Origin of the sequence: Flexivirga caeni (assembly GCF_003724155.1) — a bacterium.
Lineage (GTDB): Bacteria > Actinomycetota > Actinomycetes > Actinomycetales > Dermatophilaceae > Flexivirga > Flexivirga caeni.
Genome location: NZ_RJJQ01000002.1, coordinates 171,585 through 227,321, shown reverse-complemented (window position 1 = coordinate 227,321; position 55,737 = coordinate 171,585). Strand labels below are relative to the sequence as shown.

General features: G+C 66.3%; 57 protein-coding genes and 3 pseudogenes (1 of these 60 cut by a window edge). 32 read left to right on the top strand and 28 right to left on the bottom strand.

The annotated features are described in order from the left end of the window. Window positions 1-42: 42 nt before the first annotated feature. The 4 genes from EFY87_RS03475 (at window position 43) to EFY87_RS03460 (ending at window position 3,147) form a co-directional block, all read left to right on the top strand. A complete protein-coding gene (locus EFY87_RS03475) occupies window positions 43-915 on the top strand; it encodes a phosphotransferase family protein (protein ID WP_123270056.1) in 873 nt (290 codons plus the stop codon). Window positions 916-959: 44 nt separating this feature from the next. Further along, window positions 960-1,751 (top strand): class I SAM-dependent methyltransferase, encoded by a 792-nt coding sequence (locus EFY87_RS03470; RefSeq protein ID WP_123270055.1) that lies wholly within the window; start codon window positions 960-962, stop codon window positions 1,749-1,751. A gap of 76 nt (window positions 1,752-1,827) precedes the next feature. After that, a complete protein-coding gene (locus EFY87_RS03465; protein ID WP_148043227.1) occupies window positions 1,828-2,391 on the top strand; it encodes a hypothetical protein in 564 nt (187 codons plus the stop codon). A 117-nt stretch (window positions 2,392-2,508) separates the two neighbouring features. Beyond that, window positions 2,509-3,147: a class I SAM-dependent methyltransferase gene (locus EFY87_RS03460; protein ID WP_123270053.1), complete on the top strand. Its 639-nt coding sequence runs from the start codon at window positions 2,509-2,511 to the stop codon at window positions 3,145-3,147. 114 nt (window positions 3,148-3,261) lie between these two features. On the opposite strand, the gene EFY87_RS03455 is transcribed toward EFY87_RS03460, so the two are convergent. Genes EFY87_RS03455 through istA form a run of 3 tightly spaced genes read right to left on the bottom strand, consistent with a single transcriptional unit; the run spans window position 3,262 to window position 5,854 of the window. Next, window positions 3,262-3,459: a hypothetical protein gene (locus EFY87_RS03455; RefSeq protein WP_123270052.1), complete on the bottom strand. Its 198-nt coding sequence runs from the start codon at window positions 3,457-3,459 to the stop codon at window positions 3,262-3,264. Window positions 3,460-3,501: 42 nt separating this feature from the next. After that, window positions 3,502-4,284: an IS21-like element helper ATPase IstB gene (gene istB, locus EFY87_RS03450; protein ID WP_181445429.1), complete on the bottom strand. Its 783-nt coding sequence runs from the start codon at window positions 4,282-4,284 to the stop codon at window positions 3,502-3,504. A 28-nt stretch (window positions 4,285-4,312) separates the two neighbouring features. Continuing rightward, the gene (gene istA, locus EFY87_RS03445) at window positions 4,313-5,854 is read right to left on the bottom strand and encodes an IS21 family transposase (RefSeq protein WP_342769093.1); all 1,542 of its coding nucleotides are present in this window, start codon (window positions 5,852-5,854) and stop codon (window positions 4,313-4,315) included. Between istA and EFY87_RS20775 the strand changes: the two are divergent. The 7 genes and pseudogenes from EFY87_RS20775 to EFY87_RS03405 all read left to right on the top strand — a co-directional run. After that, window positions 5,841-6,601: pseudogene (locus EFY87_RS20775) on the top strand (IS3 family transposase); the annotation flags it as partial. The gene istA and the pseudogene EFY87_RS20775 sit on opposite strands and share 14 nt — an antisense overlap. Before the next feature lie 319 nt (window positions 6,602-6,920). Next, window positions 6,921-8,000: a tyrosine-type recombinase/integrase gene (locus tag EFY87_RS03430; protein ID WP_220093481.1), complete on the top strand. Its 1,080-nt coding sequence runs from the start codon at window positions 6,921-6,923 to the stop codon at window positions 7,998-8,000. After that, entirely contained in the window at window positions 7,997-8,929 is a 933-nt protein-coding gene (locus EFY87_RS03425; protein WP_123270047.1) for a tyrosine-type recombinase/integrase, read from the top strand. Before EFY87_RS03430 ends, EFY87_RS03425 begins: the two co-directional genes overlap by 4 nt. Next, the gene (locus EFY87_RS03420; RefSeq protein WP_123270046.1) at window positions 8,926-9,915 is read left to right on the top strand and encodes a tyrosine-type recombinase/integrase; all 990 of its coding nucleotides are present in this window, start codon (window positions 8,926-8,928) and stop codon (window positions 9,913-9,915) included. Before EFY87_RS03425 ends, EFY87_RS03420 begins: the two co-directional genes overlap by 4 nt. A gap of 221 nt (window positions 9,916-10,136) precedes the next feature. Continuing rightward, entirely contained in the window at window positions 10,137-11,399 is a 1,263-nt protein-coding gene (locus EFY87_RS03415) for an IS256 family transposase (protein WP_245988412.1), read from the top strand. 110 nt (window positions 11,400-11,509) lie between these two features. Next, window positions 11,510-12,025 (top strand): annotated as a pseudogene (locus EFY87_RS03410) (IS3 family transposase); the annotation flags it as partial. Between the two features lie 88 nt (window positions 12,026-12,113). Beyond that, window positions 12,114-12,581: a cytochrome c oxidase assembly protein gene (locus tag EFY87_RS03405; protein ID WP_123270045.1), complete on the top strand. Its 468-nt coding sequence runs from the start codon at window positions 12,114-12,116 to the stop codon at window positions 12,579-12,581. A 230-nt stretch (window positions 12,582-12,811) separates the two neighbouring features. Here the strand turns inward: EFY87_RS03405 and EFY87_RS19970 are convergent, their stop codons facing one another. Beyond that, on the bottom strand, window positions 12,812-13,243 hold the full coding sequence (locus EFY87_RS19970; protein WP_148043226.1) for a hypothetical protein: 432 nt from the start codon (window positions 13,241-13,243) through the stop codon (window positions 12,812-12,814). 11 nt (window positions 13,244-13,254) lie between these two features. Then, window positions 13,255-13,689, bottom strand: a complete 435-nt coding sequence (locus tag EFY87_RS19965) for a hypothetical protein (RefSeq protein WP_148043225.1) — start codon at window positions 13,687-13,689, stop codon at window positions 13,255-13,257. 188 nt (window positions 13,690-13,877) lie between these two features. Between EFY87_RS19965 and EFY87_RS03395 the strand changes: the two genes are divergently transcribed. Then, the gene (locus EFY87_RS03395) at window positions 13,878-14,486 is read left to right on the top strand and encodes a cytochrome c oxidase assembly protein (protein ID WP_123270043.1); all 609 of its coding nucleotides are present in this window, start codon (window positions 13,878-13,880) and stop codon (window positions 14,484-14,486) included. Between the two features lie 78 nt (window positions 14,487-14,564). On the opposite strand, the gene EFY87_RS03390 is transcribed toward EFY87_RS03395, so the two are convergent. Both EFY87_RS03390 and EFY87_RS03385 read right to left on the bottom strand, forming a co-directional pair. Further along, window positions 14,565-15,761, bottom strand: a complete 1,197-nt coding sequence (locus EFY87_RS03390; RefSeq protein ID WP_123270042.1) for an NAD(P)/FAD-dependent oxidoreductase — start codon at window positions 15,759-15,761, stop codon at window positions 14,565-14,567. A 71-nt stretch (window positions 15,762-15,832) separates the two neighbouring features. Further along, window positions 15,833-17,194: an MBL fold metallo-hydrolase gene (locus tag EFY87_RS03385; protein WP_123270041.1), complete on the bottom strand. Its 1,362-nt coding sequence runs from the start codon at window positions 17,192-17,194 to the stop codon at window positions 15,833-15,835. Window positions 17,195-17,324: 130 nt separating this feature from the next. Here EFY87_RS03385 and EFY87_RS03380 point away from each other — a divergent pair, with 130 nt between their 5' ends. The 4 genes from EFY87_RS03380 (at window position 17,325) to EFY87_RS03365 (ending at window position 20,925) form a co-directional block, all read left to right on the top strand. Continuing rightward, complete coding sequence (locus EFY87_RS03380) at window positions 17,325-18,146, top strand: GntR family transcriptional regulator (RefSeq protein ID WP_220093480.1); 822 nt, start codon at window positions 17,325-17,327, stop codon at window positions 18,144-18,146. A gap of 10 nt (window positions 18,147-18,156) precedes the next feature. Beyond that, on the top strand, window positions 18,157-18,507 hold the full coding sequence (locus EFY87_RS03375) for a rhodanese-like domain-containing protein (protein WP_123270040.1): 351 nt from the start codon (window positions 18,157-18,159) through the stop codon (window positions 18,505-18,507). Then, window positions 18,504-19,364, top strand: a complete 861-nt coding sequence (locus EFY87_RS03370; protein ID WP_123270039.1) for a sulfite exporter TauE/SafE family protein — start codon at window positions 18,504-18,506, stop codon at window positions 19,362-19,364. The genes EFY87_RS03375 and EFY87_RS03370 overlap by 4 nt, the downstream gene beginning before the upstream one ends. 421 nt (window positions 19,365-19,785) lie before the next feature. Then, window positions 19,786-20,925: a methyltransferase domain-containing protein gene (locus EFY87_RS03365; protein WP_123270038.1), complete on the top strand. Its 1,140-nt coding sequence runs from the start codon at window positions 19,786-19,788 to the stop codon at window positions 20,923-20,925. A 409-nt stretch (window positions 20,926-21,334) separates the two neighbouring features. Here the strand turns inward: EFY87_RS03365 and EFY87_RS03360 are convergent, their stop codons facing one another. Next, the gene (locus EFY87_RS03360) at window positions 21,335-21,577 is read right to left on the bottom strand and encodes a metal-sensitive transcriptional regulator (protein WP_245988369.1); all 243 of its coding nucleotides are present in this window, start codon (window positions 21,575-21,577) and stop codon (window positions 21,335-21,337) included. Window positions 21,578-21,646: 69 nt separating this feature from the next. Beyond that, window positions 21,647-22,045: a DUF302 domain-containing protein gene (locus tag EFY87_RS03355; RefSeq protein WP_123270036.1), complete on the bottom strand. Its 399-nt coding sequence runs from the start codon at window positions 22,043-22,045 to the stop codon at window positions 21,647-21,649. A 258-nt stretch (window positions 22,046-22,303) separates the two neighbouring features. Between EFY87_RS03355 and EFY87_RS03350 the strand changes: the two genes are divergently transcribed. From EFY87_RS03350 to EFY87_RS03340, 4 genes are all read left to right on the top strand, one after another. Beyond that, window positions 22,304-23,692: an MBL fold metallo-hydrolase gene (locus EFY87_RS03350; RefSeq protein WP_245988367.1), complete on the top strand. Its 1,389-nt coding sequence runs from the start codon at window positions 22,304-22,306 to the stop codon at window positions 23,690-23,692. A gap of 46 nt (window positions 23,693-23,738) precedes the next feature. Further along, window positions 23,739-23,912: a hypothetical protein gene (locus tag EFY87_RS20495; RefSeq protein ID WP_181445428.1), complete on the top strand. Its 174-nt coding sequence runs from the start codon at window positions 23,739-23,741 to the stop codon at window positions 23,910-23,912. A gap of 12 nt (window positions 23,913-23,924) precedes the next feature. Then, window positions 23,925-24,707: a sulfite exporter TauE/SafE family protein gene (locus EFY87_RS03345; protein WP_220093479.1), complete on the top strand. Its 783-nt coding sequence runs from the start codon at window positions 23,925-23,927 to the stop codon at window positions 24,705-24,707. A 66-nt stretch (window positions 24,708-24,773) separates the two neighbouring features. Beyond that, window positions 24,774-27,011, top strand: coding sequence for an MMPL family transporter (locus EFY87_RS03340; RefSeq protein WP_123270034.1), 2,238 nt, complete (start codon window positions 24,774-24,776; stop codon window positions 27,009-27,011). Window positions 27,012-28,087: 1,076 nt separating this feature from the next. Here the strand turns inward: EFY87_RS03340 and EFY87_RS03330 are convergent. Together EFY87_RS03330 and EFY87_RS03325 are read right to left on the bottom strand one after the other, a co-directional pair. Beyond that, window positions 28,088-29,182, bottom strand: a complete 1,095-nt coding sequence (locus EFY87_RS03330) for an NAD(P)-binding domain-containing protein (RefSeq protein WP_123270032.1) — start codon at window positions 29,180-29,182, stop codon at window positions 28,088-28,090. Further along, the gene (locus EFY87_RS03325; RefSeq protein ID WP_123270227.1) at window positions 29,179-29,541 is read right to left on the bottom strand and encodes an ArsR/SmtB family transcription factor; all 363 of its coding nucleotides are present in this window, start codon (window positions 29,539-29,541) and stop codon (window positions 29,179-29,181) included. The genes EFY87_RS03330 and EFY87_RS03325 overlap by 4 nt, the downstream gene beginning before the upstream one ends. Before the next feature lie 88 nt (window positions 29,542-29,629). Between EFY87_RS03325 and EFY87_RS03320 the strand changes: the two genes are divergently transcribed. After that, complete coding sequence (locus tag EFY87_RS03320) at window positions 29,630-30,955, top strand: NAD(P)-binding domain-containing protein (protein WP_123270031.1); 1,326 nt, start codon at window positions 29,630-29,632, stop codon at window positions 30,953-30,955. Window positions 30,956-31,027: 72 nt separating this feature from the next. On the opposite strand, the gene EFY87_RS03315 is transcribed toward EFY87_RS03320, so the two are convergent. Further along, complete coding sequence (locus EFY87_RS03315) at window positions 31,028-31,375, bottom strand: ArsR/SmtB family transcription factor (RefSeq protein ID WP_123270030.1); 348 nt, start codon at window positions 31,373-31,375, stop codon at window positions 31,028-31,030. 141 nt (window positions 31,376-31,516) lie between these two features. Between EFY87_RS03315 and arsB the strand changes: the two genes are divergently transcribed. From arsB to EFY87_RS03300, 3 genes are all read left to right on the top strand, one after another. After that, window positions 31,517-32,611 carry an ACR3 family arsenite efflux transporter gene (arsB, locus tag EFY87_RS03310; RefSeq protein WP_123270029.1) on the top strand — a complete coding sequence of 365 codons (1,095 nt, stop codon included), beginning with the start codon at window positions 31,517-31,519 and terminating at the stop codon, window positions 32,609-32,611. Further along, a complete protein-coding gene (locus EFY87_RS03305) occupies window positions 32,598-33,269 on the top strand; it encodes an arsenate reductase/protein-tyrosine-phosphatase family protein (RefSeq protein ID WP_123270028.1) in 672 nt (223 codons plus the stop codon). Before arsB ends, EFY87_RS03305 begins: the two co-directional genes overlap by 14 nt. A gap of 72 nt (window positions 33,270-33,341) precedes the next feature. Further along, on the top strand, window positions 33,342-34,748 hold the full coding sequence (locus tag EFY87_RS03300; RefSeq protein WP_123270027.1) for an FAD-dependent oxidoreductase: 1,407 nt from the start codon (window positions 33,342-33,344) through the stop codon (window positions 34,746-34,748). 771 nt (window positions 34,749-35,519) lie between these two features. Here EFY87_RS03300 and EFY87_RS03290 read toward each other — a convergent pair. Next, window positions 35,520-35,834, bottom strand: a complete 315-nt coding sequence (locus EFY87_RS03290; RefSeq protein WP_123270226.1) for a hypothetical protein — start codon at window positions 35,832-35,834, stop codon at window positions 35,520-35,522. 21 nt (window positions 35,835-35,855) lie between these two features. Between EFY87_RS03290 and EFY87_RS03285 the strand changes: the two are divergent. Both EFY87_RS03285 and EFY87_RS03280 read left to right on the top strand, forming a co-directional pair. Continuing rightward, window positions 35,856-36,117: pseudogene (locus EFY87_RS03285) on the top strand (YnfA family protein); the annotation flags it as partial. 442 nt (window positions 36,118-36,559) lie between these two features. Then, the gene (locus tag EFY87_RS03280; RefSeq protein WP_123270026.1) at window positions 36,560-37,555 is read left to right on the top strand and encodes an IS5 family transposase; all 996 of its coding nucleotides are present in this window, start codon (window positions 36,560-36,562) and stop codon (window positions 37,553-37,555) included. A gap of 138 nt (window positions 37,556-37,693) precedes the next feature. Here EFY87_RS03280 and EFY87_RS03275 read toward each other — a convergent pair whose 3' ends face one another. The 6 genes from EFY87_RS03275 to EFY87_RS03250 all read right to left on the bottom strand — a co-directional run bounded on the left by EFY87_RS03275 (window position 37,694) and on the right by EFY87_RS03250 (window position 42,663). Next, window positions 37,694-38,233 (bottom strand): type II toxin-antitoxin system RelE/ParE family toxin, encoded by a 540-nt coding sequence (locus tag EFY87_RS03275; protein WP_123270025.1) that lies wholly within the window; start codon window positions 38,231-38,233, stop codon window positions 37,694-37,696. A 71-nt stretch (window positions 38,234-38,304) separates the two neighbouring features. Further along, window positions 38,305-38,640 (bottom strand): type II toxin-antitoxin system prevent-host-death family antitoxin, encoded by a 336-nt coding sequence (locus EFY87_RS03270; protein ID WP_123270024.1) that lies wholly within the window; start codon window positions 38,638-38,640, stop codon window positions 38,305-38,307. 1,195 nt (window positions 38,641-39,835) lie between these two features. Continuing rightward, entirely contained in the window at window positions 39,836-40,099 is a 264-nt protein-coding gene (locus EFY87_RS03265; protein ID WP_148043224.1) for a PIN domain-containing protein, read from the bottom strand. 126 nt (window positions 40,100-40,225) lie between these two features. Next, window positions 40,226-41,512 (bottom strand): MFS transporter, encoded by a 1,287-nt coding sequence (locus EFY87_RS03260; protein ID WP_123270022.1) that lies wholly within the window; start codon window positions 41,510-41,512, stop codon window positions 40,226-40,228. Next, a complete protein-coding gene (locus EFY87_RS03255; protein WP_123270021.1) occupies window positions 41,509-42,069 on the bottom strand; it encodes an ArsR/SmtB family transcription factor in 561 nt (186 codons plus the stop codon). The genes EFY87_RS03260 and EFY87_RS03255 overlap by 4 nt, the downstream gene beginning before the upstream one ends. A gap of 141 nt (window positions 42,070-42,210) precedes the next feature. After that, entirely contained in the window at window positions 42,211-42,663 is a 453-nt protein-coding gene (locus EFY87_RS03250) for a MarR family winged helix-turn-helix transcriptional regulator (protein WP_123270020.1), read from the bottom strand. Window positions 42,664-42,768: 105 nt separating this feature from the next. Here EFY87_RS03250 and EFY87_RS03245 point away from each other — a divergent pair, with 105 nt between their 5' ends. Further along, window positions 42,769-43,389, top strand: a complete 621-nt coding sequence (locus tag EFY87_RS03245) for a cysteine hydrolase family protein (protein ID WP_123270019.1) — start codon at window positions 42,769-42,771, stop codon at window positions 43,387-43,389. Continuing rightward, window positions 43,389-44,828 carry an MFS transporter gene (locus tag EFY87_RS03240; protein WP_123270018.1) on the top strand — a complete coding sequence of 480 codons (1,440 nt, stop codon included), beginning with the start codon at window positions 43,389-43,391 and terminating at the stop codon, window positions 44,826-44,828. The genes EFY87_RS03245 and EFY87_RS03240 overlap by 1 nt, the downstream gene beginning before the upstream one ends. A gap of 72 nt (window positions 44,829-44,900) precedes the next feature. On the opposite strand, the gene EFY87_RS03235 is transcribed toward EFY87_RS03240, so the two are convergent. From EFY87_RS03235 to EFY87_RS20205, 3 genes are all read right to left on the bottom strand, one after another. Next, on the bottom strand, window positions 44,901-45,359 hold the full coding sequence (locus tag EFY87_RS03235) for a MarR family winged helix-turn-helix transcriptional regulator (protein WP_123270017.1): 459 nt from the start codon (window positions 45,357-45,359) through the stop codon (window positions 44,901-44,903). Between the two features lie 164 nt (window positions 45,360-45,523). Then, on the bottom strand, window positions 45,524-45,922 hold the full coding sequence (locus EFY87_RS20210) for a glycosyltransferase (RefSeq protein WP_158607483.1): 399 nt from the start codon (window positions 45,920-45,922) through the stop codon (window positions 45,524-45,526). Next, window positions 45,912-46,730 carry a glycosyltransferase family protein gene (locus EFY87_RS20205; protein WP_158607482.1) on the bottom strand — a complete coding sequence of 273 codons (819 nt, stop codon included), beginning with the start codon at window positions 46,728-46,730 and terminating at the stop codon, window positions 45,912-45,914. The genes EFY87_RS20210 and EFY87_RS20205 overlap by 11 nt, the downstream gene beginning before the upstream one ends. 209 nt (window positions 46,731-46,939) lie before the next feature. Here EFY87_RS20205 and EFY87_RS03220 point away from each other — a divergent pair, with 209 nt between their 5' ends. Then, window positions 46,940-47,251: a pyridoxamine 5'-phosphate oxidase family protein gene (locus EFY87_RS03220; RefSeq protein ID WP_220093478.1), complete on the top strand. Its 312-nt coding sequence runs from the start codon at window positions 46,940-46,942 to the stop codon at window positions 47,249-47,251. A gap of 154 nt (window positions 47,252-47,405) precedes the next feature. Here EFY87_RS03220 and EFY87_RS20200 read toward each other — a convergent pair whose 3' ends face one another. From EFY87_RS20200 to EFY87_RS03200, 4 genes are all read right to left on the bottom strand, one after another. Further along, on the bottom strand, window positions 47,406-48,437 hold the full coding sequence (locus EFY87_RS20200; protein WP_158607481.1) for a glycoside hydrolase domain-containing protein: 1,032 nt from the start codon (window positions 48,435-48,437) through the stop codon (window positions 47,406-47,408). 164 nt (window positions 48,438-48,601) lie between these two features. Continuing rightward, a complete protein-coding gene (locus EFY87_RS03210) occupies window positions 48,602-49,765 on the bottom strand; it encodes a M20 metallopeptidase family protein (protein WP_123270013.1) in 1,164 nt (387 codons plus the stop codon). Continuing rightward, window positions 49,762-50,904 (bottom strand): amidohydrolase, encoded by a 1,143-nt coding sequence (locus tag EFY87_RS03205; protein WP_123270012.1) that lies wholly within the window; start codon window positions 50,902-50,904, stop codon window positions 49,762-49,764. The genes EFY87_RS03210 and EFY87_RS03205 overlap by 4 nt, the downstream gene beginning before the upstream one ends. Next, the gene (locus EFY87_RS03200; protein WP_123270011.1) at window positions 50,901-52,379 is read right to left on the bottom strand and encodes an APC family permease; all 1,479 of its coding nucleotides are present in this window, start codon (window positions 52,377-52,379) and stop codon (window positions 50,901-50,903) included. The genes EFY87_RS03205 and EFY87_RS03200 overlap by 4 nt, the downstream gene beginning before the upstream one ends. A 130-nt stretch (window positions 52,380-52,509) precedes the next feature. On the opposite strand from EFY87_RS03200, the gene EFY87_RS03195 reads away from it, so the two are divergent. Then, complete coding sequence (locus tag EFY87_RS03195; RefSeq protein WP_281276149.1) at window positions 52,510-53,892, top strand: type I glutamate--ammonia ligase; 1,383 nt, start codon at window positions 52,510-52,512, stop codon at window positions 53,890-53,892. Between the two features lie 8 nt (window positions 53,893-53,900). Further along, window positions 53,901-54,752: a MurR/RpiR family transcriptional regulator gene (locus EFY87_RS03190; RefSeq protein WP_123270010.1), complete on the top strand. Its 852-nt coding sequence runs from the start codon at window positions 53,901-53,903 to the stop codon at window positions 54,750-54,752. 12 nt (window positions 54,753-54,764) lie between these two features. On the opposite strand, the gene EFY87_RS20610 is transcribed toward EFY87_RS03190, so the two are convergent. Further along, window positions 54,765-55,127: a CGNR zinc finger domain-containing protein gene (locus tag EFY87_RS20610; protein WP_220093477.1), complete on the bottom strand. Its 363-nt coding sequence runs from the start codon at window positions 55,125-55,127 to the stop codon at window positions 54,765-54,767. A gap of 21 nt (window positions 55,128-55,148) precedes the next feature. After that, the gene (locus tag EFY87_RS21090) at window positions 55,149-55,283 is read right to left on the bottom strand and encodes a hypothetical protein (protein ID WP_281276147.1); all 135 of its coding nucleotides are present in this window, start codon (window positions 55,281-55,283) and stop codon (window positions 55,149-55,151) included. Window positions 55,284-55,336: 53 nt separating this feature from the next. Here EFY87_RS21090 and EFY87_RS03180 point away from each other — a divergent pair, with 53 nt between their 5' ends. Then, window positions 55,337-55,737: the beginning of an MFS transporter gene (locus EFY87_RS03180; RefSeq protein ID WP_148043223.1), read on the top strand. The gene runs 847 nt beyond the window's last position; only the first 401 of its 1,248 coding nucleotides appear in the window; the start codon lies at window positions 55,337-55,339; its stop codon lies off the right edge, out of view.

Below are 55,737 nucleotides of genomic sequence, written 5' to 3'. Positions count from 1 at the left end.
AACCACGTTGTGAGTATCAAACGCGTCGGACACCATGGTGCGATGCCGCATGGTTTCGACATCGCCGACGATTTGCACGATCAGCTGCGTGGTCCCGTCCCACCGCAAGCGGTCGCGTGGGTCGAGCAGCAGACCGCATCCCGAGTCACCGCCTCGCAACCGTTGGAAGGCGGGCAGTCCGCCGCCGTCCACCGGCTCACACTCGACGGCCATGACGACGTGATCCTGCAACGATTCGTCCTCGACTGGATCATGGAAGAACCGTGGACACCGGACAACGAAGCACTCGTCCTGCGGCTCCTGAGGAACACCGCGGTCCCGGCACCCGAAGTCATCGCCGCCGACCCGAACGGCCAGGAAACAGGCGTCCCAGCCGTCCTCATGACCGCGTTACCCGGTGGTGTGGTGTGGGATCCCCCGGAACTGGACCCGTGGATCGACGCGCTCATCGACACCATGACGGCAATCCACTCGATCCCGGTGGCACCCGGCGTGCGGGAGTGGGAGGCGTACGCCCCGCAAGATGCCCCGCCGGCATGGACGCGACATCGCAGCGCGTGGGAAGCAGCCATCAGTGCCTACGAGGACGAGCGACCTCGCGGCCACCGCGTGTTCCTGCACCGCGACTTCCATCCAGGCAACATCCTGTGGCATGCAGGTTCCGTGTCCGGCGTCGTCGACTGGGTCTCCTCCTGCGCCGGGCCCGCGGAAGAAGACGTCGCTCACTGTCGGGTCAATCTGGCACGGCACCATGGTCAAGCGGTTGCGGACCGCTTCCTGCAACGATGGCTTAACGTCACCGACCGCTCGGAGTACCACCCGTACTGGGACCTGCTCACCGCCGTCTCGATGAGTGGCGAGGATCCTGATCCCCGTCTGGACGAATTCGTCGCCGCCTCAGCCGCCCGGCTCTAGCCACGGTGCCGGGTGGTCACGGCGAGGAGTTCGCGAAAACTCGGATGCGTGATCGGGTGCCGGTCGACGATGGTGGCCTGATGACACCAGACGTCATGCCCGACCAGTGGTACGAGGATTACGAACGTGGACGGCCGGAGTACCCGGCAGCGGTCTGTGACCTTGCAGGCCTCGCGCCGACCGCGACGGTGCTCGACCTCGCCGCAGGCACAGGTAAGTTCACGCGTCAGCTGGTGTCGCGGTTCGAGCGGGTTGTTGCCGTCGAGCCGGATGACGGCATGCGACGCATGCTTGCGGCGGGGTGTCCCGAAGCCGAAGTGCTCGACGGAAGCGCCGACCGCCTTCCGGTCGCAGACGAATCCGTAGACGCGATCTTCGTGGCGCAGGCATTTCACTGGTTCGACAACGCGGCGACCCTTGCCGAGTTCGCGCGCGTGCTGCGGCCCGGCGGGACAGTGGTCGTGACCTGGAACGTTGCAGACGGGCAGGTGACGCCGGAGATCCCTGCCATCGAAGAGCTACTCGCGCCGATCTGGCCTGAGGACTTCGGGCTCCCGCTGGACATGATGAGTGGTGACTGGAGCCCAACCTGTTGGCAGCTTCCCTTCGCCCGAGCGACATTCAGCCCGATCCGCACAGCGCAACTGCCGAACCCTCAGAGCCTCGACCGCGAGGGCCTGGCCGCGTTCTTCGGCTCCATGGGCTGGATCGCGAACCTGCCCGAGATGGAACGCGATCGGCTGCTCGCGGCGATCCGTTCAAAGCTGGCCTTCGACCACTATTTGCTGCCGTGGCAAACACGTCTGCAGTGGACCCGCTTGGCCAGGCGAGTCTGACCGCGCGTGCAGCTGGGGCTGTCGCACCCGCGATCTACTGTGCGGGTGATCGGCCGGCAGATCAGAGGGGGTGCGCATGACGCCCTGGGAGCGCGCGTTACTGGTATTCGCGACACGAGTACCGCCCAGCGTGCGGTGGATGCTGGTGGGAAGTGCCGCCACAGCGATTCGCCCGGTGCCGCTGCGCCCCGCTGACGTCGACATCCTGTTGCATCCTGAATCGACAGCTACGGACCTGACTGCTGTGGCTGAAGTTCTCGTCACGGTCGCATCGCCGAGTGCTGGCCACACGTCGCTCGCTGATTTCACCAGTTCTATCGATGTCCCTTGGGCGGAAGCCGGCGACTGGACCTTCGGCAGGTGGCGCGTCGACGGCGTGGCACTGGAGTTGGCTCGGATCCGCAGTGAAGTGTCACCGTTACGCCTGGTCGAGACGATCGGCCACGCTGTCTGGACCACGACGGAAATCGTTCGCTGGCATGAAATGAACGTGCCCGTCGTGCCGCTTGAGGTACAGCTCGCCACGAATCGCTCTCGTGGTCTCAGCGATCGCGCGAACGCCATCGAAAGGCACTTCGCACGCTCGCGTGCGCCCGAAGCAGCTCTCCTGAAGCGCGCGTTCCTAGGAGCCGATTCGTAGAGGACGGTCGTGCCACAAAACGATCCCGAACCGACTACCACCCCTTGAGATTCACGCCATCGGCCACCGGCAGTAATGAGGTTGCCCGACCGGCAGCCTTCTGGGAGGTTTGCGACCATGGCAGCCTTGCGTGACTACGTGCAGTGGCTTGATCGCTACGACGATCCTGACTCCCCGCTCTCGTGGAGGCTCCGGAAGGTTCAGCAGTGGCTACATGACGAGCTGGACGCTCGGCCGGGGCCGGTCGACGTTGTGAGCGTCTGCGCGGGCGACGGACGAGACATCATCGACGTGCTGCGAGCCCGTGATGACGCCGACCGCGTCAACGTGGTCCTGCTCGAGGCACACCCGGACGTAGCCGACCTGGCGCGACAGCGGGCCCGAGTTGCCGGGCTGGACCGGGTCGAGGTTCGCACCTGCGATGCGGCCTTGACCAGCTCCTACGCGGGAGCCGTTCCTGCCGACATCGTGCTGCTGGTCGGACTGTTGGGAAACATGTCCCACGAGGATGTCTCGACAACGATCGCCGCCACCCCTCAGCTGTGCCGCCCAGGTGCACGCCTGATCTGGTCACGGGGACGCGACCTTGATGACATCAACGACCGGGTCCGCCGTGAGTTCACCGCCGCCGGTTTCACCGAGCAGCAGTACGCCGCATCCGACCAACGCACCAGACCAGCCATCGGCCTGATGCAGTACGACGGAACGACCGTCCCGCTCGACCAGAACCGTCGCCTCTTCACGTTCTTCCGCTGAGCAACAACAGCACCGGACCTGACTCGCCCCTTGCGGCGAGCCTCACTCCTCCATTGGCAGCAGGTCCCCGGCGTGGGCCTTCGCCGGTCTCGACGGGGCGTCGGATACCGAGGTTTAGAAGGGTTGCTGGCCCGGCTCAAGGCTGGGCGGGTCGCCGGTGACTGGGTGCCATTGGTCGATGTCGTGTGGCCATGGCGCGGGGACACCGTTGTCGTCGTAGAACCCGGTCCCGGTGCCTCGTTGGTGGAAGTCGTTGTTGAGCCGGCCTCGCTCGTCGGGATCGGGAATCGTGAGGTCACGCATGGTGCTCATCACGAATGCGCCCCTTCCTCTTGAGGTAGTCGCCTGAGGGCTTCATTTCTGTGACTGCTGGTGCCGGGAGTGGGCGAGGCGGTAGGAGTCGGTGCCGGTTTCGATGATGGTGCCGCCGAAGGTGAGCCGGTCGACGATCGCGGCGCACAGGCGCGGGTCGGTGAAGGTCTTGGTCCAGCCGGCGAAGGACTCGTTGGATGCGATCGCGACGGATGCTTTCTCTTCGCGTTCGGTGAGCACTTGGAAGAGGAGTTCTGCGCCGCGGCGGTCCAGTTGCATGTAGCCGAGTTCGTCGATACAGATCAGGTCGACGCGGCCGTAGCGGGCGATGGTCTTGGACAGGACCATTTCGTCGGCGGCCTCGACCAGCTCGTTGGCGAGCTTGGTGGCCAGGGTGTATTTGACCCGGTGGCCGGCCATTGCGGCCTCGGTGCCGAGCGCGATGAGCAGGTGGGATTTGCCGGTGCCGGAGTCACCGATCAGGCATAGGGGTTCGCCCTTCTTGACCCAGGCGCTGGTGGCGAGGGTGTTGATGGTGGCGGGGTCGATGTTCGGGTTGGCCTCGAAGTCGAAGTCGCGCAGGCTCTTGGTCCGTGGGAACTGGGCTGCCTTGATGCGGCGTTCGGAGCGGCGGCGGGCGCGGTCGTCGCACTCGGCCAGGAGCAGTTCGGCCAGGAATGCTCGGTAGGAGCGTTGCTCGCGTCCGGCGGTCTCGGCGTGCTCGTCGAAGTGTGCCCGGATGGTCGGCAACCGCAGCATCCGGCAGGCCTGGTCGATCGCCGCGTCGGCGGCTTCTTCGGTCATTCCTCGGCGTCGTCCAGGCATCACGCATCACGGCCTTCCTCATTCGGTTCTACACGGTGGGCGGTCTACGTGCCCGACGGTGGCTGGGCAACAGGTCGTCGTACTTGGCGACGTTCGGCAACGGACGGTCATCGGCGGGAAGTGCGGTGCGCATCCGGCGTTCGGTCAGTGACGTAATGGCGGGCGTGGGGATGGCGGTGGTGTGAGGATCTGGCCTGTTCCGGTCGGCTGCTTCGGGGGACCGCTGGCCGGGCACCTGCTCGGCGTCGGCGATGATGCGGGCTTCCAGTGCGACGGCGTCTGCGGTCAATGCGCCGACGCGGAGCGCGGCGGCCAGTCCGGCGACGATGTGTTCGTGCTGCATGTGCCGGTGCAACAGCAACACGGCGATCAGGGCACGGGTGCCTTCGGCGTCGCCGTGGGCCTTGCACACTGCCGCCCACCAGGCGTCGTGGACGGGAGTGAACTTCCCGGCGGCACGTGCCTGTTCCAGTGCGGTCGCACCGGGTAATGCTCCGGGTTTGCGTACGAACGCCTCCAAGTAGTGGTCGAGTTCGAGGCGTGCCTGTGCCTTACCGGCGAGCCGCTCATGGGTCGCGATCAGGGACTGCTCGTCGAAGACGCTCAGTTCGGAGGCGCGTAGCAGGATCCGGACGCGTCGCCCGATGAATCGTGTCGGGACGGAGTACTTGTTGGTGCGCACGGTGACTTGGGAGTACCGGTCGACGCGTTGGGTGAACCAGCGGCCGGTCTCGAAAACCTCGACCGGCAACGGTCGCAGCAACGGTCTCTCTGCCGCGAAGAGTTCACCGACCGTCCGCACCCGTCCGGTGATCCGGCGATCGTCATCCGCTTGGTCGGCCTCGTCGACCAGCCGGTTCAGCTCGGCCAGGGTGGCAACCTCCGGTACCGGGACCAGGTGGTTGCGGCGGAACCGGCCGATGTCGCCTTCCACCCCGCCCTTCTCGTGGGCTCCGGTGATGCCGGGCTGGCAGTAGAAGGCCTCCAGGGTGTAGTGGGATCGGAAGGCGACCCATCGGTCGGTCTCGTTTCGTTGGCGGGAGAACCCGAGCACCTGGGCCACTGCCGCCTTCAGGTTGTCATAGCGCACATGCACCGTCGGGACCCCACCGAGGACGGTCAGCGCGTGCACATGCCCTTCCAGGAACGCTTCCTGCCCGGCGGTCGCGAAGATCCGGTGCACGGCCTTGCCCGAATACGACATTCGGAACGAGAACAACGTGAGCACCGTCAGCTGCCCGGCCAGCTTCACCGTGACGTCGCCGAAGTCGACCTCGGCTTCCGCGCCCGGCTGATGGGTCTGCGGGATGAATACCTCCGCGGCGGCGCGGCCTTCCTCGACCCCGATCTGCGGTCGCCGGGTCGTGACATATGCGCGCACCATCGAATACGTCACCCGGGCGTCGGCGGCGTCGTGCTCGTTGCACAACCGGTCGAAGACACGCTTGGCCGTGTGGCGCTGCTTACGCGGGGCGTCCAAGTCATCGCGCAGCCACTGATCGATGTGAATCGCCCCGGCATGTCCGGAGACTCCAGTTGTTGGGAAGGTTGGAGTTATGCCAGGGAACACGACGAAGCGGTATCCGGCGGAGTTGAAGGCGCGGGCGGTGCGGATGGTCGCCGAGCGGCCTGCTGAGGAGACCGAGTGGGCGGCGATGCGACGGATCGCGCCGTTGCTGGGGATCGGAACACCGGAGACGCTGCGTAAGTGGGTGCGGCACGCCGAGGTCGATGCCGGTGCCCGCGCCGGGGTCACGAGTGCTGAGTCGGAGGAGGTGCGTCGGCTCAAGCGTGAGGTTGCGGACCTGCGTCGGGCGAACTCGATCCTGAAGGCTGCGTCGGCTTTCTTCGCGGCCGAGCTCGACCGGCCACACGGCTGATTGTGGACTTCATCCGGGCTCACGCCGAACGGCGTGAGCCCGGATCTGGTTTGCGGTGGGGTGTCGAGCCGATCTGTGCCGTGCTGACCCAGCACGGGATCAAGGTCGCCCCATCGACGTACTACGAACTAGTGAACCGGCCCGTCACAGCTGCTGAGTGGCGCGAAGCGTTGCTGATCCACAAGATTCGCGAGGTGTATGAGGATAACTATCGGGTGTACGGGGCGCGGAAGGTCTGGCTGCAACTGAACCGTGAAGGCTGGCGGGTGGCCCGGTGCACCGTCGAGCGATTGATGAGCGGTGAGGGCTTGAAAGGCGCGGTGCGCGGAAAGGTCAAGCGCACCACCATCGCCGACCCGGCCGATCAGCGCCCCAATGACCTGGTGCAACGACAGTTCGCGCCGTGTGCTCCGGACAAGCTGTGGGTCGCCGACATCTAATGCCGACGTCGGCATTAGAAATCCTATGCCGACCTTCGAACTATGCCGCTTCTTCAGCAATGGCGCAGGTCATCGATGGGCGGATAGCTGAAAAATCGGCATAGTCGCGTGGCGGGGTCACGCTTCAGGCACGAGTTGTCTGGAGGTGAGGTTCGTGACGAAGAGATCGCCCACGGCCCGGCCGCACGCGGATCGTATTCCGTTGGTTCCGGCGGGTCCCTTGGCGCCGACGGTGCTTGGTGAGTGCACGGATTGGTTGGCTGCGCAAGGGTATTCGCCGGGGTCAGCGGCCGGGATCGTGAATCTGCTCAAGCGCATGAGCTTGTGGATGCAACAGGTCGACGCCGCGGTTGATGACCTCGGCGAGGATCTGCTGTCCCGATTCGTGGCGGCCGAGTGCTCACGCGAGTTCGTGTGCGGCACGGTGACCAGCTGTATGGGCGCGATGCGCAGGTTCTTGACGGCTGCCGGTTATCTGAGCATGGCCGAAGCCGAGGCGGGTCCGGTCACGCCCGCACAGGTCGCGGTGGCGCGGTGGTGTGCGTGGATGCGGGATCAGCGGGGTTTGACCGATAAGACCATTGCGGCCCGATGCCTTTACGCTGCAGGGCTTTTGGACACCATTACCGCGCCCGACCACGGTGCCGTGCGGTGGAACCGGCTGGACGCGCCGACCGTCAACGCGTACGTCGCCGAGCGTGGTCGTGGCTACGGCGTGGTGTCGCGTGCTCATATCGTCGATGCGGTCCGGTGCCTGTTGCGGTGGGCGCTCAGCACTGGCCGTCTGGATCGGGACCTGACCGCGGGGATCCTGAAAGCCCCCGGCACCCGGCGCGGGCTGCCACGCGGTGTCAGCCCGGGACAGGTCGAAGCGTTGCTGGGCGTGTGCGATCCGACCACCGCGATCGGAGCGCGGGATCGGGCAGTCGTCCTGGTTTTGGTGCGACTGGGCTTGCGCGCCGGTGAGGTCGCTCGCCTCGGTCTTGATGACATCGACTGGGCCAACGGCCACCTGAAAGTCACCGGCAAGGGCCGCGAGCACACACTGCCGATCCCGGTCGATGTCGGGCAAGCATTGGAAGCGTGGCTACGGGTCCGACCGGCCGCGTTGGACCGGGCAGTATTCGTGCGCACCAGAGCGCCACGCCGGATGATGACGGTTTCGGCGATCTCCGGCCTCACCGCACGCCTGTCCGACATGGCGGGGATCGACCCGATCAGTGCGCACCGGTTGCGGCACACCGCCGCGATGGACGTGCTGGCTACGGGCGGCACGTTGACCGAAGCCAAAGAGTTGCTGGGTCACGCGTACACCGTCACCACGATGATCTACGCGAAAGTCGACCTCACCTCGCTGCGCGAGCTGGTCGTCCCGTTCGGGCAGGTACCGCGATGACGACACTGCACGAACGCCTGCAGGAGTACCTGGTCCTACGCCGCGCACTCGGGTTCCAACTCAACGACATGGAACGGCAGGTCGGCCTGTTCTGTACCTGGCTGGAAGACCGCGGTCAGGACCAGACTTTCACCATCGACGACGCAGTGACCTGGGCGCGGTTGAACCCGAACGCGCACCCGTCGTGGTGGGCGACGCGCCTGAGCTTGGTGCGCCGTTTCGCGGCCTACCTGGCCGCGGGCGGTGTCGATGTCCCGGTCATCCCGAGCGGCCTGTTACCGGCCAAGAAGCCCCGAGCGGTGCCGTTCATCTACAGCCAGGACGACATCGACGCGCTGCTGGCCGCTTGCGACGCGGAGTTCACCGATGAGCGGATCGCCGCGACCGTCCGCACCGTCATCGGACTGCTCGCCGCCACGGGCTTACGGATCAGCGAAGCGCTGAACCTGAGAGTCGATGACATCGACTTCGAGGCCGGCGTGCTGATGATCAAGGCCGCGAAATCCGACCAGCGGCTGGTACCCGTGCACCCGACGACCACTGCGGCGCTACAGGACTACATCACTCTTCCGGCCAGGACCGCCACACGCCCCGACCCGCACGGCCCAGTCTTTGTCAGTGCCAAGGGAACTGGGTATGTCTACGTCTCTTTCCAAGCCCTGTTCAAACAAGCGCGGGAAGCCGCAAGACTCAGTCCGCGTGGCAGGGCCAGGCCACGACTGCACGACCTGAGGCACACCTTCGCCACCGCGCACATGACCGCGGCCTACGCCCACGACGGTGATCCCGAGCGGATCTTGTCCCTGCTGGCGACCTGGCTCGGGCACTCCGACCCGGCCCACACCTACTGGTACCTGACCGCGACCGGGGAACTGATGACCCTCGCCGCGGGCATGCTCGAACCCGACCCCGAAGGACAACCGTCATGAACGCCCTGGCCACCAGCCTGCAGACCTACTTCACGACCTTCGCCCATGCCCAACGTGACCTGTCCGCCAACACGATCGCGTCCTACCGCGACACCTGGCGGATGCTGCTGAAGTACCTGACCGCAACACTCGAGACTCCCACCGACGGGCTCGATTTCGACGCCGTCACCGCGGCCAACGTCACCGGTTTCCTTGACCATCTGGAGCACGAGCGGGGCAACAACGCCAAGACCCGCAACACCCGATTGACCGCGATCCGTTCCGTGCTCGGCCGAGCGCTGCCCGACCACCCCGAGCATGCCGGCACCATCACGCAGGTCCTGGCGATCCCGCCCCGGCGCACGGTCCGGCCAGCCATCGAGTTCCTCACCCCCGCCGAGGTCGATGCCCTACTGGCCGCACCCGATCGGCACGCCTGGACAGGTCGACGCGACCACGCCCTACTGGTCATGGCCGTGCAAACCGGTCTGCGGATCAGCGAGATCTGTTCACTGACCTACGACGACATCCACCTCGGTACCGGGCCGAACATCGCCTGCACCGGCAAAGGACGACGACAACGCATCACCCCACTGACCAAGACCACCGTGACCGCGATGAACGTCTACCTGCCCGAACGCCGCACACGCCCCGGTGTCGCGCTGTTCTGCGGCCCACACGGGCAACCGCTGTCTCGCGACGCTATCGAACACCGCCTGACAAAACACCTGTCCACCGCCGCGATCACCTGCCCCGGCATCGCCGGCAAGCACGTCACCATGCACACATTGCGGCACACCGCAGCGATGAATCTGCTGACCGCGGGGGTCGACGTCTCGGTGATCGCACTCTGGCTCGGGCACTCCGACACCCACAGCACCGACGCCTACCTCCACGCAGACATGGCCATCAAGCAGGCAGCGATCGACCGTACCCGCCCGCCCGGCGTCAGTCCGGGCACTTACCAGCCAGAACCGACCATTCTGGCCTGGCTCACATCCTTGTGACTATGCCGACTGCCCAGGGAGTATCGCAAATTTGGTGTTTCTGGTCCGTGACACGCCCCTCGGTTGGGGCGGGATCGGAGTAGTCCCAGATGACACTTCAGGACGTGAACAACAGCGAACAGGACCAGGCCGGGGCTCATGATTCCCGGCGGCGTGAGCCGTCGGATCGTCGGCCGAAGAAGACCGAGGAGCAGGCTCGCCGGTTGGCGGCGATCGCCGAGATGGTGCAGGAAGCGCGCGCCAACGGTGACTCGCTGACCGGCCCGTCGGGGTTGCTGAAGGACCTGACGAAGATGGTGCTGGAAGTCTCGCTGGAAGAGGAGATGACCGAGCACCTCGGCCACGGCAAGCACGAGTCGTCGGCACCAGCTGCCGACACTGACGATGACGACAACGCGAGTAGCAACGCGGATGAGCGGATTCGTAATGTTCGCAACGGGACTCGGACCAAGACGGTGTTGACCGACAATGTCGGCAAGGTCGAGGTTCAGGTGCCGCGGGACCGGGCGGGCACGTTCGAGCCGGTGATCGTGCCCAAACACCACCGCAAGCTCGGCAGCGTGGAGCAGGTCGTGCTGTCGTTGACGGCGAAGGGCCTGACGACCGGTGAGATCAGCGCGCACTTGGAAGAGATCTACGGCGCGTCGGTGTCCAAGGACACCATCAGCCGGATCACCGACCGGATCAGCGAGGAGATGAACGAGTGGCTCTCGCGCCCCCTGGACCCGATCTACGCGGCGATCTTCATCGACGCGATCGTGATCAAGGTCCGCGACGGCCAGGTCGCCAACCGGCCGTTCTACGCCGCGATCGGCGTCACTGTCGACGGTTGCAAGGACGTGCTGGGATTGTGGGCCGGCACCCCCGGCGCCGGCGAGGGCGCGAAGTACTGGCTGGCGGTGCTGACCGAGCTGAAGAACCGCGGGGTCATGGACACGATGTTCGTGGTCTGTGACGGCCTGAAGGGCCTGCCGGACGTGGTGGAGACCACCTGGCCGGACGCGACCGTGCAAACGTGCGTGATCCACCTGCTACGAAACAGCTTTCGGCTCACCAGCCGTAAGTACTGGGACCAGATCGCGCGTGAGCTGAAGCTGGTCTACACCGCCGGGTCGGCGACGGCGGCCCGGTCGCAGTTCGAGGTGTTCACCGACGCCTGGGGTGAGCGCTACCCGGCGCTGATCCGGTTGTGGGACAACGCGTGGGAGGAGTTCACTCCGTTCCTGGCCTACGACGTCGAGATAAGGCGAATCCTGTTCAGTACGAATGCGATTGAGTCGCTGAATGCTCGCTACCGGAGGGCAGTGCGGGCTCGTGGACACTTCCCGAACGAGCAAGCAGCTCTCAAGTGCTTGTACTTAGTGACCCGGTCGCTGGACCCCACCGGGCGCGGGCAGGCACGATGGACCATGCGATGGAAGCCAGCACTGAACGTGTTCGCGACCGTCTTCGAGGGCCGCTGGCCCACCGCAGAGAAGTATTAATCAACAGGACCAGAAACACCGAAATTCTGACACTCCCACTGCCCAACCCGAACGTCATACACACCAACGTATTTCAGGGAATGATCGGCATAGTTCGAAGGTCGGCATAGGACTTCACCTACGTGTCGACCTGGTCGGGATGGGTGTACGTGGCATTCGTGATCGACGCGTACGCCCGTCGGATCCTCGGGTGGAGCGTGTCGTCGTCGATGACCACGGACTTCGTGCTGCATGCGTTCGATCAGGCAGTGTGGACCCGGAACCGTTACGGCACAGCGGATTTCACCGATCTGGTCCACCACAACGACAGGGGCAGCCAATACACCTCGATCCGGTTCGGCGAAGCCCTGGCGGAGGCTGGTGTCGCGGGATCCGTTGGGACCACGGGTGATTCGTACGACAACGCCCTCGCCGAGACGATCAACGGGTTGTACAAGACTGAGCTGATCAAGCCGCGCAAGCCGTGGAAAGGCGTCGACGACGTCGAGTACGCGACCGCGGAATGGGTCGACTGGTTCAACCACCGCCGGCTGTACGAGTACTGCGGCGACGTTCCTCCTGCCGAGCTCGAAGCCGCGTACTACGCTCGACTCACGGCCCCACAGTCAGTGGAGTTGACCGTTTGAGACAGTCTCCCGACACACCGGGGCGATTCATGGCACTTCTGATCGCGGGCTTGGACGCGTTCTTTGGCGCACTGTCCACCCTGCGGCGATGATGGCCACCGACGATGGGGCCAATCTGTCCCGCGCCACGCACGGGAGCGACGGAATGGGAGACATACCGACGATGCCGCAGCATGGCGGGGGTATGCCGGCTCATTCCATGACCGGGATGGCGCCTGTTTGGGTGCTTGTGCCTGTGATGCTGTTGGTCACTGTCAGCTACGGGTTCGCGGTCATGCGACTGCTGCGCCGCGGTGATGATTGGCCGGTGGCCCGCATGGTCGCGTTTGCCGCCGGTGTGCTCACTTTGTCCCTCGCGTTGCTGCCGCCGCTGGGGGACGCGATGGGCTTCACCGATCGGATCCTGCAGCACTTGCTGATGGCCATGCTGGCACCGTTGGCGTTTGCGATGAGCGCTCCGATCACCTTGGCGCTCCGTGCCCTTCCGCGTGCAGGCCGCCGCCGCATATTGCACGTACTACACAGCCGGGTGGCGCACGTGTGGCCGTGTAGGTGAGTTCCGACAGCGTTTGCCGATGAGTTTCGACAGCAGGTCGAGAGCGGCGTATTGGGTGTAGACGAGTTTCGACAGCACGCGCCCGCAAGCTCCGCTCAAGGTTCCTTTAACCAAGTCACTCTGATGGTCCGGCCCCAGCGGCGGCGTTCGGCCAGATCGCATGCGTGCCGATGTCAACGTGCTCGAGAGCCCGCGTCGAGACAGAAACTCCCGTTCGGCGAGCTGCCTAATTACGGGGTCAGTACTTCCCAAAAGGCTGCGGCATAAATTGGTCTCCCCATGGTTTCCTCAATTGAAGGAATGCTAATTGAGAGTGAGTCGTGAGCCGTGAAATGCTCAGGAAGCTGGAATCTCCACTCGGCTTCCCATGGCGCTTTTGTTCCACTAATGCGGGCAAAGTTGTCGCGCACGGGCTTCAGTTGCTCGCCACGCAGTTCAACAACAGGTCGGAAGGGAAGAAGGACACGATCACCGGGATGTGCGGATCGCGCAATCTCGGCATCTTCCTCTGCGGATGAAGCCGCGGACGGCTCCCACGTTTTTCCTTCAGCGCGCACTCTTGTGCCATCGGCACGTATGATGACACTCAAGATGTTGTCATGGGTGGCCACAGTTGCGAGGTAGAGGCTGATGCCGTCAGCCGCGTTACCGATCAGGATCACGTGTGCCTACGTTACGCGTGGCCGCCGCAGTAGCTGCTACCGCTGATCAGCGGTGTTCCATAGCTGTCGTAGACAGTGCCGTGGATGGTAACGCTGTCCCCGTAGAGGTAGCCATAGAAGGTGTTGGAGGACCAGTTGCCCCAGCTGCTCGCAGTGAGCCACTCGTTTTCGTGTGATCCAGTGTAGACGCCATTGCGATACACCTTTGTCACAAGCTCGAACCTGTCGTTGGACCCAAGTCCACCACCCCAGGCGCTGTATGCATACCCTGAATTTGGGATTCCCCCAACTTCCACGGGAGCCCCGCAGTAAACCGTCAGCGTGTAGTCTCCTCCGCCAGGCGGAGGGGGGATGCTGTTCGGGGAGTCAGCTGCGAAAGCGGATGGTGCGAGCAGTGCAAGAGACGCGAACAAAGACGCGATAAAACACAAGAACTTGACCTTCATGACTGCCCCTTAGTTCCCCTGCTGTACAACCGTCATGTAGCCGGTAAATCGATGTAAGCACTCAGTGGTAGCGGCGTCAATGGGTCTCTCGAAATTACAGCGAATTCCCAGGAACGTTCAAAATCGCGCATGGCGTGGTGGTGTGCCGTCGGTCGCTCGACACCGTCGGTGTGCCGGGTCCATGCTGGGTGGGCATCATCGTGGACGTGAGGTGGGTGGTGCCGCCGCAGCCGAGAGTGGAGTTGTTTGCCGCGATCAGGGCGGATCCCCGTTCGGGGATGCCTGGTTCGGCCCGGGTGCTGTCGAAACTCATCGGCAAACGCTGTCGGAACTCACCTACACAGCCACACGTGCTGTCACTGGGGATAGTGGTGGTTCTGCTTGAGGTTGGCGGAATGTATCTGTACTACCTCACACCGTTGTTCGGGTATACCGAGCGCCACATGTGGGCTCACGTTGTCGTGCACCTTCATATGTTTGCGGCGGGTTGCCTGTTCAGCTGGTACGTCGTGGGGCGGGACCCGATGCCTACCCGCCCCAGTATTTTGCGTCGTGGACTGGTGTTGTTCGTGGCAGCCGGCGCGCACGACGTTCTGGCCAAACTCATGTACGCCCATACCCTGCCGGCTGATGCCGGAACGATCGCGCAGCTCCGTGACGGGGCGCAACTAATGTTCTACGGCGGCGACATGATCGACCTGCTCCTCGCGGCAGCGCTGATGACGCAGTGGTATGCCCGCGGCGGCCGCGAACTCGACCGCTCCCACCGACGAGCAATCACCTTGTCCGCTCACTGACTGCGAAACACCGCGACTCCCAGGCTCAGCCGCTCAGGTGGGTGATCAAGTACGTGGAGCCGAGAGGCGGGTTTCGGGTTATGCCCGGCCGCGGAGCATCAGTTTCCAGTACATGAAGGGCAGCCCGAATCTCTTCAGGTACCACATGTCGCGCCGTTCCCTGCGGGTGTTGATCACGGGAAACGTGGGCGCGGGTTCCATGGTGTAGTCGAATTCGGCCAGCAGCATCTTGTGCCGCGAGGTCGTCAGCGGGCACGACGCGTAGCCGTCGTACTTTGCATTGAGCGGCGCTGACTTTCCAGCAGCAACAAAGTTTTCCGCGACGACGGGTGCTTGTTTGCGGATGGCGGCACCGGTTTTGGAGTTGGGTGAGGATCCGGCGTCGCCGAGCGCAAAGACGTTTGGGTAGCGAACATGCTGCATGGTGTGCTTGTCGATGTCGACGTACCCGGTGGGGCTATCGGGGACTGCCAGTTGGGTGGTTTTGAGCCAGTCCGGGGCAGACTGCGGCGGCACGACGTGCATCATGTCGTAGCCGATGGTTTCTTTAGTATCGGCACTGTTGTCAGCGATCACGGCTTGCTTGTTGTGGGGGTCGACCTCGACGAGTTCGCTGTTTTTGCGGACCTCGATGCCGTAGTGGCGGACGACCTTCTCCAGTTCGTCGGCGAACACCTTGACACCAAACATTCCAGGGGTCGGAAGGACCAGTACCACCCGGATGTCTTTGAGGACGTTGTGCTGGCGCCAGTAGTCGGCGGCGAGGTAGGCAATTTTCTGCGGCGCGCCGGCGCACTTGATCGGTCCTGCGGGCATGGTGAAGATCGCAGTGCCTGAGCGGGTGGCCTGGATGAGGTCCCAGGTTTTGGGTGCTAAGGCTTGCGTGTAATTGCTGGACACGTACGGGGTGTCTAGGCTCTCGGTCATCCCGGGCACTTTGTCCCAGTCGAGTTGGATTCCGGGGCATACGACGAGTTGGTCGTAGCCGTGCACGCCGTTGTCTGTGGTGACGGTTTGTGCGTCGGGGTCGATGTCCTGCGCACGTTCGCGGATCCACTGCACAGCTTTGGGCATGACGGAGGCCTCTGGCCGGCCGGTCTCCGCGATCGAGGCGCGGCCTCCTCCGACCAGTGTCCACAACGGTTGGTAGTAGTGGGTGGTGGCTGGGTCGATGACCCCAATGTCGGTGATGCCTGCGCGCTGGAGGCGGGCGGCGACGCTGATACCCGCGCTACCGCCACCGATGATGAGCGCACTGTGATGAGTCTGAACCATGGGTTCCTCCGTGAGCGTTATATGGCGTGTAGTGGGTGCGGTACTGCGTGTGGCCCGGCGAGGTAGGTCGATCAGGTGGTATCAAGGCCTGCCGTGGTGGCGTTGGCGTAGTCATCGTCGATGTACATGACTTCGTGACCGGCACGGTCGAGCAAGCTCGCGCCGATGCTTGCGCGAAATCCTGAGGCGCAGTGCACCCACAAGCGCCCCTGCGGGACATCGCCTAGGCGGGTGACTAGCTCGTTGAGTGGGATGTGCGCGGAGTTGGCAATATGGCCCTGGGCGCGTTCGTCGTCTCGTCGTACGTCCAGGATCACGTCTTCGTCTGCGGTTGCCTCGCGGGCGGTCTGCGCGAAGTCGACACGGGGGTAGCGGCGGCGTTCCTGGCCAGCGGCGACCGCCTCGAATTCACCGGAGGCGGCGCCGGCGAGCTGGTCGACGCCGATCCGTACGAGTTGGCGTTGTGCGTCGGCGACTTGCTGGGAAGTCTCGGCAATGATGGTCAGCGGGGCACCCCAGGGAGTGAGCCAGCCCAGGTAGGTGGCGAACTGGGCGCCGAGCGCGATACTGACGGTCCCGGCCAGATGGTCGGAGGCATACGCCACGCGATCGCGTAGATCGATCACCCACTCGCCGGCCGCGATACGAGCGGCCAGTTCGACGGGGTCGACTTTTTCGGGTGCGGACATGTCCGGGGCCAGTGGGCCTTGCCGGTTGAGCACGTCCATATGCGCGTAGTAGGCCGGGTATGCGGTCAAATTCGCGATGAGGTTGTCGACGAAAGTCTGCTCATCGGCCGTTGTGAGGGCGTCGTTACGGCGCTTTTCGACCCCGATCGTGCTGTCCTCGCCACCGGTCGCCGAACCGGAAGAGCAGAAACTGCCGAACCCGTGGGTGGGAAAAACTGGCGCCTGATCGGGTAGCGAGTCGGCCAACCGGTGCGCGGAATGGAACTGTGCGTGGGTCAACTCGATGGTGCGCGCGGGATCGACCAAGTCAGTTCGGCCAACACTGCCGTAGAGCAACGACCCGCCGGTGAACACCGCTGGTGGCGCCTCAGGGGCACTGATGTCGGTGATCACAAAGGCCAGATGGGTATCGGTGTGGCCGGGCGTGGCAACCACCGCGACCCGAAGATCGCCGGCAACCAGTTCCTCGCCATCACGCACGCCCACACGTTCGAAGGCGACGTGGTCCGCGGCGTTGACCGCGTAGCGGGCCCCGGCTCGCCGCGCGAGCTCATACCCTCCGGTCACATAGTCGTTGTGTATGTGCGTTTCGAGGACCAACTCAACCCGCACGCCCAACCGTTCGACAAGCGCCTCCACCCGATCGATGTCGCGTTGAGGATCAATAACGACCGCTACCCCACCGTCATGGACGACGTAGCTGCGGTCTCCGAGCTCGTCGGTGGTGATGATCTCGACCTGCATGTGGTAGCTCCCGCGTTCCCTCTAGCTCCGAAATGTCCGGACATCTGTTAATGTCTGGACATTACGCTGAACGCGGCAACACCACAAGGCCCCTGCACGCCAGGGGTGGAATCGGAAAGGAGGGGCACTCGTGGGCGCTGAAGTCGGTTCCGCATCTGCGGTGCAGCCCGATCGTGATGCTGCGCGTCCGCTGTGGGAACAGGTGCGCGATGATCTGATGCGGCGGCTGGCCTTAAACGAGTTCCGCGAGAGTTTTCCCGGTGAGCATGCGTTGAGCCAGCAGTACGGGGTGAGTCGCTACACGGTCCGTCAGGCGCTGCGCGGGCTTCGGGACGACGGCATGGTGACCGCGGACCGCGGCCGGGCGCCACGTGTCGCCGCCGATGTCGAGATTGAGCAACCCCTGGGCGCCTTGTACAGCTTGTTTTCCTCGGTCGAAGCGGCCGGGCTCGAGCAGCTCAGCGTGGTACGGATCCTCGACGTGCGCGCCGACCAGGTAGCTGCTGGGCATCTGGGCGTGGACGCGTGCGAGCCCTTGCTGCATCTTGAGCGGCTCCGCCTGGCCGGGGGCGAGCCGCTGGCCGTGGATCGAGTCTGGCTGCCGGCGCGCGTCGCACGGCCGTTGCTGCGCGCGGACTTCACCCGGACCGCGCTGTACGACGAACTCGCTCGGCGCTGCGGGCTCAAACTCACCGGCGGACAGGAAACGCTACGCGCCGTCATCCCCACCGAGACCGAACGCGGCCTGCTGGGCATCGGCGCTGACACCGCGGCCTTTCGCATCGATCGCCTCGGCTGCGCCGAGGCAGAGGCCGTGGAATGGCGCCACACCATCGTGCGCGGCGATCGGTTCAGCGTCACCGCCCAGTTCTCCGGCCGCAGCGGGTATCGCGTCGATCTCGCCGGCCGGCATCACCCGGCACCACCCTCGCACCAAGGCACCACCTTCTAAGGAGCAGATCATGACCGAACCAACAACCAGCCGCGGCGCGGACCTGAGCCCCACCGAAGCCCTGCTGGCCCACACCGACCAAAGCGCGGTGCTGCTGGACGTCCGTGAGCCTGAAGAGTGGGATGGCGGACACGCTCCGGGTGCGATGCACATGCCGTTGGGCGACCTGGACCCCACCGCCCTGGACCAGGACACACCGGTCATCACGATCTGCCGCTCAGGAAAAAGATCAGCCAAAGCCGCGGACGCCTTGGCACACGCGGGAGTGCCGGTACGAAACATGGCCGGCGGCATGAACGCCTGGCAGGAGGCCGGGTTGCCGACCATCCGTGACGACGGATCGCCGGGCCACATCGAATGACCATCGCCCTCGCGCTCATCTTCGGGGTCATCATCGGCGTCAGCCTCGGAGCACTCGGCGGCGGTGGATCGATCCTCACCGTCCCGGTCCTCGTCTACGTCATCGGCGAATCCGCGCGGGGAGCCACCACAGCCAGCCTGGTCATCGTGGGTATCACCGCACTGGTCGGCGCCCTGGGCCACGCCCGTTCGGGCAATGTCCGCTGGGGGGCAGGACTCACCTTCGGGATCATCGGCGTCGCCGCCTCCTACCTCGGAACCGCTCTCAACCGCCAGGTCAGCCCCAACGCGCTCCTACTCGCATTCGCCGTACTGATGCTCATCGCCGCCGCCGCGATGCTACGCAGAACACGCCAATCAGACACCCCCACCGATGAATCGCCCACCGCCGACCGGAGCTGTGAGAAAAGCGGGGATGAGGCCGGAAGCGTGGCGACCGCCGTGACTGCACGGCTGGCGCACTCACCGACCACAAAAATCACCACCCAAGTAGCGGTCAAGGTGCTCCTGGCCAGCCTCATCGTCGGGTTCCTGACCGGCTTCCTCGGCGTCGGGGGCGGATTCATCATCGTCCCTGCCCTCGTCATCGCCCTCGACTTCACCATGCCCGTAGCGGTCGGCACATCACTACTAGTCATCGCGTTAAACTCGATCGCAGCCTTAGGCGCACGCTCGGGCAACGAAAGCTTCCACTGGGCCGTCATCGTGCCCTTCACCGCCGCCGCCATCATCGGCTCGCTGGTCGGCAAGCGAGTAGCGGACAAGGTCAGCGGCACCACCTTGAGCCGCGCCTTCGCCGGACTGCTCATCGCCGTCGCCATCTACGTCGCCATCCGCAGCGGAATCGGACTGTCGTGAGCAACCGCCACACCACGCAAGAACACATAACCGCACCCCTGACACCGATCCGCACTGCAATACCGGTCAGCGCGCCCGCCGGGCCGGGCAGACCCTGCAAGGAGCCGGCCTCACCACACTCAGCGTCCTGGAAGGCGGGCTCGAGGCCTACGCCGTCTCAGCGCCGTCCACCGCAGAGTCCCCGTCCACCGCAGAGTCCTCAGAGTTGCCCGCTGCCCTGCGTGTTGGATGGGAGCCTCGAGCGCGACAGGTGCGTCTGCTCGCGGGTGCCCTGGTCGCCTCCAGCATCGTCGTCAGCGTCTGGGGCCCACAAGGCCACATTCCTCGCCGGCGCAGTCGGCGCCGGCTTGCCCGTGGCCGCGCTCACCGACACCTGCGCCGGTTCGAGCCCGACAGCACGCTACAGCGAGGAGATCCGTCCGTGGGCCGAGACAGCGCTGCACAGATAGACGACCGCGTTTTGACGCCTGAGCCGCAACGGTTCGAAGGCGCGCGCGATGCATTCGGTGCCTTGGCGCGAGTTCTCGGCAGCGCGAGCGTCCTGGTTCGGGCCTATCGCGGCGGCGTGCCGCCTGCCCGGCGAGAAGCGGTGATGGTAGCTGTGAGCCGGTCCAATGCCTGCCGGGGCTGCAGTAACGTCCACCACCGCTGGGCTTTGCGAGCCGGTGTCAGCGCCGAGGATCTGCGCTCCATCGGACTTGGTGATCTCGCCGCTCTCGACGTCGCGACCCGGTCCGCGGTGGTCTACGCCACCGATAGGGCGGCACGGCGATTTCGGTCCGCAGCAGATCCCCAGCTGACCGCGAATGCGCGGTCGCGGCTCGGCGAGGCACAACTTGAGCAAGTTGATGCGGTGGCCGGTCTTATAGCGTTCGCCAACCTCACGATGAATACCGTCACCGGGGCGCTCAGGACGTCGCGCCCTCAGCCGCGGCCGACTTCGGCGCACCCGTCGTTCGCAAAGGTCTGGCGGATACTCTCCTCGAAAGCCATGTCCCATGAGGCTCGACGCGAGCTCCTCGCTGGGCTGGAGGGCACCGTGGTCGAACTCGGCGCGGGGGACGGACTCAACTTTCGCCACTACCCCAGCACCGTGAACCGGGTCGTGGCGATCGAACCGGAACCGCAATTACGCTCCCTCGCCCAGCAGGCCGCACGAGGTCTGCCTGTGCCGACGACGGTCGTCGACGGCGCCGCGGAGGCGATTCCCGGCGCCGACGACTCCTACGACGCCGCGGTCATCTGCCTTGTCCTTTGCACGGTTCCGGACCAGGCGCAGGCGCTGGCGGAGATCAAGCGCGTCCTCCGGCCCGGCGGTGAGTTGCGATTCTATGAACATGTGGCCGCCGGAGATCGGCGACGCCCGATACAGCGGTGGCTTGATACCAGCGGCATCTGGCCCCGGCTGGGCGCAGGATGCCACCTTTCGCGTGACACGCTGCGCGCGATACGCGGCGCCGGCTTCATCATCGAGGAGTACTGCGAGCTCGAATCGGGGCTCGGCCGGCTGTCCCTGCCGCACATCGCCGGAGTAGCCCGGTTGCCCCTGTCTACGCCGTGAACCGTCTCGTCCACCAAATGAGGGCGGTCGAGCGACCGCGTGCCGGCGCGGATCACCCTCTGACGTGGGGGTTCACTGTTTGTGAAGTCAACGGCACAGTTTCGGTTACTCGTTCTGTCGCAGGTGTGCCGACTCGAGGTCTCGTGAGCGGGCGCAGGGTTCGTCACCCGGCCCCTCTCGTCCGGGAGGGGCTGGTTGCTTTAGGCAGTTCGGGCCGGGCGATCAGTTGCTCACGTTGTCGGCTTCACTTCGTTCTGGAGGACCCTTTGTGGTTCTTCACGGTCTTGCCGGGTGCGGTGTAGTCCCGACGTGGACCAGTGGGGTCGTCGAGTTCGCGGACGCGGTACGCAATGCGCGCGGCGGCGGGGCCCTGCGCAAAGTGCGCAGCTACGCCAAGGCCGAGCAATGCCTATGAGAGCGTGAGGAAGAGCCTTTCCATCGTCGCCTGATCGTCGGCATTGATGCCACCGGGCGAGGCGAGGCATTCGCGCATGCCGGAGGAGACGATGGCGAAACCCGCCCGGTCCAGTGCGCGGTTGACGGCCGCGAGCTGGGTGACGACGTCCTTGCAGTCGCGGCCTTCCTCGATGAGACGGATGACGCCGCCGAGCTGACCCTGAGCCCGGCGCAACCGGTTCAGCACAGGGGTCATGTCATCGGTGTTGAGCGTGACCATGAGCGGGCCCTTCGCGTTCGGCCGAGGCGGATGTCTCGGCGGTGATCAGGATTGGGGTGTGAGCGCGGCAAGCGCACTGGTGAGTCTGTCGCGCGCGTCGGTGGCGACGTCGGCGAGCTGTTCGTTCCCGGTGAGCGTCACCATCACTGTGGGATCCATCGCCTCCACGACCGTGTGGCCGTCATCGACGGCGCGGACGACCACGTTGCAGGGCAGGAGCAGTCCGATGGACGGCTCGGCTTCGAGCGCGGCGTGCGCCAGCGGGGGGCGGCAGGCGCCCAGGATGATCTGCGGTGCGACGTCGGCGCCGAGTTTTGCCTTCAGGGTGGCGGCAATGTCGATTTCGGTCAGCACGCCAAATCCTTGCTCCGCGAGAGCATCTCGGGTGGCCCGAACCGTCTGGGCATACGGCTTGTCGATGGTGGTAGTGATGGCGTAGCTCATCGTGAACCTTCCTTTGCGTCAGTCAGTGACGTGACAAGTGGGGCGCTCGGATACCCGCTGGGGTATGTAACGCGCAAGGCACCCGACGTATTTCGACTCGGTTGGGATCGGGCCTGGCGGTCGACGTCCGGGAGGCTGCACGATTGGACAGGAATACCCCTGGGGGTATTAATGTTGGAGTAGTCACGATACCCCACAGGGTATCGCGCCGATAGTACAGAACCGGCCTCCGACCTCCCTACCGAGGAAATGATCGCAGTGACTGACTTCGCACCGAACGCTCCGACCGTGTTGACCCTGGACACCCCGACGCTGGGCGACCGGTCCTACCTGGCCCATGACGGGCAGGTGGCGCTGGTCATCGACCCGCAACGCGACATCGACCGGGTGCTGGACCTGGCCCGGCAGACCGGCGTCGCGATCACGCACGTTTTCGAAACGCACCTGCACAACGACTATCTGACCGGCGGCCTGGCGCTGGCGGAGGTGACCGGCGCGGCATACCACGTCAACGCCGAAGATCAGGTCGCCTACGACCGTGACCCGGTGCGCGACGGTGAGGTCATCGAGGTCTCACCGGTGATGCGGGTGCGGGTCATCGCCACCCCTGGGCACACCTTCACTCACCTGTCCTACGCCCTGGAGACAGGTACCGCCGAAGAGGTCGAAGTGGTCGGTGTCTTCACCGGCGGATCCCTGCTGTATGGCGCGACGGGCCGACCGGACCTGCTGGGCACCGAGCACACCCACGAGCTGCTGCACCAGCAGTTCGATTCCGTGCACCGGCTGGCACAGCAACTGCCCGACGACGCTGCCGTGTTGCCCACCCACGGTTTCGGGTCGTTCTGCTCGGCCGGATCGACCGGTGACGCAACGTCTTCGACGATCGGTGCGGAGAAGAACGTCAACCCGGCCCTGACCGAGGACGAGCGGGAATGGGCCGAGGCGACTCTGGCCGGGCTGGATGAATACCCGGCCTACTACGTGCACATGACACCGGGGAACGCCGGTGGGCCGGATGCTGCCGATCTGTCGACTCCCCGGGAGGTGGACGCCCAGGAGATCGCCGCCCGGATCGCGGACCGCGAGTGGGTCGTCGACCTGCGCACCCGGACCGCTTTCGCGGCAGGTCACGTGACCGGCACGCTCAACTTCGGACTCGATGGGCAGTTCGCCACCTACCTCGGGTGGTTGATTCCATGGGGCACGCCCCTGACCCTGCTCGGCGACTCCCCCGAGCAGGTCGCTGAGGCACAACGCGAACTGACCCGCATCGGCCTCGACCGCCTCGAAGGCGCGGCCACCGGGGGTCCGACCGACTGGACCGACGGCCCGCTCGGATCCTTCCCACGGGCAGTGTTTGCCGATCTGGCACAGGTACGCCACCACCGCCACGTCGCCGTCCTCGACGTTCGCCAGAAGAACGAATACGCCGCCGCCCACATCGCAGGATCGGTGAACATCCCGCTGCACGAGTTGCTCGGTCGGCTGGGCGAGGTTCCCGAGGGCGAGGTCTGGGTGCACTGTGCCAGCGGGTATCGCGCCTCGATCGCCGCTTCCGTGCTGGCGGCGCACCACAACCCCGTCATCGCTGTCGACGACGGATTCGACGAGCAAGCCGCTGCCAGCGGCTTACCGATCGCCTGACCTGCGCACACAACACCACCACCCGCATCACGAAGGAGCACTCATCATGTGTCGTCCAGTCACCTGCAAGACTTGTGGCAAGACCACCTGGGCCGGTTGCGGTCGCCACGTCGACCAAGTCATGGACCGCGTCCCCCGCGCGGACCGGTGCCCCGGTCACGCCGACCAGCCGCCGGGTCCGCAGGCGTCGTTCCTACGCCGGCTGCTCGGCCGCAGCTGACCACACACCTCGATGCTGACACTGATCGCCGCACTGGCGCTGGGCCTGCTGATCGGCGCCGGTCTCGGAGCCCTCGGCGGCGGGGGTTCCATTCTGACCGTGCCGGCACTGGTCTACCTACTGGGTGAACCCGCGCAGGCAGCCACCACCGGCAGCCTGGTCATCGTCGGGATCACCTCCCTCATCGGTGCAGTCGGACACGCGCGCTCCGGCAACGTCCGCTGGGCAACCGGCGCCGTGTTCGGACTGACCGGCGTCGCCGCGTCCTGGCCCGGAAGCGCACTCAACCGGCAGGTCGACCCGAATGTCCTGCTACTGGCCTTCGCCGGCCTCATGCTGCTGGCCGCCGTGGGCATGCTGCGACACGCAGCAGGCAGGGACCGGTCACCGAACGAAACCGCCCTCACCGAGCGCAATGGCCTGCGAGCTGCCAAATTCGTGGCAGCGGGACTACTCGTCGGTTTCCTCACCGGGTTTCTCGGGGTGGGCGGAGGGTTCATCATCGTGCCCGCCCTGGTGATGGCGCTGGGCTTCCCGATGACCACCGCCGTCGGAACATCACTGCTGGTCATCGCGCTCAACTCCGCCGGCGCACTCGCCGCACGCGCCGGTCACACCACGTTCCACTGGTCGCTCATCGTTCCGTTCACCATCGCCGCGATCATCGGGTCACTGCTCGGTGCCAGAGCCGCGCAGCACACCCCCCCCCAGGTCACCCTCCGCCGGGCCTTCGCCGGGCTGCTCCTGCTCGTCGCGGCATACGTCACGATCCGCAGCACCGCGAGCCTCGCCTGACCCGACCCCCGTCTGCACATCGCACCACCCGAATCCCTCACCCCTGCCGTCTTCTGGAGATCCACTGTGACCACTGAACGCACCACCTCCACCGACCCGCACGCCCGTCCGGCAACTGCTGACGGCGCATCCGGGCCCCCACGGCACACGGGACTAGCCCGACTGGGCGCCTGGTCGGCGTCCCACCTCGGCATCGTCCTGGCTCTCTGGTTGGTCGTGCTTGCCGGCTTCGGTGCCTTCGCGCCCAAGGTCGAGACGGCGCTGTCCGGTGCCGGCTGGCAAGACAGCGGCAGTCAGTCCGTGCAGGCCAGGGACGTCATCCAACACGACTTCGCGGGCATGGGCTCCACAGCGCTACAGGTCGTGGTCCACGACGGAACCGGCCCGATCGCCAAGGACCCCGCCGCCCGTCGGGTCATCGCGCAGGTCGAATCCACCCTCAAAGCAGATCCGCGGGTGAGCACCGTGGTCGCGCCCAGACCAGGTGTCAGTCTGTCCCGCGACGGGACGACTGCGATAGTGCAGGCCGGTGCAGCCCAGGACGCGAACACCATGGTCCGTGCCGCCGACGACCTGACAGCACCGTTGAGCCGACTGGCGACGTCGACGATCTCGGTGAATCTGACGGGATCCAGTGCTCTGTGGTCTGATTTCAACAAGGTCAACCACAGCGCGATGATCAAGTCCGAGGTGCTGTCGTGGCCGGTGACCCTGATAGTGCTCGTGCTGGCCTTCGGCAGCCTCGTCGCCGCCGGGCTCCCGCTGATGCTCACCATGGTCGGTCTGCTCACCGCAGCCGGTGCCCTGGTGATCGCCACGCACCTGGCTCCGGTCAGTGTCTGGGCACTCAACTTCGCCATGATGTTCGCGCTGGCCCTGGGCATCGACTACGCCCTGTTCCTCGTCGTCCGATACCGGTCAGCGCTACACCATCGAGGAGCCCAGCCGGGCGACCGGCGCACCGCGGTCGAAGCCGTCGCCGAAACCATGGGCACTGCCGGAAAAGCGATCGCGTTCTCCGGAGTCACCGTCCTGGTGTCGCTCTCCACCGTCCTGCTGGTGCCGAGTCCCGCCTTCCGCTCCATGGCCCTGGGCATCATGCTCTCCGTCGTCGCCGTTCTCGCTGCGACACTCACCCTGCTCCCCGCCGTCCTGGGCAAGCTCGGGACGAAGATCGACGCCGGTCGCCTGCGCCGGCCCGGCTCCGACCGGCGGCCCGGCCGGCATACGACCACGCAGGGGACGACCCACCGTCGTGGCGTCGAGCAGTTGATGCATCGCTGGGGCGCGCTGCTGCACCGCCGGCCGTGGGCCGCCGGTGCACTGGCCCTCGCAGTTCTCGCGCTGCTCGCGGCACCTGTCCTGGGACTGCGCACCGGTATGCCGTCCATCTCGATCATCCCCGCCAACCAATCGGCCCGCGCCGGATACCAGCAGGTCACAGCAGCATTCGGGCAAGGCGCTCCTGGCACCTTGCAGGTCATCACCCCGACCCCCGACGCCGGAGCCGCACGAGCGGCGCTCGCACACGACCGGGGCATCGCCGCCACCGTGCCCGCCGGCGCGAACGACGGACGGACCATGCTGCTGGCCATACCCACCACCGACGCCTCCGCCCCCGCCACCGGCGCCACCATCGACCGGATCCGCACCGAACTGCCACACGGCAGCCTGGTCGGAGGCGCCGCGGCCGAGAACCACGACCTGGAGAAGGCGCTGTCCGCGAAGACTCCCGTCGTTTTCGCGCTGCTGATCGGGCTCGGCTTCCTGCTGCTGCTCATCGCCCTCGGCAGCCCGCTGATCGCGTTCGTCGGCACCATCACCAACCTCGCCTCCATCGGGGCAGCGTTCGGCGTCGCGAAACTCATCTTCGGCGACGGCCACCTCTCGGGCTTGCTGGGCTTCCAGTCACAGGGTTTCGTCGACGCCTGGGCACCGCTGTTCTTCGGCGCGATGCTCACCGGAGTCGCAATGGACTACACCCTCTTCCTACTGTCCGCTGCGCGCGAGCAATACGACGCGACCGGCGACCCGCAGCACGCCATGCGAGAGGCGCTGCGAACCTCGGGACGTGTCGTCGTCGCAGCCGCCGGCGTCATGGTCGCCGTGTTCCTGACCTTCGCGCTATCCGGACCGCTCGCTCCCAAGGAAATGGGCATCATCCTGGCCGTCGCCGTCTTCCTGGACGCGTTGTGTATCCGACTCATCCTGCTCCCCGTCGTCCTGCGGCTCACCGGCCATCGAGCGTGGCGTGCTCCCACCTGGCTGGCGAAGGTCCTGCCCGCCGTGCGGTTCACCCACTGACGTTCGGCCTAGCGGCAGGCTTCTTCGGCATCCTCTGCCAGCAACCTCGTCACCATCAGCCTGCGCCTGCGCCGCCGCACCGAGCATGACATTGTTCCGGATGCCGATCGGCTATCGGTCCGTCGATGGGCCTATCTCGCCGGTAAGCGTGCTTACCGGCGAGGGGGGTCGTCGCGGCTCGCGAACACCGGCCCGGCGAAGCGGGACCAGCGAACGAGGAGCGGATCCCAACGCCAGCGACTTGATCCGACAGGTGGCTCCTGCCCGGTGACCCAGTAATCGTGGTGGTTCATCCGGGTCCGGTTGCGCGAGTTTGAGGCCGGCGACGTAGGTCACCCGGGCCGCGTCGCCGACATGCAGACCGACGACATCGGGAACCTCAACGATGTCGGCGTAACGCGAAAAATCACGGGACATGGACCGCAAGCCTCCTTGCAGCCGATCAAGGCAACCGCCAAGGCTGAACTGCCTGGCAGGCCCTGCCAGAAGGCGATCCCTTGCGGAGTCGCTGCTCCTGTCAGATCGGCGCCGGCGAGCGCGAGGCCTGCTGCGCATCCAGCCGGTGTACGGTCCTGACATCGACCCTGGATGATCGCGTCGATCTGTGGCGAATTCGGTCGCGGGCATCATGGCGAAACTGCACCGGGCCGGGCACCAACTAGCCGCCATTCCACTGGTAGCCACCCGGTTGCGGGGCGCTCGTGGGTAGTTACCCTGTGCATCCGGCCCCATCAGGGTTGCCGAGGTCGACCGGGACTTCTGCGCGACCGACACGGCCTGGAAGTTCATCCCGAAGACTGCTGGCGTGCCGACCTTCGTCGCTCCCGAGTGGTCACGACCGTTGATCTCGTTGAGGATGGCCTGGACTTTGTAGCCGTCGTACTGCTTGGTGGCGGCCTCGATGTGCGCCCAGCCATCATCCTGCGGAAAGGGGGACACCCTTCGGCTCGACGGCCCTGTGCGTCGATCTCGGGACCGAAGAAGTCGTCGATGCTCTCCGTTCGAGCCCGGACCGGACCGTATGTGGAACGTCTACTAGGTGGCTGGTGTCGAACGGCACGAAAAGCACCAGCCACCTAGGCCCCTTCCAGAGGGCGGCTAGGTGGTTGCGCTGTTACGGGCTTCGCTGTGATGGCGTGCGCGGTGGCTCGGGCGGACGGGCCGACTCCGGCGAGTGTTGCGGATGCTGGTCCGGTCCAGTCGCCGTACCCGACGAGATAGAGCCGTGGTTCGCTGATGGCTCGGGTGCCGGATGCCCCGCCGACGGCGGGGTGACCGTTGTCGGTGCGGAGGTCGAGGTGCCGTAGGTGTCTGAGGGCGGGCCGGAAGCCGGTGCACCAGATCACCGCGTCGACGTTCTGGTGGGCGCCGTCGGCCCAGGCGACACCATCGCGGGTGAGCCGGTCGAACATGGGTTGGGCCTTGAGGACGCCGCGGTCGCGGGCCGCCCGGACGGCTTCGACCATGACGATGTCGCCCAGCCCGGCGACACCGGCATGGTCGCGGCCTTCTTGCAGGGCTTGGATGCGTGCCCGCGCGGCGGCGAACAATGCCCGGCCGTCGACGTCGTCGGGCAGAAACCGCGGTGGGCGGGTGGTCACCCAGGTCGTGTCTGCGACGGTGGAGATCTCGGCGAGGATCTGCGCGGCGGAGTTGCCGCCACCGACGATGACCACTCGTTGCCCGGCGAAGCGGCCGGGTTCGCGGTAGTTCGCGGCGTGCAGCTGGTGCCCGGTGAAGTGCCGCATCCCGGGGTAGCTGGGTACGAAGGGCCGGTCCCAGGTCCCGGTCGCGGACACGACCGCTCGAGCGGCGAAGTCGCCCAGATCGGTGGCCACGATCAGCCGCCCGCCGGGGTCGTCGTCGGCTGGGGTGACGGTGTGGGCTGTGCATGACCGGGTCACGTTCAGGTCGTACCGTTGCTCGTAGCGGGTCAGGTAGTCCACGACGTGGTCACGTGGTGGGTATCCGAGTTCGGCGTCGTTCCACGGCGGCATCATCCATCCGGGGCGGTTGGCGGCGTCGAGGATGACGAAGTCCTGCCCGGGGGTGAGGCCGGCGCGGCGCAGGTAGAACCCGGTTGCCAGGCCGGCCTGGCCGCCACCGATGATGACCACCTGGACGTTGCGCCTGGTCCTCGCGCCGCTGGCGGGTTCGTGGGCGGGGTTCATCCGGCGGTGGGCGTCAGCGCCCCGGCGAGTGAGCCGAGCACCTGCGGGGCGAGTGAGAAGTACGCCCACTTGCCGCGTTGCTCGCGGGTAATCAGCCCGGCGTCGGCGAGGACCTTCATGTGGTGGGAGATGGTGGGCTGGCTCAGCCCGGCCGGATCGGTCAGATCGCACACGCACGCCTCACCGCCGGCGGATGCGGCGATGAGGGACAGTAGTTTCACGCGGGTCGGGTCGCCCAACGCTTTGAACATCCGGGCCAGGGTGGTGGCGGCCTCGTCACTGACGATTCCTGCGGTGACCGGTGAGCAGCACGCGGCCAGGGCAGCATCCGGCTGAGTGAGCGGCAGTGCGGCGGGCATGTAACTCATTGTGCATAACGCATTGACATTTGTCGATGCGTTGATCACGATGCTCCCATCGATGTTTGTCAATGTGAGGACTGAGTTGATGAGTGAGCTTCCTGTTGTCGTGATCGGTGCCGGCCCGCAGGGTTTGGCGTCAGCGGCGCATCTGTTGGAGCGCGGCCTGGAGCCGCTGGTGCTGGAGTCGGGACGGGGCCCGGCGGCTGCGGTGGCCGAGTGGGGTCACGTCCGGCTGTTCTCCCAGTGGCCGGAGTTGATCGACCAGGCTGCTGCTCGGCTGCTGGAGCCGAGCGGATGGCAGGCTCCGGCCGCGGGGTATCCGACCGGCGCGGAGTGGGTCGAGCAGTACCTGGCTCCGCTGGCCGGAGCCTTGGGCGAGCGAGTCCTGTTCGACGCACGGGTCACCGGCGTCTCCCGCGCAGGCCGTGACCGGTTGGTGGACGCTGGCCGGGGCGAGCAACCGTTCACCGTGCACGTCATCGACGGGGACGGCGTCGAGCACCGATTCGACGCGCGGGCCGTCATCGATGCGTCCGGCACCTGGCGCCAACCTGCCCCGGCCGGCGCGAACGGGCTTCCCGCGCTGGGTGAACACGCCAACGCTGACGTGATTTCGTACGGCATTCCCGACGGCGCCGACCCTGTCCGATTCGTCGGTCAACACACGGTGTTGGTCGGCGCGGGAGCGTCCTCGCTGAACGCGATCATCGAGCTGGACCGCATCGCCCGGGAACACCCGGGGACGCGGATCACCTGGGCGCTGCGACGTGGCGGCACCGGAACCACCTTCGGCGGCGGCGCCGACGACCAGTTGCCGCAGCGCGGGGCCCTGGGGATCCGGGCCCGCGAGGCCGTCGAAGCGGGCCGGGTCGAGGTGGTCACCGGGTTCCGCACCGCGCGAGTCGACCGCGCCGGCGCTCAAGTGGTGCTGACTGGCGAGGACGGGCGCACCCTGGAGCCGGCCGACACCCTGGTGGTGCTGGCCGGGTTCCGCCCCGACCTGTCCTTCCTGTCCGAGCTGCGACTGGACCTGGACCCCACGTTGCAGGCGCCGCGTGCGATCGCAGCGGAAGTCGACCCGAACATCCACTCGTGCGGCTCGGTGCAAGCGACCGGAGCCCGCGAGCTGACACACGCCGGAGAGCCGAACCTGTACATCGTGGGGATGAAGTCCTACGGGCGCGCACCCACCTTCTTGGCGATGACCGGCTACGAACAGGTACGCAGCGTGGTCGCCATGCTGGCCGGCGACGTGGCGGCCGCCGAACGCGTCGAGCTCGACCTGCCCGACACCGGCGTCTGCGGAGGATCGGGCCTGTACGACGACCCCGACAGCACCAGCGGCGGCTGCTGCACTCCCCCACCCACCCTGCTCACCATCGGCGGCACCTCCTCCGGCGGTCAATGCTGAGAACCCGATACGTGCCGGGACGCCATGGGCAACACCGACGGAGTCCCGGCACGTCGTTCTGCGCACTGCTTTTCAGTGACGTACTGCGTCGAGCACGGTGAGGGCGCCGGCGACCGGCCGGTAATACACCCAGGTCCCGCGTCGCTCGGAATCGATCAACCCAGCCTCTCGCAGCTTGCGTAGGTGATGGGACACCGTCGGCTGCGAGACCCCGACGTCCTGGATGTCACAGACGCACGTTTCCCCGTCGCACGCAGCGATCCGGGTGTACAACCGCAACCGCACCGGATCCGACAGGGCCTTGAATACCTCGGCCGCACGCGCCGCGGTGGCGACGTCCAAACCGCTGCCCGGAGCACACGAGTCATCACACTCGCCGGCAGCATGCACGGCGGAACTCGTCTTCACGGTCACTGTCACCCCTCTATATTGACAACCATCAATTCAATGCGCAAGGCTGACTGCATCGACAGTTGTCTAATCAGAAGGTGGTCGGTCGTTGATGGTGTCCGTTGCCCGTGAACAGGTGCTCACTGGTCAGCCGCGTGTGGGGCTGGTCCGATGAGCGACACCGCAACGCGTCCCGCGCACGCCCCGGTGGTGGCGAAACTGTCCACCCTGGACCGGTTCCTGCCAATCTGGATCGGCGCCGCCATGGTCGTCGGACTGCTCCTTGGTCGGATCATCCCCGGACTGGACACGGCACTGAGTGCCGTGGAAATTGAAGGGGTTTCGCTCCCGATCGCGCTCGGGCTGCTGATCATGATGTACCCGGTGCTGGCCAAAGTCCGCTACGACAAATTGGACTCCGTCACCGGCGACAAGCGGCTGCTGGTCACCTCCCTGGTGCTGAACTGGGTGCTCGGGCCGCTGCTGATGTTCACCCTCGCCTGGATCTTCCTGCCCGACCTGCCCACCTACCGCACCGGCCTCATCATCGTCGGCCTGGCCCGGTGTATCGCCATGGTGATCATCTGGAACGACCTGGCCTGCGGCGACCGCGAAGCCGCCGCCGTGCTGGTCGCGATCAACTCCTTCTTCCAAGTCATCATGTTTGCCGTCTTGGGCTGGTTCTACCTGTCGGTGCTGCCCGGCTGGCTCGGCCTGCACCAAGAACACCTGGACGTGTCGGCGTGGAAGATCGCCGGGTCCGTCCTGGTGTTCCTCGGCATCCCGCTACTGGCCGGGTACCTGTCCCGGCGGCTGGGCGAACGCGCCAAGGGGCGTACTTGGTATGAGGAGAAGTTCCTACCCCGGATCGGCCCCTGGGCCCTGTACGGGCTGCTGTTCACCATCGTCATCCTGTTCGCGTTGCAGGGCCACCAGATCACCGGTCACCCGCTGGACGTGGTGCGTATCGCGCTCCCGCTGCTGGTCTACTTCGCCCTCATGTGGGGCGGCGGTTACGCCCTTGGCCGCGCCGTCGGCCTGGGGTACGAGCGCACCACCACGCTGGCGTTCACGGCCGCCGGCAACAACTTCGAACTAGCCATTGCCGTCGCGATCGCCACCTTCGGCGTCACCTCCGGGCAGGCCCTGGCTGGCGTCGTCGGCCCCCTCATCGAAGTGCCCGTGCTCGTCGGCCTTGTGTACGTCTCCCTGGCCCTGCGCAACCGGTTCACCACCACCCGGGAGTCCGCCCATGCCAGCACCTGACAGTCCCGCCCTAACCGCCCCAGCCTCTCCTGCGGACCAGACCGCACCGGTGCGCCCGGTCGACACGGCGGCGATCATCGAAGACCTGGCCTACCAGTTCGACGGCATCTTCAGTCGCGACCAAGTCACCGCTGCGGTGACCGGGGCCCGTGATCTGCTGGAACCACGGTCGAAGATCGCCACGTTCCTGCCGATCCTGATCACCCGGCACGCCAAAGAACAACTGACCGCCACCGCACAAGCCGGCGGCCAACTGGGCAGGACGGTCCCGGAAATCCTGTTCGTCTGCGTCCACAACGCCGGACGCTCCCAAATGGCCGCCGCGATCGCCGCACACCTCGCACCGGGGAAGGTGCACGTGCGCTCGGCCGGATCCCACCCCACCGGGCAAGTGAACCCGGTCGCCGTCGAAGCCCTGCATGAGCGTGGCATTGACCTGACCGAGGCGTACCCGAAACCGTTGTCCGACAGCGTTGTCCACGCCGCCGACGTCATCATCACCATGGGCTGCGGCGACGCCTGCCCGGTCTACGCCGGGAAACGCTACGAGGACTGGGACATCCCCGACCCCGACGGGCAACCCCTGCCCGTGCTGCGCGACATCCGCGACAACCTGACCACCCGCGTGAGCGCCCTGCTGCGCGAACTCAACATCTAACCCGCCCTCGCACCGCTGCTGTTCTGCTCGCTCACCCCTTGTGACCTTCCTGCTCTTGAAAGGCCAACGTCCATGCACCTGGTTGCCATCGGTGGCTCCGACGCCGGTATCTCCGCCGCGCTGCGCGCCCGCGAACTCGACCCCACCACCGACGTGACCGTCGTCGTTGCCGACGCCTACCCGAACTTCTCCATCTGCGGGATCCCGTACTACATCTCCGGCGAAGTCACCCACTGGACCAACCTGGCCCACCGCACCCACGCCGACCTGGAAGCCACCGGGATGCGGCTGCGACTGGACACCCTGGTCACCGACATCGACGTCCCCGGCCAACAGTTGCTCGTCCGCACCCCCGACGGCGGCACCGACATCATCGGCTACGACGAACTGGTCGTCGGCACCGGCGCCGTTCCCGCCCGGCCACCCATCGACGGCCTGGACCAGCTCGGCACGGGCGACGGGGTGCACCTGCTGCACTCCATGGGCGACACCTTCGCCCTGACCGACTCCCTGGACCGGATCAACCCCACGAACGCGCTGATCGTCGGTGCCGGGTACGTCGGCCTGGAAATGGCCGAAGGCCTCACCGGCCGCGGCATCCACGTCACCCAGGTCGAAACACTCCCCGAAGTCCTGCCCACCGTCGACCCCGACCTCGGCGCCCTCGTGCACACCGAACTGGACCGGCACGGCGTCGACGTGCACACCAGCACCACCGTCACCCGCATCGCCAAAACCGACACCGGGCTGCACGTCACCGGCACCGGACCCGACCAGCAACCCCTGGAATGGGACGTCGACCTGGTCCTGGTCGTCGTCGGCGTCACCCCCGACACCGACCTGTTCGTACGTGCCGGAGCCACCACCGGGCCACGCGGCGCCGTCGTCGTGGACGAGACCATGGCCACCGGGCTGCCGCACGTGTGGGCCGCCGGTGACTGCGTCATCACCCACCACCGCCTACTCGGCACCACCTACCTCCCGCTCGGCACGACCGCGCACAAGCAAGGACGAGTCGCCGGAGAGAACGCCCTCGGCGGCTCCACGAAGTTTGCCGGAAGCCTCGGCACCCAAGTCGTCAAGGTCTTCGACCTGGTCGCCGCGCGCACCGGCCTACGCGAACACGAAGCCATCGCAGCCGGATTCACCCCCGTATCGGCGACCGCGACACCGGACGACCACAAGGCGTACTACCCCGGGGCGCAGCCCATCACCATCCGCATCACCGGCGACCAACACACCGGCAGGCTGCTGGGCGCCCAGTTAATCGGGGCCCGCGGCACCGAAACCGCCAAACGCGTCGACACCTACGCCACAGCCCTCTTCCACGGCATGACCGTCGACGACGTGTCCCAGCTCGACCTGTCCTACACCCCACCCCTCGGCTCACCCTGGGACGCAGTCCAGATCGCGGCGCAAACTTGGGCCCGGCAACACGCCATCACACCGTCGGCCGCCGCGCGGACAGCGATGACGTGAGTCGATGCCCTTGCTCCTCTGCGTCAAAGGCCCCGGCCCGCACCAAATAAGACGCGTCTTCGTCAGCCCGGCCACATCCTGGAAATCGGTGTGCTACCAGCCAGTCCCCGGTTCGGTTGCATCCGGTACCGAGGACCTGGGTTTACCGTCGATCGATGAGCACACCAAGGCCGACACCAGTGGATGAGGCGTGGATACCGGCGGATACGTGCACCCTGCCGACCACGCAGCGACCAGTGCGGGTCGCCGGATTCGATGACTTGTTCGCAACCGCTGCCAGGGAAATAGACCACGCGAGCCCGACCCGAGCTCGGCTCGCGCTGGTCGGCGAATTAGACCCGAATTAGACCTGGTCGCGCGAGTGGAGGAGCTGACGGCCCGAGAGACAGCCTGCTGCTCGTTCTTCACGTTCACCGTCACCTCGAGCGCCAGTGCCGATCCGAATGAAGTCCGTGTCGTGCTCGACGTTCAGGTCCGGGAGGCCCGGGCCGACGTCCTCGCGGCCCTGGTCACTCGGGTCCGTGTCAGCCCGCGGGCCTGGCCTGAACAATGGCTGAACCCGGCGAGGGGCCTGCGGCCCGGGCAGGTTGCCGACCAAACCGGAGCCAATCGGGAAGCACATCGCTAGTGCGAACGATGCGGCCGAATCACCGTGCCCAGCCATTAGTCGAGTCTCGACATCGTCTGTCGGTGAGTTTCGACAACAACCGATCCGTCCATTGGATGTCAGTGAGCATCCTGGTGGCCGCTCGGTTGTCACATCCTTGGTCGTCAGCCGTGATTCGCGGCAGCGGCACGCTTCAACGCGTGCCGTAGCTCGCGCCCGTCCGGCACACCCTGCCCGCCCGGGTACATCCGGCACGCAAGAGCCGGCACGGCATCCGTTACCGCGAACGGGTCAACACCATCGATCAGGATCGTCGGCGAGCCCACAAACCGGTGCCGCTCGGCGGCCGACTGACTGTCGATCACCACCACGTTGACACTGACCTTGCCCAGGCCGACCTCATCCAAGGACGACCGGAGCAAGCGCAACGCACCGTCCTCGTTGACGCAATCAGGCACGACCAGAAGTTCAACACGCATGCCCACATCATCCCCCGGGTCGGCGCGGGCGTGGTGTCCCTCGGCGTGCACGGATTCGTCGCCACTTTGCAACCCGGCGCCGCGTTCGGACGCATCCTCGCCGATTACGGCGGCGTTTTGTCGCTGGATCCCTGATCTGGGAATGGTCGCCGATGGCTAGCGACGCGATCGGTGGGACGTCGCCGGAGCCCTCGTCTGCCTCCTCGGCGTCGCTTTGATCATGTACGCCCCGCGCGGAAACCGATCGCGGATGGTCAAGCGCGTAGCGGACAGCCAGGTCTGATCCCCAGGAGTGCCCGAGAACGATCCACAAACGGCTACTCCCGGCACATCAATTCCCGCCCCTGCCAGTTTTTGCCGGGCGACGGAAGAGCTTGAGCGAGCATGGCCCCGTCGCCCGTGTGCAAACCTCGCACTATGTTCTGGAGGTTCTTGCTTACTGCCGTCCGATCCCGATATAGTGTTTCGCCGCTTGGGCGGCCAGGATCACACCGGCAAGACGTGCATCCGTAGCCATCATGAAGTTACGTCCATAGGTTTGTGTACGACCGATCCGGTGATCGTGTCGCTGCGACGTGAGCGCGATCGCCGCCGCTCGCGCTAAACCCGCACGGCGCGGCTGCACCATCGTTCACTCGACCCGGCGCTCGGTTCGGTTCAGTCAGCCCTAGGGAAACGCTGATCTATTGACGGTCTGGCGCGCCGGTTGCTGGGAGAATCGGGGCATGCCTGGTTCTGATGCGCAGCAGCCGAGTTTCGCCGATGTGGAGTATGGGAACCGCCGTCGGCGCACGCGCCGGGATCAGTTCCTGGCGATGATGACCGAAGTGATCCCGTGGGATGAGTGGACGGGGCTGATCGTGCCGTTCTATCCCACGACCGGTCGCCGAGGTCGCCAGCCGGTGCCGGTGGAGACGATGTTGCGGATGTACCTGCTGCAGGTGTGGTTCTCGTTGTCGGATGAGGGTACCGAGGATGCGATCTACGACTCGTACGCGTTCCGCACGTTCCTGGGCTTGGACTTCACCCCCGCCCAGGTGCCGGACGCGACCACCCTGTTGCATTTCCGGCACTTGATCGAACAGCACGACCTGGGCAAGGCGTTCCTGGATGCGCAGACCCGGTTCTTCGAGGCCAACGGGTGGATCATGCGGGGCGGGTCGGTGATCGACGCGACGATCATCGCCGCCCCGAGCTCGACGAAAAACGCTGCCGGAGCGCGGGATCCGGAAATGCATCAGACCCAGAAGGGCAATCAGTGGCATTTCGGGATGAAGGCCCACACCGGCGTGGACGCAGGGACCGGGTACGTGCATACCGTCACGGTGACGGCGGCGAATGCCGGTGACATCACCGAGGCGGCCAAGCTGATGCGACCCGACGACGAGGTCGGGTACGCCGACGCCGGATACCAAGGCGTACAGAAGCGGCCGGAGATCATCGGCGATCAGCAGCTCGCAAAGATCGAGTGGCGGGTCGCGGCGCGCAAGTCCAAGCTGAAGTTGATGCCGGTGCACGATCAGCAGGTGGAGTCACGCAAGGCGTCGGTGCGGGCGAAGGTCGAGCACCCGTACTTGATCGTGAAACGTGACTTCAAGTTCACCAAGGCCCGATACCGCGGGTTGGCTAAGAACCACAACCTGCTGCAGGTGTTGTTCACCAGTGCGAACCTGCTGATGCGTACCCGAGCGGTCCAGATAGCCGGGGTGCCCGGGCGGTAGCCTGCCCACAAACCGGCAGCAGGCCCCGGAAATCCCGGGGAACCGGCCAAATCGCAGTGGTGTCAACCCTATTCGCAGTGCCCCACGCGACCTGCCGCACCAGGGTCGCCCCAAAATGGCACTTAGATCAGCGATTCCCTAGCCGTCTTGCCCTGTTCCCGAGATGTGCTCGGTCCATGCTCTCTCTGCTTCTTCGAGGCTCATCGCCTCGACCCGGGAGGCCGGCAGGCGCACCACGTACAGCAGTGCATCAGTCAACCACTTCGGGACAGGCTCGGGCCGTTCCGGTTCAGGCGCCGCGGTCAGGCCGCGTGCCTGCGTGGCAAACAGCTTGAGGACCTCGGTCAGTGCTTGGGTCTTGGTTGAGGATCCGGTGTCAGCGACACGTTGTTGAATCTCTGCGTAGACCTCGCTGTCCTTGCGGTAGCCGACTGCCCAGACCTCCGCGATCTCGATCCGGAAGTCGCCCACGTCGTCCTGACCGACCCGCCAGACCACACGCCAGTATCGATCTCCGACGATGATCTTGCGGTAACCGATGAGACCGCCGAGCAGCGGATCTCCTGCATAAGGGTCCCGTTCGAGCTGTAGCATCTTCTTCAACGCCCACCGCACGATCTGCGGGTCCGCTTTGAACAGGGTGCGCAGGTCATCGACGGCGTCGTCGGTCAGCCGCACGACGCACCCAGGGACATCCGGGTGCTTCTTCTTTTCAGGCACGCCCTATTCCAGACCCGTCGGCGCGGGGATCACGCGCGGCCCGCGGCGATGTCGGCGTCGAGCTCGGCCTCAAGTTCCGCCCGATCGAACCCGAACGACGCGATAACGTCATCCAACTCCGTGCGGTTGCCGCTGTCGGACAGCTCGCGCGCCAAAACCAGAGAGGCAGCGATCAGGTCAGCGCGGACACGATGCAGCTCGTCGAAGTGCTCCACCGAGATGACCGCAGCGACCGCGCGACCGTGGCGCTCGACGATGAGGTCCTCGCCATGTTCAGCGTCCTTGACCAATCCCGCGACACCGCGCCCCGTCGCCGCGGTCACGGATAGGGTCCGCTCGGGGTGCACGTCAACGAAGCTGTCCATGGATAAAACTGTACAGGAAACTGTATAGATCGCAAGCGACTCTCACGCGCCTGGGCGAGAGTTCACCGCCCGGACGCGGACCACGACGATCACTTCGCACCATCCAACCCGACTCGGCCAGGTGCTATCAGCCGAGCTTGAATCTCCCGGACATCCTCGACCTGACCCGGGCTGCGGGAGCTGCGCTGCACCAGGTGCTCCCAGATAGTTTCCGATACAACTGCACTTTTATCGGGTTCTATCGTGGTGGCGATGTCGTTCTCGCGCAGCTCGAGCTCAGCAGCTGGTACGAGGCGCCGCACCCCGAAACCAACGGCCGGTGGCACCGACCTGCCTGCGCGGACCGGCCACATCGATCCGGAAGGCACGCGCCGCGACGTACGAGACGGCCCACAGGTTCAATCATGAACACCTCCGCCCACTTGCGCGCCCAGCCCGACGTCGGTGGCTCGCTGGCCGTGGCGGTCGATCACCTCAACGCCACGATCGAGAAAGGGCTAGCTACCCAGCGAGCCTAAAGCTACCGGAAATCCGCGGAATCCCGGCCTTCGAGGTGGTCGGGATAACGGACAACTCCCCCTCCGGACACCGACGTCGAATGGCCTTGTGGATCCGAATCTCTGCGATCCACAAGGCCATTCACGTTCTATCCGCCTGTGTTGCTGCGGTGTGGTTGACTGCCGGTCACTTCACAAGGCTGCCAAAGCCGCCCTGAGGGACCCCCAGACTCCGACCAAGCGAAATGTGTCATCCCCAGTGGCCCCGCCCCAGGAAGGTCAGTCCGCGCCATGGGCAGATCGTCGGCGACCGCTGGGGAATCGCCTAGGAGCGTCTAACTGCGAGGAGCCCGTCGTGCAGCGCCGCGAGCGACGCTCAGCCTAAGCGAGATGCAACTGCCTCCGGACACGTTCTGGTGCGGCCCAGCTCTGCCCCGCTCTGCGGATCGAACATCTGTGGCAATGCCGCGATTCGATTACTCGGAGGATCGCCCTGTGGATGACTCGCCCGGCAGATCCGGATGGATCAGAGTGAGGCCACTGGGCGCTGCCAGCACGCGAAAGTCGCGAAGGTTGCCCATCACCACTGGAAGTGGCGGTTCGACAGCCAGCGCGCAGGCCGCGATCCACGTGTCCTTCTGTCGCCGTTCTCGGTCGTCGGCGGTATCTGTTGCGATGGTCGCGGCGCGCCGCTTGGCTCACTCGGTCACGATGTCCTCGACACGGGCCGGCAACAGCGCATAGTCAGCAAGACCTAGCCGAAGCGCGTCTGCCCGTTCATCATCCAGGACATTCATGCTCAAGAAGGTCCGGACTTCCGCGGAGGTAATAAACGAAGTGAACGGGCGGTGACCGACCAAGAGCGCAGCGAACTCCTCGCCGCGTCCTTCACCGAGGGCAATCCATGACAGCACATCGGTGTCGACCAGGAGTGGGCCAGCCAGCACCTCGCCAGGTGTCACTGGGTCAGGAACTCGTCGAGTGCCGCACGCTCCCCCCGCCGTCAGCGGCGTGCGTGCCACAGACGACCAGCGTCGTGGCCCTGGCACATCGAGCAGTCCACCACGGTGGATAGAACCCGCGCGGCGTTAGTTGTCGCCGGTCCACGTGTCGCCCAAGCAACCGGTGGGAAGGTCTCGTCGCTTCGCCCAGGGAGCATTGAGGGTGGCGAGGCTGCTGGCGGCGTGGATGCCTGCCATGAGCAGAATCGTCGGGCGTAGCCCGAGTTGGCTACCGAGCCAGCCAGCAGCGAGGCCTGCCAGCGGCATCGTGCCGAAGTTGATCATCGATGCGGCACCGGTGGTGCGCCCGAGCAGGTGTGGCGGGGTCCATCGTTGCCGGAATGCTCCGCGTATGACGTTGGCCCCGACCACTCCCGCACCGACGAGCCCGGCTCCTAGCGGAATGAGCCATACCATTGCACCAGGTCCGGCGCTCCCGATCAGGAGCGCGGTCGGTCCGCCCAGAATTTGCAGCACCAGCATGCCGCGCGCGTTTCCAAGTCGCCGGGAGATCCGTCCGGCGGCTGCAGCGCCGACGAGTCCTCCGACACTGCCGGTCGCCAGGAGAAGACCAACGTGCTCGGGCGTGGTCCCGAGATCGCGGACCATCCACAGCACCAGCAGCGCCTGGTATCCGGTGAGGGCGAAGTTCGTCACGCCGCCCTGAACGGCGAACCAACGCAGGTACCGGTCGCCCACCGTGACTCGCAGGCCCTCCCGGATCAATGTCCGCAGCGGCTCTTGGCACCTGGGGTCGTCCTCGTCGGGCCCGTCGGCAGCTGGTCGGATCCGGCATAGGCACACGATCGAGACAGCGAAGCTGGTGACATCCATGAGGAGCGCCTGGGCCGCTGGAACGAGCGCGATCAATACGCCGCCGACACCCGGCCCGGCGACCTGCATCGCCGACTCGGTGCCGTACACGCGCCCGTTCGCCCGCTCCAGATCGTTGGGATGAACGACCTGGGTCAGGAGCCCGGGGTAGGCAGTCCGAAAGATGACCTCCTTCACCCCGCCACCGAGTGCCGCGAGCAGCAGATGAATCAGGGTCAGTCGGCCGAACACCGCGGCGATCGGCACCGACACCAGCACGGCGGCACCGACGAAGTCTGCGGCGATCATAATCCGACGGTTGTCGCCGCGATCGATGTAGGCGCCGGCCGGCAGCGCGAGCAGCAGCCAGGGCAGCCAAGCGCCTGCGGTCAGTAAGCCCATCCATTGCGCGGACGCATGGAGTGCAGTCACCGCCAGCACCGGCAGTACCACCGTAGTGGTCATTGACCCCAAGACGCTGACGGCCTCACCGAACCAGAGCAGGCGGAATTCGCGGTTGCTGCCCAACGGGGGCGCAACCGCAGCGGGTGCGAAGGTCATGGCTGGCTCGGGAACCCCTGCGAGAACACGAACACCGGCTCACGTTCGGCACCGTCATCCGGTGGCGTGCGCTCGCTCCATCGCTGCAATAGCGCGACCACCTCGGCGGCGACTTCACGCAGTTCGTCCGGCGTCAGACGCAACCACATCTGCGTTGCGTAGGCCGCCCCATCCCACTCCGGGGCCGACTCGGCGTTGCACAGCCAGGCCCGAGCTCGATCGACCTGTCGCTGCAAGTCGAGCGCCGCAGCCTCCTGGGCGACCACGCTGCCACGGAAATCACGGGCGTTCCACCGGGTGCTCGACGACACCAGACGCCACCACCGCTCCCGCCGGTCCCGCGCCAGTTCCGGCGCCTCCTCGACCAGACCTGCCTCGCTCAGCACCTTCAGATGGTGACTCGCGTTCGCAACCGCCTGGCCCGTCCGGGAGGCGAGCATCGACGCGGTCGACGGGCCATCCACCTTCAACGCGTCCATCATCCGTGCCCGGAACGGATGAGCCAGCGCGGCCAGCGTCGCCGCATCGGTGATCGTGCGGACATCAGATCTCGTCATGCCACCAAGGTATATGCACAAGAGCTATTGCGCAATGGCTCTTGTGCATATCTCACCTGTAGGCGCGGTAGCAGGTCACCATGACCGAGGTCAGGACCGCCGGCTCCTCCCCTCAGATAAGGGACACTGATCCGGCTCCGTTCAGCCGGAGAGCGCGTGGGTGAGGAGAGTGATCGAGTCATTGACTGCTACGAGCTGCTCAGGGGCCAGTCGCGCGTCGAGTGCTTGGGCCAGCCAAAGGTGTCGAAGTTCGCGGCCCTCGCGGACCTGATCGCGCCCCGCATCGCTGAGCGTCACGATCGCGCGGCGTCCGTCGGCAGGGTCGGGGCGGCGCTCGATCAGGCCTTTCGCTTCCAGCCCGTTGAGAGTCACTGTCATGGATTGCGAGCGCACGCCCTCGGCGGCGGCCAGCAAGGTCGTCGATGAGGGGCCGTCCTTGTCCAGCCGCAGCAATACCGCGCCTTGTGCCGAGGTGAGACCCCCTTCGGGAATCTCCCGCATGCGCTGCCGCAGTTGACGGAACAGCAGCACCACGTCCCGTGCCGCCGCTGATGCTGCCTCGGATGCGGTCGATCCCTCGTCTGTGGTCGTCATACCGCCATTCTCTCTCGCGACTCTACGTAGAGTTATTTACGTAACGTAGCCTACGTATGCAGCACTACTTAATTTCCGGCGTGCACTTCGAGAGAAGAAGGAAACATGAGTCAGTCAACCCCATCCATCGATCCGCACCGCACCGCGCTCCTAGTCATGGACTACCAGCCCTCCGTCCTCGCCTCCCTGGACGAGACGGAACACCTCCTAGACCACGTCCAGGACGCGATCGCAACGCTGCGCCGGCACGGCGGCCACATCGCCTACGTCCGTGTCGCCTTCGACACCGCGGACGTGGACGCGATCCCCGAGCACAGCCGCATGTATCGCATCGCGCAGCTGGCCCGGGACCATCTCCACAAGGATGCTCCGGCCACGGCAGTCCACGCCCGCCTCGCTCCGGAAGCCGGGGATATCGTGGTCCGCAAGACGCGCGTCGGCGCCTTCTCCACCACCGATCTGGACGAGCAGCTGCGCGCCCGTGGCATCACCACCCTGCTATTGGCCGGCGTGTCCACCAGCGGGGTCGTGCTGTCTACCGTGCGAGACGCCCACGACCGCGACTACACCGTCTACGTCCTGGCCGACGCGACCGCGGACCCCAAGCCGCACGTGCACGAGTTCCTCACCGAGCACGTCTTTCCCACCCAGGCCGACGTCATCACCGTCTCCGGACTCAAGCGTCTCTTCGACGACACGATGAAGCGGGAGGGTGAGGGCAACTGATGACGCCGTCTCGGACTCCCTCTTCGCAGACACCGTTTCCACCGACATCGCCCCCTCCGGGCAGCGGCGATGGGGTCAACCCGTTCGGGTGGCGCTTCGTCACCCCCCTGTATGTCGGGTCGGCGCTGAACCCGATCAACAGCTCGCTGATCGCGACCGCCCTGGTGCCGATCGCAGCCGGGATCCACGTGTCGGTCGGCCAGACGGCGATCCTGGTTTCCTGCCTTTACCTGGCCAGCGCGATCGCCCAGCCCACCGGCGGCAAGCTCGGCGAGGTCTTCGGACCCCGACGGGTGTTCCTGGCCGGCATCCTGTTGGTCCTCGCCGGTGGCATCCTCGGCGGCCTCTCCCACACGCTCGGCGAACTCACCGTCGCCCGAATTCTCATCGGTATTGGCACCTCCGGCGGGTACCCCTCCGCCATGTTGATCGTGCGACGACGAGCGCAAGATGCCGGACTCAGTGCCCCGCCGGGAGGTGTGCTCGGCGGCCTGCAGATTGCCGGCACCGCCACCGCAGCGCTGGGCCTGCCGATCGGCGGAGTCATCGTCGACGCGTTCGGCTGGCGCTCGACCTTCCTGATCAACGTGCCCGTCACGATCATCGCCTTCCTGGTCACGCTGCTCTGGCTGCCACGAGATCCCCTCGCCGAACGGCTGGGCACCCGGACCGTTCTCAGCCGCATCGATCTGACCGGGATCCTGCTGTTCGCAGCCGCACTGTCCGGGCTGATGATCTTCCTGGACGCATTGCCGACCCCACGCTGGGCATACTTGGCCGCGGCGGTCGTCCTCGCTGTCGCACTCGTGCTCTGGGAACGTACGGTGACGACGCCGTTCCTCGACGTGCGTCTGCTGACCCGCAACCTCGCGCTCACCCGTACCTACCTGCGCTTCGGGCTCACCTCGTTGTGCGTCTACACCGTGCTCTATGGGCTCAGCGACTGGCTGGAAGTGACCCGCCACTATGACTCCCGGACGGTCGGGCTGCTCATCCTGCCCATGTCGGGCCTTTCCGCGATCCTGATGCGCCCGGTCGCCAGCCGCAACCTGATCCGATCCGCGCTCTACGCCGCCGCCCTCGCATCCCTGGCCGGGTCGATCGGAATCATGCTGTTGGGCACCGGTACCCCGATCATCCTGGTGATCGCACTCACCCTCGTCTTCGGCGTCGCCCTCGGTACGTTCGCTCCCGCCAATCAAACGGCCCTCTACCAGCAGGCCGATCCCGACCAGATCGGCACCGCAGCGGGCCTGTTGCGCACCTTCGGCTACATCGGCTCCGTCGCATCCTCCGCCCTGATCAGCATCTTCTTCCGCACCAGCGTCACCGACGCCGGGCTGCACACCATCGGCGCCGTCATGACCGGCGCCAGCATCCTCGGCGTGCTGCTCCTCGTCGCCGACCGGCAGCTACGACACCGCCATGCCGCGTCATGACGCGCGAAACCAGCTGATCGGTCCTCTGCTCGATGCGCAGGCGCACGGAGCCAGCGAAGACGAGCCGCGTTCCTACCGACCGGGATTCTCGCTCGCCTGCACCATGGCCTCCACGATGCGGCCGAAATCGGCGATCGTCGCAGGCTCGAGATGATCCACCACGAGCCTGCGGCTGCTCGCCAGATGGACGGGCCATGCTCTCGCCAGCAGTTCGCTCCCCCGATCGGTCAGCTCCACCAATCGGCTGCGGCGGTCGACCTTGGACTGAGTCCGGGTCAGCAGACCGTCCCGGGCCATGGTGTCGATCAGGCGTGAGGTCTGAGCTTGCGAAACGGCGACCTTGTCGGCCAGATCGCTGACCCGTAGTCGTTGGTCGGGGGCTTCGGACAGAAACATCAGCACTGTGTATTGAGTCAGGCTCAAGCCGACCTTGCCCTGCAGATCCGAACTCAATGCGCGCGGCAGAGTGACGACCAGTCGAGCCAGCGCGCGCCAGGCACGCTCCTGTTGCGTGCTCAGGGGCTCGGTCATGTCTGTTTACCGATCTCGTTCCCGGGCAAGCCGCCGGGCAGGACACGAAGTATGTGTTTCACGCCATCGTTGCAGACATATCACCGAGACTGTCATCACGACTGCTCCAACAGATCTTCGACGGTCGCCACGGCATCTGCTTCGGCGTAGGCAGCACTGAGTCGTTACGCGGTCTTCCGGTAACGCTCGCTGTCCAGAACCTCCAGGACCGCTCCTGTCACCCGCTCCTTCGTGGGCCGCTGCGTATGAAGGTCGATGCCTGCCTCGTGGTACGTCAGGTGGGCGGCAACGATCTGTTTGTCCTCGGTTGCTCCAGCGATGATCACGGGTACGCCGCAGGCGAGGGCCTGTTGCGTCGCACCGAAAACGCCGTTGGTGACCAGTAGGTCGGCTCGCGGAAGGAGGAGATCGAAGGGTAGGTAGTTCGCAATGCGCGCATTGGCCGGCGGCTCAATGCGGAGCGACGACGGGTCCCGCCCGAGCGCCGCGATCACGATGACATCCTGCCCGGCCAAACCTTCGAGAGCGGGAACGACGAGTTCGGTGAGATCTTCAGTGGCCACCGTCCCCTGCGTGACCACGACAACGGGCTTGCCGGAGTCGAGATCCGCTCCACCAGGACGGGGTCCGGATATCCGCAGCGGGCCGTGACCGCAGAATCCCTGCGTAGTGCAACGACTCCGGTGGCGCCGCACGCGGAAAATCGAACTCACGCACGGTGAGCGCCGCGACCGCGTCCGGCAAGGTGTAGAAAGCCGCCGGGACGCCCGGAACGTCACCGGTCGCACCCAGCCGGGCAACCGAGTGCTGCACTGCTTCTCGAGTGGGTTGAAACATCGCTTCGAACTGCTCGTTTGCGGCAGTACTGGCCTGTCTCACCTCGCCATCGGCAAGCCCCGGCACCGGGCCCATGGGCGTGGTGTCGCTGTCGCCGATCAGCAGCGGACCGGCTGCAACCGCGACCCATCGCTGTGGGCTCCGGCCGGTCGCACCCAGCGCAACCGGCCATGCACCCATGAACAACGTGTTGGACAGCAGGACCTGGTCGGGGTTCGCCGTCAGAAGTCGTTGCAACGCCTCGTGCTGGTCCGTGATGCCGGCCGCAAACCCATGGATGAGGTCCCAGTTGATCTGATCCGGTCCGGGTGCCAGCGCCACACGATCCGGGCACGTCGCAAGCTCGCGAACATCGATGTCAGCAGCTCCGGACAACGTCGCGACCCGTGCGCCAGTCCGTTCGGCAGCTTCCGCGAAAGCACTACCGACCAGAGCGGTCACCGTATGGTGCCGCCGGACCAGCTCCCCGGCCAGCTGCAGCAGCGGCGCGGTTTCGCCGTGCACGGGAGGCGCGGCCACCATCACTGCCGTCATCGCGGGATCCCTCCCCCGCCCTGACCGTGTCTCGATCCATCAGGTGCGACGTAGGCGACTGTCTCCTGCTGCTCCGATGTATATACATACACATGTAGTTACCTACTTTTCGACTCATCCGCTGTCAAGGGCGCCGCAGGAACCCCGGGCCGCGGAGGTCCCGGAATATCGCGGCCGTTGAGCGCGCTTGTCGCGGCAGGCCACGACAATTGACCGAGACCGAGCGCCAGAACTTTCTCGCCGACACCGGCGCGGCAACTCGCAAGGCACGGCTCATCCGGGAAGCAGGGCGCGTGACACTCACCGTGCAGCGCGAAGAGCCGCCATGTCAGTACGTCATCGTGGAGGGCAGCATCGTCGATGCCGTGACCCCTACCCCGCGGCAGGTTCGCGAGAAGATCGCGATCCGCTATCTGGGTCCGGAGGCCGGGCGCAGTTTCACCGACGCGATGAACGGCGCCGACTCCGTCCTGTTCACCATCCGCCCCGGCCGCTGGATCACGCAGGACTTCTCGGAGTAGCAGTGGCATCGCCGGTGTCGCGGCGCGAGCCGACCCGACACCGGGATGGGTGCCGGGACCGGCCCACCGGGTCAGGCCGGCCGTTCGCGACGGGTCAGCGTGCCTGAACCACCCGGCCCCCGGTGGGCCGCCCGGCAGCCGGCGGCCGTTGTGCTCACCCGAGCAGACCGGGAGTCTTCGGGTCAGCGACGTCCTGGTCGAAGTTGGTGCCGATGTTCTGGGCCTGCGAGTACTGATAGACGTCGTACTTTCCGCCGGCGCACGAGAAGTGGTCGGCGCGACTCAGTGATGGCGCACCCTTGGGCCCGACAGTGGCTCCGGAGGGTTCCGGTTCGTAGCTGTCGATGATCGCCGACGAGAATCCGGCCGTCTTCTGAGCGCCACAGAACGCCTTGGTGACGTCCGCGTGGGTGGGATTCAGGTAGAACCCCGGGAGGTAGCCGGCCTTCTTGACCGCCGTGTACCAGGCGCTGAGGAACGCGGAGGTGGTGGTGCCCTCGATGTCCTTGACGATGAGCGTGCCGGCGGGTGCCTTCGTGTTCGCCTTGGCGTCCTTGACTGCTCGCTGGCCGTCGGCCGTTCCCACGCTCGCGGTGGTGTCCGACTCGAGGTCGGCAGAGATCAGGGAGACGCGAATCCCGTTGCTCTTGGCGACGGACAGTCCGCCGGACGTCATGTTCCCGCCGCAGTAGGCGGGTAGGCAATCACTGACGTACCGGCCCCAGACCGTCGGCGTCGCGCCCGCTCTCGACTTGATCGCGTTGACATGCGCTTGGGTGATCGTCTCGGTCGTGTCGACTCCCCACGAACTGGTGGACGGTGCGACGTACGGCGAGAGCTTGATCGAGTTGGTGGGGGCCAGGTTGACGTCGCCATACCAACCCGGCTTGTGCGCCGTCCCGCACCCGCCACCGTTGTACGCGGTACACAGCTGAAGGGTGGCGCCGCCTGTTTGGTTGTTGAACACCCGATGGGTCCCGAGCTGGTTGCTCAGGTTGTGCGCACCGTACGTGTAGTACTTGAAGGACGGCTTGTCACCGTTCCACGAGCCCGAGGGGTAGATGCACACATCCCCCGACGGACATCCGTGGCTGGTGGCAGCGGACGCGGCCGGCGCACTAGTCACGCCGAATGATGCGACCGTCAACGTGGCCAGGCCTGCAGCGGTCAAACCGAAACGTCTCATGACTCTCCTCTCTGCGGTGCCGTGTATGGCGGAACGCCACACACGTTCTGTGAGCTGGGCCGAAACCTCGCGCTCCTGACGACGGAAGAACCTACGCACGCCGCGGAGGCACGGGAACCGATTTCGGCCACGGCCGAAATCGCTGACGTCGGTGCGCGGCCCCACTATTCGGCGGGTGCGGCCGCGAGATAACCCGCGAGCAAGGCATCCGCGACGAGTCCGACAACGTCGTCACCGGGCAGATAGCGGGCGTCGTGCAAGCCGTGGTCACCCCCGGTGCCGACGAACATCATCAACGCCGGAGCATGGTGCCCGTAGAAGGAGAAATCGTCGGCCCCGAAGGACCGGAAGTCGTCGGTCGTCGCATGTCCCAGCTCGCTGAGCCATCCGGTCGTCGCGGCCGCGAGGCCCGGATCGTTCACCAGGACCGGCTCCCCCAGCACGACGCTGAGCTGCCCAACGCACCCGTGCGCAGCCGCGGTGTGTTCGACGATCCTGCGCATGCGCTCCAGCGTCGGCTCGCGATCCTCCAGGCGCATCAGCCGCAGTGACCCGGACGCCGACGCCTGCTCGGGTATGACGTTGTTGGTCGTGCCGGACTCGACCCGCCCGACCATGCACACGCCACCATGGATCGGGTCCACGCCGGCCGGGGTGAGCGACTGCAGGTTCAGCACCGTCTGACACAGCGCGGTGATCGGGCTGTGCACCGTGTGCGGGTAGCCGACGTGGCCACCGGATCCGCTGACCGTCACCTCGAATTCGTCCGCCGAGGCATTCACCACGCCAGGGGTGACCGCGACGAGACCGGCCGGCAAACGGGGCTGCACGTGCGCGGCCACGACTGCGCACGTTTCCATGCGGGACAGGACACGCTCCTCGACGACGTCCCGGGCGCCCGAGGGCGCTCGCTCCTCCCGCGGTTGCAGCAGCATCGCGAGCGACGCCTGCCGGCCGCGCACCCGGTGGATGGCCCGGGCCACCGCGGTGAGCGCGGCCAGATGCACGTCGTGGCCGCACGCGTGCATGACACCGTCGCCGGCCGACCAGCTCACACCGGTCTGCTCGACGACAGGCAACGCATCGAGCTCGGCACGCAGCACCACGCAGGGCCCGTCACCCACCCGGATGAGTCTCCCCGTGCCGGCCACGATGACGCCGTCGCCCGCGCCGACGGCGTCCGCCACAAACGCAGCGGTCGGACCTTCCTCGCCGGACACGTACGGGTCCGCGTGGATTGTATGGCGCAGCGCGACCGCACCGGGCAGCTCCTCGGTGAGTGCCGCCCGCAACTGCCGCACCACGGGGTCCGCAGGCTCGAAACTCATGAAGCATCAAGGCGATAGGCACGCCGGGCATTCGCTGCACAGATGCCGGTCGCAAACCGCATGGCATCCTCCGACGTCCATGCGCCGTCGGCGATCCCGGCCTCCAGATAACCGGTCAGACTGCGCCGGAAGACCATGGTGCCGACGACATACAGCTCGGGCAGGCCGAAGGCGTCCGACGAAAACAGCACCGAACCGAACGGCGCCAGCTCCAGCAGTTCGCTCAGCACCCGCGGCGCTCCCGGACCCACGTTGTGCAAGGTCAATCCCACGTCGACGAATACATGGTCGAAGACCTGTGCCAGATAGCCCGCGTGCCGGTGGAACGGGTAGTTGTGCAGCAGCATCACCGGCACGTCCAACTTCCCGAGCGCACGCAGCAGCGGTGTCAGCAGCAGCGGATCGCAGTCGGCGAGGTTAACATCCGCATCGCCATACCCGACGTGGAACTGGATCGGCATCCCCAGGTCCGCGCCGGACCAGATGAGGAACCGCGTCAGCACCGGGTCCGCCACCCGGGCGGGCTCTCCGGACTCGAAGGCCCGCAGCAGCCGGCCGGCTGCCGCGGCGACCTCCGCGTCCGTGGGTCGTGCCGCGTCAAGCCGCAGCCCGACCCGGTATGCCGCAACGGATTTCACGCCCACCGCACCAGCACAACGCCGGCTCAGCTCGGTCCGGAAGTCGTCCGCAAAGCGCGCCGCATCGCTGGTCCGCACCACCTGCTCGGCGACCTGCTCCAGCCGGACGATCTCCTCGCCGACCGCACCAGTGACCGCGGACAGCTCCGCGGGTGAGGTGAGGGCCTCGGGCTGAAAACCCGTGTCCACCAGGAACTTCCGAGTTGCCAAGGATCCGATGAGGCGCCGATTGACCTCGTCCACTCCCAGCTGGCGACGCCTGGCGAGGTAGTCGTCCGCAGGCGCGAGAGAAGGCAGCCCCAGCAGGGGCGCGCACCAGCGGCGAACTCCCAGACCCGCGTGTGTGTCGAAGAGTGACCCGTGCCATCGGCCGGGCCCATCCGCCTCGCAGAGCATCGACTCGAAGCCGTCCCGGTCGAGGTCGGTACGGACGATCCCGTGGCAGTGGTGATCGATCAGCTCGACCCCGTCCAGCAGGCCCGTGCCTTCGTCGGCGCTCACTTGGCAGCCACTTCGTCGAGGTCGCCGGCGATACCGTCCTCCGTGGCAAGCCGCTCACCGAGCCGGGCCGCCGTGCCGGGCGCGGCGATCACGGCCACGGCACAGACGACCAGCCAGCCGCCGGCGACGATCGGGAACCAGAAGGCGGGCGTGTTCGACGCCGGGTAGGGCAGCACGTTGCGGTAGAGGGTGTAGCCCAGCACGACCAGGGCGAGGATCGGCACGACGATCTCGTACATCGGCACCGGCAGCTTGCGCTGCACGAAGAGCAGCCGGATCGCGCCGATCGTGGTCAGCACGTAGACGACCAGGATGATCAGGGTGCCGATGGTGCCCGACCAGGCGAAGGCGTCCTCGGTCTTCGCGCCGAAGGCAAGTGCGTCGATGAGGATGATCAGCCCCATCAGGCAGGCGACCGTCGTAGCGGCCACTCCGGGCGTGCCTTCGCGCGTGACGCTGGCCAGGCCCCGCTCGCCGCCGGCGTCGCGGGCGATCGCGTACATCAGCCGTGACGCGCCGACCATGCACGCCAGGCAGCAGCCGAACGCGCTGATCGCGGCGCCGAGGGTGATCACGTCGCCGACCCAGCTGGCGACGAAGGAGCGACCGAGGTCGCCCACGAGCGAGGACGAACTCGCATAGGCCTTGACGCCGGACGGCCCGGCGCCGAAGCCCATCACCTCGATCGCAGTGACCACGGTGAAGAACACCGTGCCGAAGATCGCGGTGCCGAGGATGGCGCGCGGGATGTTCTTGCGAGGCTCAGCGGTTTCCTCACCGAGCGTCGAGGACGCCTCGAATCCGGCGAACGACAAGAAGGCGAAGACGATCCCGAGGAACAGGGTGGACACCCCGGTTCCCGGCTCGATCGCGAACACCTTCATGGTGAAGGTGTGTCCGCTGCCTGCAGGTGTGTTTCCGGCGAGGAGCCGGACCAGGACGACCGCGCACACCAGCAGGATCAGCACGATGGTCGCGCCCTCGATGGACAACAGCATGGTCGTGCCTCGTTTGGCCGGGATGATGGTGAGCACCAGGCAACCGGCCAGCGAGATCGCGGCCAGCAGGTATGGCGCCCAGCTCGGCGGATTCGACCAGATGCCAATGGTGTTCAGGAAGTCCGAGCCCAGGATCCCGAAGGCGCAGGAGGTCACGACACCGAAGAAGGTGTACGTCGCGAACAGCGCCGCTCCCGATATTGCGCCGACCCGTGGGCCCAAGGTCGAACCGACGAAGGCGTAGACCGATCCGGCGTGCTGGTAGTACTGACACATCCGGACGAAGCCGTAGCCGACGAGCAGCACGCCGATGCCGGCGAGCAGGAAGGTGAGCGGCACCGCGCGCCCCACCGTGCTGGCCGTGACCTGCGGGTTGATGTTGGCCGCCATGCTCGGCGCCATCAAGGCGACCGACAGGCCGATCGCCTGCCAGATGGACAGGTTTCGACGCAGCTGTGGGGGCCTCGAGTCGGCCATCGCACACTCCTTCGCGACGTTCGGGTCCCCCTTTAGAAATGAACAGTACAACTGTTTCTTTCTCTGTAACAGATCATTCAATGGCGGTTATGATGAGCCTCTTCGGGATACACCGCGAGGAGGTCGTCAGGTGGACACGGAAGAACGCTCCAGGCGGCAGGCGGAGGCGCATCGCGCTGCCGCAGTGCTGCGCAGTCGCGAGGTGGCGACGGTCGCCCTCACGTTCGTGGACACGGCCGGCATCACGCGGGTCAAGGCGGTGCCCGTCGCCCGGCTGGTGCACGCCGCGACCTGGGGCGTCGGCATGTCACCCGTCTTCGATGCGTTCCTGTCCGACGACTCCATCGTTGCCGGCCGCTTCGCCGGCGGGCCGGTGGGCGACTTGCGTCTCTTTCCCGATCTGTCACGGCTGACTGTGCTTGCGGCGCAACCAGGTTGGGCCTGGGCGCCGGTCGACCGGCTGGCGCAGGACGGATCCGCGCACCCCCTCGACCAGCGGAGTCTGGCCCGGCGTCAGGTCGCGCAGCTGGCGGACGGCGGCTACACCGCGCGCATGGCGTTCGAGATCGAGTGGGCGGTCGGCGTCGACCGGCCCGACAGCGACGACTTCATCGCTGCCGTGCGCGGCCCAGCATACGGCTTCACCAGGGTCGTCGAGGCGTCCGACTACTTGCACGACCTTGCGAATGCCCTTGCCGCACAAGGGATCGAGGCCGAGCAGATCCATCCGGAGTATGCCGAGGGGCAGTTCGAGGTGTCCGTCGTCGCCGAGGATCCCGTGGCCGCGGCCGACACCTTCGTGCTCACCCGGGAGACGATCCGCGCCGTCAGCCGGCGGCAGGGGCTCCGAGCGTCGTTCTCCCCCAAGACCGTTGCCGGTGGCGTCGGGAACGGCGGTCACGTCCACCTGTCCCTGTGGGCAGAGGGACGCAACGCGTTCGCGGACGGCCGAGCCCGCTACGGGATGACCGAGGTCGCCGACCGCTTCAGTGCCGGGATCCTGGATCATCTGCCGGCACTGCTCGCCGTCGGCACCGCCTCCGCCGCCAGCTACCTGAGGCTGATCCCGCAGCACTGGGCTGGTGCGTTCCAGGCGTGGGGACTCGAAAACCGCGAGACCGCACTACGTTTCGTCACCGGATCGCCAGGTGACAGCTACCGCGCCGCCAACCTCGAGGTGAAGTCCTTCGACGAATCGGCCAATCCCTACCTGGTCGTGGCGGGCCTGATCGGTGCCGGGCTGGACGGTATTGCAGCCGATCGCCCGCTGCCGGAACCGCTCGAAGTCGACCCGGCGGGTCTCGGCGAAACCGAACGGAGCACCCGCGGCATACGTCCGCTGCCAGCATCGCTCGACGACGTGGCGACGGCGTTCGAGGCCGACGACGCGCTGACCGCAGCCTTCGGCGCAGAGCTGGCGACGACCATCGTCGAGGTACGACGCGCCGAGCACGCCCGATTCGCCAGCGCCTCCGAGGAAGAGATCGCCGTCGCTGTTCGCTGGAAGTACTGACAGCCCGCATGTCGACGAAGACCGTCGCAGAGCTGATGCGTGCTCATCGCCGCGAACTCACCGCGGCCGAGCTGCAGATCATGCAAGCTCTGCTGGCGGACTACCCGGCCGCCGGGCTGCAATCGGTCGCCGGGCTGGCGCAGCTCGCCGGGGTGAGCGCGCCGACGGTCGTCCGGCTCACCGCGAAGCTCGGCTTCAGCGGGCACGCGGACTTGCAGGCCCGGCTGCGCGCCGAGCTGTCGGCCCGGGCAGCCGCACCCGCAGATCTCTACCCGGCGACCGCCGACCCAGGGTCGCCGTCGGCTGCTCTGCAGCGCTGCGAACAGCACATCGGGCGCGCCGTCATCGAGGCACTGCACGGCGCCGACGAACGCGATTGCGACCTGGTGGTCGCGATGCTGGCGGAGTCCCCCGGTCCGATCCTGGTGACCGGCGGGAGCATCTCGGCCGGCCTGGCGATGTATCTGTCCACCTGCCTGCAGCTGCTGCGGCCCGGCGTTCGGTATGTCGAGCCGCAGCACGGGCCGCGGGCAACCGCGCTGCTGGATGTCTCCGACAAGCACACGGTGATTGCGTTCGACTACCGCCGTTATGAGCGTGACACGATCCGCTTCGGCAGCGACGCCGCGGCGCGGGGTGCGCAGCTGATCGTCTTCACCGACACCTACCTCACCCCACTCGCACGCGAGGCGACCGCATTGGTCACCTCGTCGATCGACGGCCCGGGGCCGCTCGCCTGCCTCACTCCGGCCTTCGCGATGATCGACGCGCTGCTCGTCGCGATTGCCGAGCGCGACCCGGAGGCCAGACGTCGCCGGCTGACGCAACTGGACCAGCTCGGGCGAGACACCGCCGGGTAGCGCTGTCACTGCTCATGATCGGCCGACGCGAGTCGCTTCCTGAGGTGCGCGAGCACGGTAGCGGCGAACCGCATCCCGGTTGGCGCAGGCATGAGTGCAATACCGCTGCCGGCCCGGCCGGCTGAAGTCGACGAAAGCGTGCCGGCAGTCGGCGCCGGCGCAGCGGCCCACCCGGTGCATGCCACGGTCGCAGAGGTATTGGGCGGCGGCCGCGGTCGTGGCACCGGCCAGCGTCGGCCCGAAACCGACCTCGGGATCGCGGAAGTGCAGATGCCAGCCACTGCCGTCGTGGTCGGTGATCGACGGGGGCGCCGTGTAGCAGGCCAGCATCCGGTTGAGCGACTCCACGCGCGACGTCGGGTCCGCGGCGGACACCACGCGGTCCCAGTCATGCAGCTAGGCCCGCACGAACTCCAGGTCGGCCGGGGCCGGACGACCAGGCAACGGCATGCCTCCGGCAGACCACCGCACCTCCAGGTCCTCGGGGCTGCTCGGCGGCCGATTGAGCAGGTCGGTGACGTTGCGCAGCAACGGCTCAATGTAAGGATTTACACGCACAAGACCATGACAGCACAGTGGCCGGCATGACGTATTCGCCGGCTCCGGCCACCCACCCGTTCCGTGACCCGCACACCGGTAACCGGCACCGCTTCGGCTACTGGGCGACGGCGGCGATCTACCTCTCGCTGCAGGCATTCACGACCGTCCCGAGCCCGCTCTACGCCCGCTATGCCGAGCGCGATCACCTCTCCCCGCTGGTCATCACGCTGGTCTACGCGGCATACGCGGTCGGAGTCACCGTCAGTCTGATCTGTGCGGGCCACCTGTCCGACACGTTCGGGCGTCGCCCGGTGCTGGCCGCAGCACTGGCCGTCGATGCCCTCAGCGCCGTGACCTTCATCGCCCGCCCCGGCCTGCCCGGCCTGTTCGCCGCTCGCGTCCTGTGCGGGCTCTCGGTAGGCGTCACGGCATCCACGGCCACGGC

What these genes read in the sequence shown, in the direction of transcription:
- EFY87_RS03475 (WP_123270056.1), top strand. Translation starts at nt 43, where the DNA reads ATGCCGCATGGTTTCGACATCGCCGACGATTTGCACGATCAGCTGCGT.
- EFY87_RS03470 (WP_123270055.1), top strand. Translation starts at nt 960, where the DNA reads ATGCGTGATCGGGTGCCGGTCGACGATGGTGGCCTGATGACACCAGAC.
- EFY87_RS03465 (WP_148043227.1), top strand. Translation starts at nt 1,828, where the DNA reads ATGACGCCCTGGGAGCGCGCGTTACTGGTATTCGCGACACGAGTACCG.
- EFY87_RS03460 (WP_123270053.1), top strand. Translation starts at nt 2,509, where the DNA reads ATGGCAGCCTTGCGTGACTACGTGCAGTGGCTTGATCGCTACGACGAT.
- EFY87_RS03455 (WP_123270052.1), bottom strand. Translation starts at nt 3,459, where the DNA reads ATGAGCACCATGCGTGACCTCACGATTCCCGATCCCGACGAGCGAGGC.
- istB (WP_181445429.1), bottom strand. Translation starts at nt 4,284, where the DNA reads ATGCCTGGACGACGCCGAGGAATGACCGAAGAAGCCGCCGACGCGGCG.
- EFY87_RS03430 (WP_220093481.1), top strand. Translation starts at nt 6,921, where the DNA reads ATGAGCTTGTGGATGCAACAGGTCGACGCCGCGGTTGATGACCTCGGC.
- EFY87_RS03425 (WP_123270047.1), top strand. Translation starts at nt 7,997, where the DNA reads ATGACGACACTGCACGAACGCCTGCAGGAGTACCTGGTCCTACGCCGC.
- EFY87_RS03420 (WP_123270046.1), top strand. Translation starts at nt 8,926, where the DNA reads ATGAACGCCCTGGCCACCAGCCTGCAGACCTACTTCACGACCTTCGCC.
- EFY87_RS03415 (WP_245988412.1), top strand. Translation starts at nt 10,137, where the DNA reads ATGGTGCAGGAAGCGCGCGCCAACGGTGACTCGCTGACCGGCCCGTCG.
- EFY87_RS03405 (WP_123270045.1), top strand. Translation starts at nt 12,114, where the DNA reads ATGATGGCCACCGACGATGGGGCCAATCTGTCCCGCGCCACGCACGGG.
- EFY87_RS19965 (WP_148043225.1), bottom strand. Translation starts at nt 13,689, where the DNA reads ATGAAGGTCAAGTTCTTGTGTTTTATCGCGTCTTTGTTCGCGTCTCTT.
- EFY87_RS03390 (WP_123270042.1), bottom strand. Translation starts at nt 15,761, where the DNA reads ATGGTTCAGACTCATCACAGTGCGCTCATCATCGGTGGCGGTAGCGCG.
- EFY87_RS03385 (WP_123270041.1), bottom strand. Translation starts at nt 17,194, where the DNA reads ATGCAGGTCGAGATCATCACCACCGACGAGCTCGGAGACCGCAGCTAC.
- EFY87_RS03375 (WP_123270040.1), top strand. Translation starts at nt 18,157, where the DNA reads ATGACCGAACCAACAACCAGCCGCGGCGCGGACCTGAGCCCCACCGAA.
- EFY87_RS03370 (WP_123270039.1), top strand. Translation starts at nt 18,504, where the DNA reads ATGACCATCGCCCTCGCGCTCATCTTCGGGGTCATCATCGGCGTCAGC.
- EFY87_RS03360 (WP_245988369.1), bottom strand. Translation starts at nt 21,577, where the DNA reads ATGACCCCTGTGCTGAACCGGTTGCGCCGGGCTCAGGGTCAGCTCGGC.
- EFY87_RS03355 (WP_123270036.1), bottom strand. Translation starts at nt 22,045, where the DNA reads ATGAGCTACGCCATCACTACCACCATCGACAAGCCGTATGCCCAGACG.
- EFY87_RS20495 (WP_181445428.1), top strand. Translation starts at nt 23,739, where the DNA reads ATGTGTCGTCCAGTCACCTGCAAGACTTGTGGCAAGACCACCTGGGCC.
- EFY87_RS03345 (WP_220093479.1), top strand. Translation starts at nt 23,925, where the DNA reads ATGCTGACACTGATCGCCGCACTGGCGCTGGGCCTGCTGATCGGCGCC.
- EFY87_RS03330 (WP_123270032.1), bottom strand. Translation starts at nt 29,182, where the DNA reads ATGAACCCCGCCCACGAACCCGCCAGCGGCGCGAGGACCAGGCGCAAC.
- EFY87_RS03325 (WP_123270227.1), bottom strand. Translation starts at nt 29,541, where the DNA reads ATGCCCGCCGCACTGCCGCTCACTCAGCCGGATGCTGCCCTGGCCGCG.
- EFY87_RS03320 (WP_123270031.1), top strand. Translation starts at nt 29,630, where the DNA reads ATGAGTGAGCTTCCTGTTGTCGTGATCGGTGCCGGCCCGCAGGGTTTG.
- arsB (WP_123270029.1), top strand. Translation starts at nt 31,517, where the DNA reads ATGAGCGACACCGCAACGCGTCCCGCGCACGCCCCGGTGGTGGCGAAA.
- EFY87_RS03305 (WP_123270028.1), top strand. Translation starts at nt 32,598, where the DNA reads ATGCCAGCACCTGACAGTCCCGCCCTAACCGCCCCAGCCTCTCCTGCG.
- EFY87_RS03300 (WP_123270027.1), top strand. Translation starts at nt 33,342, where the DNA reads ATGCACCTGGTTGCCATCGGTGGCTCCGACGCCGGTATCTCCGCCGCG.
- EFY87_RS03290 (WP_123270226.1), bottom strand. Translation starts at nt 35,834, where the DNA reads ATGCGTGTTGAACTTCTGGTCGTGCCTGATTGCGTCAACGAGGACGGT.
- EFY87_RS03280 (WP_123270026.1), top strand. Translation starts at nt 36,560, where the DNA reads ATGCCTGGTTCTGATGCGCAGCAGCCGAGTTTCGCCGATGTGGAGTAT.
- EFY87_RS03270 (WP_123270024.1), bottom strand. Translation starts at nt 38,640, where the DNA reads ATGGACAGCTTCGTTGACGTGCACCCCGAGCGGACCCTATCCGTGACC.
- EFY87_RS03260 (WP_123270022.1), bottom strand. Translation starts at nt 41,512, where the DNA reads ATGACCTTCGCACCCGCTGCGGTTGCGCCCCCGTTGGGCAGCAACCGC.
- EFY87_RS03255 (WP_123270021.1), bottom strand. Translation starts at nt 42,069, where the DNA reads ATGACGAGATCTGATGTCCGCACGATCACCGATGCGGCGACGCTGGCC.
- EFY87_RS03250 (WP_123270020.1), bottom strand. Translation starts at nt 42,663, where the DNA reads ATGACGACCACAGACGAGGGATCGACCGCATCCGAGGCAGCATCAGCG.
- EFY87_RS03245 (WP_123270019.1), top strand. Translation starts at nt 42,769, where the DNA reads ATGAGTCAGTCAACCCCATCCATCGATCCGCACCGCACCGCGCTCCTA.
- EFY87_RS03240 (WP_123270018.1), top strand. Translation starts at nt 43,389, where the DNA reads ATGACGCCGTCTCGGACTCCCTCTTCGCAGACACCGTTTCCACCGACA.
- EFY87_RS03235 (WP_123270017.1), bottom strand. Translation starts at nt 45,359, where the DNA reads ATGACCGAGCCCCTGAGCACGCAACAGGAGCGTGCCTGGCGCGCGCTG.
- EFY87_RS20205 (WP_158607482.1), bottom strand. Translation starts at nt 46,730, where the DNA reads ATGACGGCAGTGATGGTGGCCGCGCCTCCCGTGCACGGCGAAACCGCG.
- EFY87_RS20200 (WP_158607481.1), bottom strand. Translation starts at nt 48,437, where the DNA reads ATGAGACGTTTCGGTTTGACCGCTGCAGGCCTGGCCACGTTGACGGTC.
- EFY87_RS03210 (WP_123270013.1), bottom strand. Translation starts at nt 49,765, where the DNA reads ATGAGTTTCGAGCCTGCGGACCCCGTGGTGCGGCAGTTGCGGGCGGCA.
- EFY87_RS03200 (WP_123270011.1), bottom strand. Translation starts at nt 52,379, where the DNA reads ATGGCCGACTCGAGGCCCCCACAGCTGCGTCGAAACCTGTCCATCTGG.
- EFY87_RS03190 (WP_123270010.1), top strand. Translation starts at nt 53,901, where the DNA reads ATGTCGACGAAGACCGTCGCAGAGCTGATGCGTGCTCATCGCCGCGAA.